The following is a 48043-nucleotide window of genomic DNA, read 5'->3' as shown; positions in this document are numbered from 1 at the left end:
TATTTTATATAAGATTAGTAATGTATTTTGCGAAAGTCCCTTTTAATTAATTCTCACACCTACAGCTCTTCCGATAGTTCCCCCCAATTTTTCCCACACATAATTGTGATCCTTATCCGCCTGAGAAAAGTCTCCTGCTTCCCATCTATTTAGAATATCTAATAATTGTTCTCTATCTTTATAATTTACTTTTTCAACGATCCCCTTTAAATTTTGAATTTCTTCCTTATTCATAGGTAGTTCTCCCCATATTTTATCATTTTCTGCAATTATCTTGGTGTTTACCATTCTATGCATTATGTCATAAATATTTGATTCAGAATAATAATTTGCTGGCTTCAAGCCACTAGATTCTTCCTTGGATATTTCTTCATTAATCAATTTTATCTTTTGTTGATTTTGTTTAGCTCCTAACCTTCCTGATTTTCTATCAATTATATGATTTATCCCAAATATAGCGACTATTATTACAATAATTACTATAATAGAACTAACAACTGAACTTTTCTCAAAAAATCCCTTCATAAATTTATCCCTCCTACCTCTATATGTAAACATTGTATCAATAAGCCTACATATTTTTCAATGATTTTACAAAAAACCCTATTCCTAAGGCTTTAAATACTCATATTATAAGAGAAATTATAATTTCATGTTGGACTTTAACTTATATGAATATTATTAACTTTCAATTCTCCAAGCCACAGTAACCGTATCTTCAACATATATATTGTCTGGTTCTAAATCAATCATCGGAGTTCCAGCTGTAGAAAGAAGACTCTTATCCATGCTATAGACATCCTTATAGAGCTGAATATCACTCCAACTATAATCTATATTTATTACCTTTCCTAATCTTACTCCTGCAGCTTCTGCCATTACTTTAGCTTTCATTCTTGCATCATCTACAGCACTCTCTAGAAGTAAATTTTTAATTTCCGTATCATCTTTAACCTTATATCTAATAGAGAACTCAGGTGTTGCTGAACAATTTGCAAGAGCATTAAGTACTCTAGTTAACCTCATACTATTTTGTTCAAACTCAATTCTTAAGTTGTTGGTAACCTCATAACCAACAAAAACCCTCTTATAGTTTCCATTTGGATCAGTTATATTCTCATACTTGGTATCTACTCTAAAATTAGTAGTTTTTATATCTTGTTTATCAAATCCTGCACTTCTTAAGCATCCTCTTAACTCATTCAAATCCCTACTAGCAGCATTCATAGCTTCTTCATAGGTAGGCTTTACTGTAGTTAATATCATGTTAATTTCTATAGTATCCGGTGGTACTGATGCCTTTCCCTGACCCTTAACCCTTATAACTCTCTCCTCCATAATATTCCTCCTTATTTAATAAACTATATAATATAACTCTATTAGATTAAGCTTTAAATATTACAAATAATCAGCATAAAATAAATAACATGCTACAGATAAGATTTATATGTAGCATGCTATTTGATAATTATTATATTATACTTCCATAATTATCGGAAATATGGTTGGGCGTCTTTTAGTTTCATTATATAAAAATCTCTCTATAGAGCTTTTTACATTTGTCTTTAATCCATACCATTCTATTTGCTTATTGCTTAAGGACTTCTCAATTTCTTCTCTTGCTATATCTCTCACTTTATTGATCATATCTTCAGCTTCCTTAGCATAAACAAAACCTCTAGTTATAATATCAGGACCTGCAACTATACTATAACTTTCCCTTTCTATAGTTGCAACCACTATAACCATACCGTCTTGACCTAAATATTTTCTATCTCTTAATACTATGTTACCTACATCTCCTACACCTATACCATCCACAAATACTCTTCCAGTATGAACTCTTCCGGATATTTTAGCTTCATCTTCAGAAATCTGTAATATATCTCCTGTATTCATTACAAATACATCCTTTTCTTCCATACCTAATCTTTTAGCCAAATCCTTATGATGCTTTAGATGCCTATACTCTCCGTGGACAGGCATAAAGTATTTCGGATGTACTAAGGTATGTATTAACTTTAGCTCTTCTTGACAAGCATGACCCGATACATGAATATCTTCTAATGCTTCATATATAACATCCGCTCCTCTTCTGTAAAGTTCATTTATAACCTTAGATATAAGTTTACCGTTTCCTGGTATCGGAGACGCTGATATGATAAATAAATCATCAGGCTCTAATTGGATTTTTCTATGATTCGAAAAAGCTATTCTTGCAAGAGCTGCCATAGATTCCCCTTGGCTTCCCGTGGTTATAATAGTTATCTCTTCATTTCTATAGTTACCTATATCATCTACATTTATCATAGTTCCTTCTGGAATATGTAGATATCCTAGATCCATGGCAACCTTAGATATATTCTCCATACTTCTACCACTAAAAGCAATTTTTCTTTTATATTTAACTGAAGAATCAGCTATTTGTTGCATTCTATGTATGTTTGAGGCAAAGGTTGCGACTATTACTCTTCCTGTAGCTGTAGAAAAAATCTTATTTAAAGTTTGACCTATGGACTTTTCCGACAAGCTATGCCCTTGTCTTTCTACATTAGTACTATCCGCCATTAAAAGTAGTACACCTTCTCTTCCTAATTGAGATATTCTTTCTAAATCCATAACTAAACCATCGATAGGTGTATAATCAACTTTAAAATCTCCAGTATGCAGTATATTTCCTATAGGGGTATGAATAGCTAAGGAGCAAGAATCAGCTATACTATGGGTGTTTCTTATAAACTCTACTTTAAGATTTTCAAATTCAATGATATCTCCAGCTTCTACAGTTTTAAGAGTACATTCCTTTTCTAAATAATGCTCTTTTAGTTTATTTTCTAATATCCCCAAGGTTAGTCTAGTTCCATATACTGGTATATTTAATTCCTTTAAAATATAAGGTAAAGACCCTATATGATCCTCATGTCCATGGGTAAGAACAAAAGCCTTTACCTTTTCTTTGTTATCCATTAAATAAGATATATCCGGTATAATTAAGTCAACCCCATACATTTCTTCATCTGGGAAAGCTATCCCACAATCTATAACTATAATTTCTTCATCATATTCAATTGCAGTGATATTTTTACCTATTTCACCTAATCCACCTAAAGGTATTACTTTAACATATTTTTTTTCTTCCATAAAAATCCCTTCCTTTAATATTCAATTAACATGTACTTATTATGTGTTATAATGCAAATTTAAATACTTTCATTAATTCAAATATTTTTATCATTTAACAGTATCATTTTATATATTTACAAGATGACATATCCGATGCTATTTTAGAAGAGATTATCCATAAAGGATAGTTGCATAGAAAAAGTACTGTTCTTACCTTTCTAGTTATAGAAAGAAGTGACCATTTTAAAATTTATTTTATAAAATATCATTTTAATAAAGGGATATGTTAAAATAATTCTCTAATCTTCTTAAGATTTAGCTTATTTTAACATATCCCATAAATTCTCCTATACCCTTATAATAATTAAGTTTATTTTTTCTTTTTTAATTCGTTCTTATTTTTGACTTTCTTGTCACCCTTCTTATCCTTACCAGTATTCTTAGCTGTCTTTTTATCCTCCTTACCCCTACCTCTAGACATATATTCCTCCTAAATTAATAATTTATATAGTAAAATATATTAACCTATAGATAGAAATATACTGAATTTACTATTATAAAAGATAAAAATTGGTAAAACTTAAATATTCCCAGCTATGAGTATGTATTAGATTTAAATATTTGTTACTTTTTAAATCTTTTTATATCTTCTAAGCCTTGCTGCGCTTCTTCCTTGGAAAAGTTTCCACCTTTTAAATCATCATCACTTTTTTCAAGTAGCAAATTATAGAATTCAACTGCTATATTATATAATTCTTCAGAAGTCTTATTTTCTAATTCATTAAATAGTATATCTTCAGCCTTACTATAATTCTTTTCTTCAACAAGACGCTTTAGTACTCCCTTTAATATTTCTATGGAATTAACCTGACCAAATTCTACACTTTCTCTCTTTTTTTCATTCTTATTTAATAACACTTTAGCACCTACTTTTCCTATATCTTTAATAATTTTTTCAATGTCCAAAAACCCACCTTCTTAAATGTAAACAACCCTACAACTCTTTCTTAATCTCTTAACTTTAAATTATATATAGCTAACTTAATTATATTAAGGATTGGACTGTAATTTCTTACTATATTATATCATTTTATTACATGTTTAAAATGATAAATATAATATTTTTCTTAATAGTATAAGAATATCCCTCATTGTAGTTTCAGTTATCTACAATAAGGGATATTTTAAATCTTTACTTCAAAATCTATATTTAGTTTTCCTAAAATTCTCTGATATTATTTATAAAATTCTTGAGTTGCGTATACTCTGTTACCAGCTTTGTATACTCCTACACCTATACTTTGAAAATTAGTTGATAGTATATTTTCTCTATGACCTTGTGAATTCATCCAGTTTTTCATAAATTGGTCAGCTAAGGCGTTTGGATCAGTTACTCCACCTATATATGCTATGTTTTCTCCCCAAGCTCTATATGAAACTCCATCAGCTTTCATTTTAGCTGTTATAAGATTTCCACTTTGATCTGGGTGACTAAAGTAATTATTATCTCCCATGTCTTGAGATTTAATTCTAGCATACTTCTCCATAGTTGTGTTATAACTTAAAGCCGGCACTCCAGCTTTAGCTCTTTCTTCGTTTACCTTATTAAATATAGCTTGTTCAACTTGAGCCATAAATTTATCGCTTACAACAGGAGTCTCATTAACATTTGATGGTTCATTTACATCTGGTGTTTCATTAACATTTGATGGTTCATTTACATCTGGTGCTTCATTAACAGGCGGTTTAACTGAAGTGTCTCCTTCTGTTGTTGGCGGTGTTACTACTGGATCTTTTACCTCGTCTTTTGACGGATTGCTTGGCTTATTTGGGCAATTGCTTTGATTTACATTGTATTTAAAGTTTCCATTTATAAGCTTACTATAATCATCTAGATTGTAATACTTACTGTTACTTGTAACTTTGCAGTTCACTGGCTTCACTTGATTTTTAGTATTTACAGCAGCTTCTGCTTGTACTCCTCCTACTAATGTACTTCCTACTAATAATAATGTTAGTATTGATAATGCTTTCGATTTCATTTCCATTCCTCCTATATTTGGACTTAATAGCTTGTCCTCTTTTCTAGTAGTTAATGTACTTTTACGTCTAACCACCTTGTGCTCTAGTTATAACATATAAATTTTAAATTTATAATGGTTGATGATTTCTAATCAATGATATATTATCCTTCATAGGTAAACTTTATACATCATGGATTTATTATCCAATATATAAATGCCACTATTACTTGATTACAGAGTTTTCTCAAAAATATCCTTAGATAAAATTGCCAAAAAGTATTTTATAAGAATATAAAAATATTTAAATATTTTTGTGTAAGTTTTCAGTATACTTACATCATATATCCAAATTTTATAATAAAAACAATTTACTTTTAAATAGTAACTATTCAGTCTATATAAATAGATTAAAAAATACCTTATCCTCAATTACGTTATGTATCTTATAGTAAAGTATAAATATTAATTTTAGGTACTTCAATAAGATGTGAGTATTCTCTTCCAAATCGAAGCTATTGAACGTAGAATTATTTGACCTTCACATAGCATGTAAATGAATTTCCTGCATAGACAATAGATAGGCTATGTGTTAGAATGTAAAAATTTTATTAAAACTAATATATCATTAATATATTATAAAAAAGGCAGGTATTTCTCCTGCCTTCTCATTGCTCAATCTTTAATTATTATTTTGCCTCAATTATCTCAATTGCCCATTCTCGATTAATAGCTTGAAAAATTCTATTATCCTTCTCTTCGATCTGCTTTAAGTATTTATCCTTTACAAAATTATATACTTTCATATTCATATCGTATGATAAAGCTTCGCCCTTATCATCTAAAAATATAATGATTTTATTATCTGTAGCAATATCATAGTCAAAATAAATATGCTTAAGTTTAAAATCTGGATGGCTATCTGCTAGGTCTGAAATATAATATACCTTGCATATTTCCATAATTCTATCATCTAAATTGCAATCAAAAATTTTAATCTTTTCTATTAAGTCATAGTTATTAGTCACAATTCTAAGCTTATATTTGTCTCCAAATCTAGGTAAAACTTCTTCTGATAAAGCTTCAAGCTCTTTGACTAATTCACTATTATTTTTACTATAGTTTACTATTAAATATATCATCTCTCTTTTATTCATGTCATGATACAAGCAATCATATTCAATAGTTACTATATTTCTACATATAGGACATGTAAATTTAAAAAAGTCATTAGCCAATAACCTTTCCTTTTCTCTTTCATCTACAGTGACATTAATGCTATTCCAAAACTTAGTATTGCTTTTTATTAAACAATTTGGACAGGTTACTTCTACATTTCTCTTCAAAGACATAAGTAATCCCCCTTCTAATTAGTAGTCTTAGAAAAAGTTTTATTATATACTGTATATTTTATCACATTACATTGTAAATGTAACTGTATTATTTTCTAAATTTTTAAACTTTCATTCCCAAATTTATCCTTTTTGTGCACACATAGCAGAAAAAGCTATATCATACAAAGATATAGCTTTTTAACCTGCCTTATTACTTTATAAAAACAATAAATATAAATTAAATATTCATGGTTTTCCTCATCCAGTTTACTAACATTAACTCCATATCTGCTTCCCCTTTAACCGGATATTTCATAGCTAACTTTCTCGTATCTTCATAATAATTTATAGCCTTTTCTCTATCTTTACTATAAAAAATTTCATAAGCCATAAGAAGCCTCTTCTTTCCAATCATAAATTTAGCAGCCTTTATATATTTTTTTAGACTCTTATCATAGATATCATCAATAAAATCCTTATTACATTCCCCTATAAGCTCTAAAAATATTCTTTCACAATTTATTTCATTCCTATATAATGGAATCATCTTGTCCATATAAGGCGTAAAATCTTCAAGGCATTGTTTTGCTCTTTGAAAATTCATATTATCTAAATACCAATTATATTCCATAAGTTTTATCGAAGTATTTAGTGGGTTTGTTAAATCAATTCCTTCATTCACTTTTAATTTTTCTAATGGCATATCTTTAATTCTCATTCCTTGAGATTGTAATCCGTTAACCCTAAGTTGAAGATAAAAACCTCTTCTCGCATTTTCATCCTTTAACATGGATATTACATTATACCCATCATTGGAAATTCCTCCAATCTTTAAGGGAATTATATTAGTTACTGCTGCAAATATACCACCTGCACTAATCAATATTAGTATAGCAGAAAGCAACATAGGTACTCCCTCTATTAAAGTGGCAATTAATATACCTATTATTGCTACTATTAAATTCATTATTCCTCCACCATAATTATACATTATGAATGGATACTTTCCTTCCTTAATTTGGGTTGGCATCATAAGACATTGTCCTGCTGTACCTGGTATATTAAACTTCTTATAGCTTATATGTCCTTTTTCTTTAATTATAGTGAAAGACCCTATTCTAAATGATACAAAAGAATAGCCCGTCATAAGTCCAAATGCAAGATGTCCTGCTTCATGAATAATAATATGAATCATATATCCTAAGAAAAATATTAATATAAATCCATAAGACTTAATCAACTCTAAAAAAATATTATCGCTTTTAATATAGTTGCTCATAAGCTCTTTTAAATAAGTTTGAGATAAAATTCCTAGAGTAGCACCAATTGATCCACAAACTACAAAAAATATAATTCCAGATAAAAATTTATTTTTCTTTTTATTAGTCTTTGTAGTTTTTTTTCTCTCTTCGTTAATCATTAAAAACCTCCTATTTATTAATACCTATATGAATATAACTTTGTAACCATAATAAATTATATATGATTAATTCTACATGTACATACTAATATTTATATATATTAAAGTAAAAATAGTCAATACATAGCATCAATAATCTATTTAAAATCTACTAAATAGATATTAAATAGATTTATTAATATAATTTATATTAAATTAGGTATATTTTTTTACTATTCTTATATAAATATATTAGATGTCTATGTGGAGGTTACTTATGGCTAAAAAAACTAAACTCCTACTCATCCTATGTATATTAATTATTATAATGCTATTTACCAAATACTCATACAATGACGGCAACTACAAAGCTATTAAATCTAAGGAACACTCTTCAAAAAATTCTATGGAAATGACCTATAAAAAATTTAAGGGTTATAAATATAAATCCCTTAGATTAGACGTTGATGATGAGTTAACTATTAATATCAAAGTTAAAAATGAAGGTGGGAACTTAGCTATATCACTAATTGATGAGAATGATCGCACATTATATAAAACCGAAAACATAGATAACTCTTTAATTCAAACTATAGTAATACCTCACGATGGAAAATACAAAATACAAGTTGAGGGAGATCATAGTGGGAATTTCAAAATAAGTTGGAATGTTGATTAGATGTTACATTCCAACTTTTTTATTATATAATCTCTAATAGATAAAATTTATTAATATTCCTTAGTATAATCTAGGATTGTAAGCAAATTTGATGTAGAAACTTTAATAAACTTATATACTAAATTTAAATTGTGCTATAACTATAATTGTGAATTTTAAAAATACTGATTAAAGTGTCTTAATCTATATCCATTCATTGCAGTGTAGCCTAGTTTATCTACTAGCTTGTAGTTAGCTACAGCTCCCACCGCCCCTCCTACAACAGGTACAAGTTGAAAAAATTTAGCTAAATCTATATAATCTCTATATTCCTGTTGGAAGGTTCTCCAATCAAAACTTTCTTTATTTATAGGTAATGTATCTGCATAAGCTTTCCAATTATCTAATATATGAAACACTTCTATTCTTCTTTTATCGCTGCAAAAGGCAATTTGAAATATATAAAGAAGATATAGTCTTTCCCTATAATCCTTTGTATCACGACCATATATGCTAGCTATTTCATATAACAACTTAATTTTTATACTTAAGAGTATAGGGAAATCAGCTAGTCCTATAAAAAAACCACCAAATCCTGTACTAGCTCCGCTTACTGTTGCGGCCTTTCTATAGAGTTGAATTTTCTCCTTTACCAGCATCTCTCGCTCTATCATAGAAGTATACCTTATAGGTTCAAATGTAGTATATTCAGAACCTAAAATAACCACTTTAACCATGTTCTTTATAACTTCTGTAATCATAATGTGAAACTTTTCTGGAATAAATTTATTCATTTTGTCTTGTATGTTTTTAGAAAAATTATTTCCTACACTTGGCTGTTTTATCATTTTTCTTTTCCATATAATTAATTCTTCATATATTATATCTTCATATGTATCCATTCCATCACCTTATTTCTTAAATATACACTATATTTTATCACAATATATAAATTTAACCATTATATATTTAATATACCCTCATGATTTAAATATAATTCTCTTCTATAACATTTATTTTAAAGTTTCTAAAATGGTAAAAGAGCAGATTTCTCTGCTCTTATTTACGGTTCTTTTGATTAGCGCAACAATCTACTGCACTATCAACTAAGCTCTGAGTCATACATAAAATTGTGCACATTAGCTGACGATGTGAGGATAAAACGTAATTTAATAATTCACTATTCATACATCTATAATATTGACAGTTTGTAGATACATTCTGACAATAAAGAAGTATTAAAATTAATATGAGTAATCTATCTTCCTTTCTTTGGCATCTAACCTCTTTTGCATCCACAACGCCACCTACGTCATTGTCTTTGCAATCACGATTGTTATTATTACAATCACAATCACAAGGATCACAATCGTCATAGTTACAATTATAGTTATTGCTACGTCTCTTCATTTAATAACTCCATAATTCTTGCTATATTTTATGTTATGTAAAATGCTTCAAATAAGTCACACTAATTATGTAAAAATAAATTTTATTTTATTGACCCCAAACAAATGTTCTGATAATATTTATATATATTAATTATTTTTGTATTAGAAGGTGATTTTTCAATGGAGATTAGTGAAAAACTTAGAATATTAAGTGGAGCTGCAAAATATGATGTATCCTGTTCGTCCTCAGGTTCCCACCGTAAAGGAATTAAAGGAGCTTTGGGATCTTCCTCCACTAGCGGCATATGTCACTCCTTTACTCCTGATGGAAGGTGCATATCTCTTTTAAAAATTCTATTAACTAATTACTGTATATACGATTGTGCTTATTGTATTAATAGAAGGTCTAATGATATAGAGAGAGCTGCATTTACCACAGAAGAAGTAATAAGTCTAACTATAAATTTTTACAGAAGAAACTATATTGAAGGATTATTTTTAAGCTCAGCGGTAATTAAAAACCCTAATCATACTATGGAAATGTTAACATCAATTGTAAAGAAATTAAGAAATGAATCTAACTACCGTGGATATATACATCTTAAAGCTATTCCTGGAGCTGATGAGGATTTAATAAAAGAAGCTGGGCAATATGTAGATAGAATGAGCGTAAATATTGAACTTCCCTCTAATGACTCTTTAAAACTTTTAGCCCCTGAAAAAAATAAGAAGGACATATTTTCTCCTATGAAGTCTATTAAAAACAATATAATTGTAAGTAATAGTGAAAGAAAGCTAACTAGAAATGCTCCTTTATTTGTACCTGGTGGTCAAAGTACTCAACTAATTGTAGGAGCAACAATGGAAAATGATTTGGATATTTTAAATCTCACAGAGAATCTCTATGATAAATTCTTTCTCAAAAGAGTTTATTACTCTGCCTATGTTCCAGTAAATGAAGGTAAAAATTTACCTAATTTTAAAACTCCACCTACTCTTAGAGAACATAGACTTTACCAAGGAGATTGGTTGCTCCGTGTATATGGCTTTAAAGCTAGTGAACTTCTTAACAATAAAAATCCAAATTTTGATATAAACTTTGATCCTAAAACTAATTGGGCTTTAAATAACCTCAACATGTTTCCTCTAGAAATTAATACAGCTCCCTACGAGCTTTTAATTCGAATACCTGGTATAGGCATACGTGGCGCTAGAAAAATTATTAGTGCTCGAAGAATTAGCTTTCTTACCTTTCAAGATTTAAAAAAGCTAGGAGTAGTTTTAAAACGTGCACAATATTTTATAGTATGCAAAGGTAAATATTACGGTTCCGTGGATTTAGATGAAGAAAAAGTTAGGTCTATACTAAAACCTAAAATCGACTTAAATTATATTGAAAATGAAAGATATGAGCAGCTAAGCTTTCTTGATTCTAATTTTAATAAAATCTTCACACCAATTCTAGATAATCAAGACAATAAGCTTCTATTACCTTCACCCTCACAAGATGAGGTTAATTTCTTAGACAAAACTCTACTCTTAGAAGATAGAAGCACTTATCTCACTGGCGAGTTATAGATGTAATAATTTTCAAAAAGTATTGGTGGTGTAATAACATGAAAGAATTTTTATATGATGGCTCCTTTGAGGGACTTTTAACTACAATTTTTTACGCCTACGGTTGTAAAGATGAAATTAAAATTACTAAGTTTTCTTCCTATGTACCTAGCTTAATTACAACAACAGAAGAAATAAATACCGAAGAAGATAAGTTTAACAGAGTATACTCTAGCATAAGGGATAAACTTAGCTACTCCACGCTAAAGAACGTATATTATTTATATTTAAGTGATATTCCTAATTCGGAAAATTTAATATATAGATATATTAAGTTATGTTATAAATTCGGGGATAGTATTAATTTAGCTAAAAATGCTGATATTATCATGTGTGTAGATAAATACTGTAGAAAGGTTTCCTTAGAAGCTCATAGATTTACTGGTTTCGTGAGGTTTAAGGAAATTGCACCCTTTACTTTTTACTCTACCATTGAGCCTGACCATAATATTCTCCCCATTATTCATTCTCACTTTGTAGAACGATTTTCTGACCAGAACTTTATAATTCATGATATAAAAAGAGAAATTGCCTTAATTTATAATAAAGAAGAAGGTATTATTTCTTCTTTTTCTAAAAATTATATTGAATCTTTAAATTCTTCTCACCTCAGTGATAACTTTGAAGACCTCTGGAAGGAATTTTATAATGCTATAAATATAAAAGAACGTGAAAACCTGAAATTAAGAAGTAGAAGTATGCCAAAAAGATATTGGAATCACCTACCTGAAGTAAAATAAGGCCATATGCAAAGTTAATTCTTTGTATATAGCCTTCTTTCTATGAAATATTTTTTCTTTATTGTATTTATTTAAAAGAGCCCATGCCTCATCTCTAGTTGGAATTTTCCATATTACTTATCATCCTTTCTCCATAGAATTATATCCATAAAAAAAGCCTAAGTTAGTTACTCGGGCTTTTGATATCAAAATCTGCATTTATATATGTATTTTCTATCTACTTTATTTTTTCTAAAAACTTATATTGACCCTGAGCATGTACTTGTTCAAGAAAATTATTATATAAGTTCTTTAATTCTTCGGGAGTAGTCATCCCTATTTTATCTATTTTATCTGTGTGTTCCTTAAAATATAACTTTGTGCTTATATATTTACCATGAATACTATCTAATACATAAAGTATATCCTTATCATCTAACTCTATTTTCATATTATCACCCAGTATAGAGAAATATATACAAATTCCTATACAGCTTCCTTTCTATGGATTATTGATTAAACTCTACTAGTATTTTCAATTAGAACTATAATCTAATAATATTTATATTCTATACAAATATTGTTTTTCCTTCAATTAAATTTAAAGTATTAATTAATATAGCTATAGAGGCTCCTTGAAGTTTTCACCATTATTTTATTATTTTCACATCTATAATCTTTCCATCTGCATAATTTTCTAATAATGCCTTTCCATACTCCATATATTCATATAGTTCCTTATATCCTCCAAAAGAAATTATATTCATAATAATATGAGTTGTATCAGCATTTATCATAGACCTCGTAGAATCAGAAGTAGTACTTCCAAAGTTCCCCTTTTCATCTTGAAATATGGGTAGGTTCTCTAAATTTATAACTCCGCGCCCTATACCTTCATAGATTTCACCTTTACTTCCTAAAGTGAAATTAATATCATCGCCTATCTTACTTCTATCATAGGTTCCTACTGAATTAAAGCTTGTTAAAGATAAAAGATTGTTTATATCTACTATGTTATTAACTTGATATAGCCCATTTCCCTTTACAATTCTTTTTACTAAGGACTCCGATGAAAGTCTATATCTACTTGGATCTTTTCCAAAAGACTTATATGCTTTTCTAGATATATCAATATTCTTTATCTTTAATACATCTTCTGCCTTAAACATCTCTTGTATTTCTTTGCATCTTTTTTCTATGACTTCCCACAACTCTTTCTTAGTTTCTTCCTCTACCTTTACCTTAGCTTCTATACATCCTATGGCTACTTCAGGACACTTCTCCTTTAACGCATTTAAAATTTTAATACTTATCATAATCCACCTCATATACTTTTAAAATTACTTCATATACATCTTATCCTTAATTAAGTATTAGTATTGTTAAAATAAATAACATATAGCTTATTCATTTTATAATATTAGCTATTCCTTAACCCAATAATTTTTACAATCATTAGATCTACTTAGAAATCCATATTCAATAAGTGCTCTTCTTATAGTAGCATAGTCTTCATATATCCTAGATATTATTCTATTTATTTCTTTCTCTGAATAAATTTTGCCTATCGTAAAGTTTCTCATTATTTGCTCCAAAACTATAATCTTTTTCTTTTCTTTAGATGGATAAGTTTTTAAGCTTCCATTTTCATTCATATAATTTTGTATAACTTGAAGCTTTTCCGCATCAGTTATATTAAATCTATCATCTAAAGTAGTTGCCGTCTTATGAGCATCACAAATAACTTCCTTATCTAGACTAGTTATTTTATTATTAATACTTTTAGATAATAACTCCATCATTGTTAAATATAGCTTTGCCTGTTTTTCTTTTTCTCTTAGCTTATAACGATGATTTCTTATAGTAGATGTAGTAACTCCTAATCTATTAGCTATTTCTTTGTCAGATATCCCTTGTGCGAAAAGCTTTAACACTTGTCTCTGCACCTCTGAAACACCAATGAAACTTCCATTCATATCTAGAAGATATTCAAGCATTGAATTATGAGCATCTTGAATATGTAGCTGTACCGCTTTCCATGATTCATAGAATTCTTCGTCTATCCTATATATTTTACCAAGCTGAAATGCTTTACCACAAATCAAGCATCTAATAGTATCCCCTTCTTGAGAATATCCATTTTTTAAATCACCGATGCTTGCGCTCCAAAATATTTCATTGAACTTTATATCTGATTCTACATCTTTTTTTATATCCTCATTTTTTGTTACAGAGCTTTTCATTTTTCTCTCCTTTTCATCTATTCTATCATTACTCATGCTTATTTCTCCAATATTCTGAACCATCCCTTTTTCTAGATAAAAACTTATAGTCTATTAAACTCCTTCTTAATAAAAAATAATCCTCAAAGGTATGCCACTTCATAATTATATTATTAACTTCCTTCTCACTATATAGATAATCATATTGAAATTTTGTAACTAGATATTCTAAAATTTCAATTCTTGCTTCTTTTTTCTTTGGCCATATTTTTATTCTACCTTCATTATCAATAAATCTATCTATTTTTTCCATTCTAATACCTCCTCATTAATCAAATAGTGTTTAAATTATTCTATATTTCAATATTACGACTATAATTGATCTTTGTCTATATATTTATAGATTTATTTTTATTTTGTTTGTAATAATGATTTTTTCTCTTGATATAAATTATATAGATTTATATAATTATTTATTTACATAAAAATAAACAGGTAGTTTCCTAAGTTAATTTACTTTATAGTACTCTCTATAAAGTAAATTAACTTAGTTCTAACTTCCTGCTTATGTAATGTCTAAACACTTATCATTAACATGCTTTTATCTAACTTTGAGCTATTCTTCTCTTTTCTTTAAATTCTTTTAAAGTAATTATTTCATCTATAAATAAAATTATCACTAAAATAGTAGCGCAAATTGGCCATATTGGATAAATTATTCTATATGCTCCATCTACAAGTATCTGTAGATATTTAACTCCTATAAAACTTAATACAGTCCAATAAATAGAAAATTCTAAGCATATAATTCCTTTGAAATTATACTTAAGCTCTGAATAATCCCAGTAATCTTTATTAAACTGATTTCTCATTATTATTCCGGTTATATATTCAATTATAGTTGGAATTACAAAACATAACAATATTAATAAAAATATATTTATATTAAAAGCTAATTCCAATGATACTAAAACACTCATAGCTATAGCATACATAGGTTTAAATGGTCCACTTAAAAATCCATCCTTTTGAAAGTGTCCTCTAGTACAATAGCAAAACAAATTTTCAATTATCCATCCTAGAAATCCATAAAAGAAGAAATTGAACATAAAATGCAGTAAAAAGTTAATAATATCCATAAATACACCTCCGTCAGTAGTCAATAGTATTTTTACCTAGATTTATGGATTTATTCTAAGTTTTTCTAAGTTCCTCTCAATTACTTTCTATTAATTTTATATCTTCTACACAATCATCTAAATGAATAACTATATCTATTTCAATTTTATTATTCTTCTTATGGTTTATCCTGTTGTATTAATATTTTATCCTAGTCCATACCTCTAATTTACTTCAAAGTGGAGAGAAATCTAGTATCGGTACCCCGTCCCACCATATACAGTTTCTAAGCCTTAGGCAGTACTAGTCTTCCATCTAAGGCTTAAAATTATATTTATTTTATATGGAATTAAAATAATTGGTATCAATGTTGCAAGATAAGGATGCCATTAACAAATTTGGAAAGACGTGCACTATCTTTATGAATATCTTCGAAAATGCTTTCTATTATTGATTGTAGCTTTGTTAAATCATTACAGACCATCCTATTCCAACTTCTTATTAAAATGTTAAATAGTTAGATATTTTCCTTTATAACTTTTTAAAATGTTAAAATGCTCCATATATAACTAAGTATATATCTTTGTAAGGTGCTATATATATTAATTAATAATTCTCATAAAAAATAAGAAGGAATACAGTACATACTGTAATTCCTTCTCTTATTATAAAAGTGACTAAATATTATATAACTTATTCAAATTTAAAAGTATTTATCATTACTTTTAGATTTTCGGACATCTGCTGCAACTCATTAGCATGAACTGTAAGCTCCTCGCTGATACTTATTACTTCCTCCGTTGATGCAGTAACCTCTTCTGAAGATGCAGCAGTCTCTTGTGATATAGATGATATACTTTCTATCTGAGTTACTACATTTTCCTTCTTTTCGTTAATAACAACTATATAATCTCTAATTTCACTAACTTTACTTATTAAATCATCAACACCTGACATTATATCATTAAATACGGATTTTGCTTGATCAACTACAACTTCTTGTTCCTCTACTATCGTTCCAGTATCCTTAATAGCTACTACAGCAACCTTAGTTTTAACCTTTATATCATCCACTATCTTTTTAATTTCCGTTGTAGAGTCCTTTGATTGCTCCGCTAATTTTCTAATCTCTTCAGCTACTACTGCAAACCCTCTACCAGCTTCACCTGCTCTAGCTGCTTCAATAGATGCATTAAGAGAAAGTAAATTAGTTTGCTCCGTAATTTGCGAGATAGTATCTGATACAGCATTTATTTTACCTATGCTCTCTTCCATTTCTCTAACTAAATCTGATACCTTAGTAGTTGAAACTTTAGTATCATTAGATTTTTCTATAAGGGTTCCTACCATCTTTAACCCTTTACTTGATAGGTTATTAGTATTTTCATAAACTAACCCTATAGCTTCAGTAGCTTTATTTAGTAGATTTAGATTATCTGATAACTCTATTATACTTGTAGCTCCATCTTGAGCGCTATTAGCTTGCTCAATAGCTCCACTAGATACATCTGTAATAGCTCTTGCTACCTCACTTATTGAAGTACTTGTCTCCTCAGACATAATAGATAGATTTGATGAAGTCTCTAAAACAGTATTAGAAGATTCGTTAACACTTTTAATTAAAGCTGATACATTTTCTATCATCTCATTAAAGTCTTCACCTAACTTTTTAAATTCATCCTTTGACTTTATATTAACTTTAGCTCTTAAGTCTCCACCCTTAACTTTATTAAAGGCTACCAATAATTTATTTATATCTTTTGATATGGCAGTACTAAGTATCAAAGACACTATTATTGCGATTATTGCGATTACTCCTAAAGTCATGATAGTTATATTTTGAATGTTCTTCGTATCATTTATCAATTCTTTATTATCTAAAGAAGCTACTATTTTCCAACCTGTTAATCCACTTGTACTGTAAACAGCAAACTTACGCTTCCCATAAAAATCATACTCAATAAATCCTTCTCCATTTGAACTTATCTCCTTCCAGACTGAGAGCTTAGCCGCCTCATTAGTACCTATTATTTCTTTATTAGGATGTGAAACTAAAACGCCATTAGCATCTGATATATACATGTAACCAGCATCTCCTACTTTAATTTCTGATAAATTATTTGAAAGACCTTCAAGATCAATACTAACAGCAGCTACCCCAATTACTTTATTATTTTCTTCTATTGTCTTTGCAATAGTCACAACATTTCTTCCATCTATAATGCTTACAAAGGGCTCCGTAACAACCATTTCTCCTTTATTCTCCATAGCTAACTTGTACCATGGTCTTGACTTATAATCAAAATTAGAATCCATCCTCTCCTCTGGACAAGCATAATAGCTTCCTTTCTCTGTAGCAATATGTATAGTAATAATATCTTTATCTACATTTTTTATGTCAGCTAGCAGTACCTTTCCAAATTCAAAATGCTCTTTATTTTCATCTATTGCTTTTATATCTATATTATTAGAAATTAACTCAACTAAATTAGATACTCCTTTAAAATAATTATCTATTCCTCTGTTTACCTCTAGGATTGTTTGTTTACTTGTAATTTCAAGTTTACTTCTTAGAGTCGATTTAGATTTCAAATATATGGTAGCACCCATTACAGCAACTGGAACTAAACAAATTAGTAATAATATAGCTACAAGTTTAAATCTAATGCTCTGTAATTTAAGCTTTTTCACTTTCATAATTTTATCCCCCTTTGATATACTGTCAGCTTTCAATAATTAGTTCAATCATTTACAAGTTGTGTCTATGCTAGTGATTAAAATTACTATAATTTAATAATTATTTGCTCTTTAATACACCAAAATAACTATTTAATCCTTCCATATATTTATCTATAAAATTGAATCTGCATTATTAACACTTATTAGCTAAACTTCTAATAAATAAACATAGTCTAGTGTAATAAATCTTATCATCCAATGTAGCATATCTGACATATTATATTATGCGACTTGGAATTTTACAACAATTTTTTTATTATTTATTACAAGTTTAACGTAAAATCTAGTTAGCATCATCAAATTTTTACATTGATAAAAATCAAATTATAAAATTTATTATAAGTCTTACTTATTTATTCAATTTATTGATATATTTTACATCATGTGTGTTGTAAAGTAAACCTGACCTAATTTTTAATCAAAGTTGCCTCTTCAAGCAACTAATAAGTAGTAGCTAAAATCTACTTATCGATTACTTATTTATTACTTCCATTCTAAAACATTTACTTTATATCCTTTGGATTTTAGTAGTCTATGCTAATTTAAATTTTCTTACACATTTAGGAAGTATTAAATAAATAATCCAACTAAATTAGTCTATCTTTTGAAACAAATGTAGAAACCCCTTAGAATATAATAATTAATTTCCAAGGGATTAATTTACTCATATGTGTTTCACTTAAATAATTCTAAAATAAATCTTTTATTTCTCATTCTGAACTACGAATATTTCCTTCAATCATTTTATCTATGTTTATAAGTAAGTTCATAGCTGGTATATGAGGATTATATACCTTCTTAAAGTTAAATGATGTAGAATCTATTAAAACTACTTCTTTTATCCTATGATTTTATATTCTAAATTCATTTTAATTCCCATTCTATTCCTTTATTCCATAAGCATATATCACATTCATATTAAAGCATATACCTTCATCACTCTCATAGGCTCTTAACCCTTGGTTAACTTTCTCTTGGTATTCTTCAAATTTATCGTTTCCAAGTTTTTGTATATTCTCAAAAATACCTCTTGCAGCATTGTTCCACATTTCATTCCACCATTGATTTGCATTTAAATAAATCACTCTATTTTCTTCCTCATAAGCTGTTATATCATTTAATCCTAAATTCTCTAAAAATCTACTTACTCCTTCTACAGTATTTAATATAATTGATTCACTTGTAGCATCATCTTCTACAGCTTTAGAATTATTTGAAGGTAAAAATTCATTTGTTATATGGTCTAACCATTTTTGATCTTTCTGTATACCCCAAAAGCTAAATGCTATTTCTCCTTGTTTTTTTAAAACTTTCAATATATTCTTTAATGCCATCCTATTATGAGCTACATTTCCTATACTAAATCCAGAGACTATATTATGAAAATATTCCTTGGGAAAATTTAATTTTTCTGTATCCATCTGAATTACTTCTATATCTTTTATATTTTCTTTTATAATTTTCTCTTTAGTAGTTCTTACCATAATTCCCGAAATATCTATACCTATAACCTGTCCAGCATGTCCTACTTTTTCTCTTGCTGGAAATAAAGATGCTCCTCTTCCCATGCCAATATCTAATACATAATTTCCTTCTTCTATATGAGATAATTCAACTAATCTATCCCAATATCTTGGACCTATACTACCAAAATTCAATGCTACTTTATCCCAAAGCTCTATTAATTTATTTTTATTCTTATCCATGTTACCCCCATAATTTTACTATTTAAACCTGAAATTTCTACTCATATTTCCTATCACAATAGTACCATACATATTATAGAATGTAATCCAATATTATTATATCATGACAGTATATGGAGTCCCAATTCAGTCCAGTCCGATAAATAAACATAGCATTATTTTCAAATAAAAAATATATACCTTTTAAAAAAGAAAAAATGAGATGCAAAGCAATTGAGATAAAATAAGCTACATAAATTGTCTTTCTTTAGATCTTACCACTAAGCAGTTCTCTATTGTATTCTTCATGCTTCTCAATTAAATTTTTTAGTGACTTTCCCTTCATCATATCTATTATCATCGGTGATAGAATTGAAAGTCCATCACGATATCCTAATTCTATATGTTGATTTAATGTACTATGCATTATATTAACTGTACCTATTCCACTTATTGTTTCTAAGTGCATGGATGGGTATATTTCAATAATGTTATAATTTTCAAATCCCTTTTTATCTAATTGTTGCTTGTAGGATAAATGTACAACTATAATAACATCACAATTATGGTTTTTAAGCGGAGCTATTGGTACATTATCTGCATTTTGATAAACATATTGTGGATTGTTTATTCCTCCATCTGCATACCTATATTCGTCAATGTCTATAGGTTTAAAAATAAATGGTACTGCACAAGAAGCAAGGACAATATCTATAAGCTCCTCATCTTCATAGTCATTTAACTTAAAATACTCTGGAGCATCTAAGTCTATATTATAAGCACATGCATAAAGAATTTTTTTTGATTCTTTAATAACTTTAAAATCAACGTACTCTTCAATAAATTGTCGTATGCCACTTTGAGAAAGTAATCCTATGTCACTTACTTTAAGCAATTCATTAAATTTTTGTTCCTTCCCCATATGCTTAATATTCTTAGCCTTTTTAATTAATTGAGAAATCTTTAAATTTCTTGCAAGACTCTCATGATTAATAAATCTAGAATAAGTAAGGCTTGACCAACTTTCATCCATTATACTGTTATTATTCATAGACAGCATTAGGCTATTTATTGTACCAATAGATGTACCTGATACAACTGAAACTCTCCTTATTATATCTAATTCCCAAAGAGCTTTAAATATTCCAGCCTCATAAGCTCCTTTGGCGCCACCACCTGATAATACTAATCCTATATTTAAATCAAATAACTTTTTTATATCATCCATAATGTACCTCTTAACTTATATAATCTATTTCTCTCTATATTATACTCCAACTATATAAAACATAATGTAAAATCTAAAAATGTTTTTAAATTATAATAAACAGCAAGCCGAAATTTTAATTTTCGACTTGCTGTTTATATTATTAGATCTATTTTTTATCATCATTCTTTATTATGGAATATGCTCCACTAAAAGCCCCAAAAAGTACTCCTGTAACAGGAAATACAATCCAGCAAATATGCCATGCTCCAAATCCTAAGCCCCAAATTAAAAATGTAGCTGTGGCAAGTGGCCATACAATTGCTGCAACAGCACCTATTACCTTGTTGTTTTCTTTACCCTTTTGGGAGTATTCTTCAATTTGTAAAAGTATACTATAGCTATTATTTATACTTCCAATTCTTATAAATGTAAATACTGCAACAGCTACCATGATTAATAATACAATTACTCCATAGGAAGATAATTTGTCGTCATTATACCCACCCAATGCTGATAAAACAATTAATGCAATAGGTGATAATACACAAAGTATGACACCCACTATGGTTGATCTAGTGAAAGTTGGCGCAAATTCTTGTTTTAGATTCTTAACCCTTTGTTCTACATGTAATGGAAGTATAAAATCTTCTTCTAAATACTTATACTTATCAAGTTTAGTACCAGCATAGATAAATAGGCCAACAGCAATAGCTACTAAAATACATAATGGTATAATACTAAGTCCTTCTAAAACATCTATTGCAATATTCGTACCAAAAATACCATCCACTATAAGACTATGAGTGAACATTAACATTGCTGGTGCTAGAATACATAAAACAACTCCAATAGCAATGGCTTTACCATACTTAATCTTATCCTTCATATAATTTTCTGCTTCTTCCATTGTAATAGTTGGAATATCTTCTATTTCTCTTGTTGTAGTATTAATGCCAAGTTCCTTTATTAGCTCATCAATATTTCCAAACTCAGAAATTACAACACCAATAGCTTCATTTTCTGTCTTACCACTTTCTCTAAGTTCATTATACTTATCTTCCATATTTAAAAGTAATTCTTCTTTCATTTTTATAATCTCCACGGACTTTGGTAAACTTGAAAATATATTGTCTAAATAGTTTTTAATGGTCTCCATCCTCATTCATCTCCTTAATAAATTTATTCATAACTTCCTTTATAACCTTCCATTCATCACACTTTTCTTTGTAGTAAGCACGCCCTTTAGATGTGATTCTGTAATAAGTTCTTCTCTTTCCAAAGGTTTCATCTCCATAAAAAGATTCTATATATCCGTTATTCTCTAATCGTGTAAATGCAGAGTATAATGTGGTTTCTTTTATAATATACTTTTCCTCTGATAGTTTTTTTATTGTTTTAGATATTTCATATCCATAAGACTCCCTATCTAGGAGAGTGAAAAGAATTATAGTATCATTGTATCCTCTAATAACATCGCTACTTATCAAATGTTATCCTCCTTTCCTAACTACTTACCTATTTATATATATATATCTTTAGTATATATTATGCAGTTACTACGTCTAGCGTACTTTATCTGTCGTAGTAATTATAATGTACCATAACTACTACGACAGGTAAAGTACTTTTTCCAAAAATTTTAAATTTGTATCTATATTTAGATACAAAAATACAGCAGACAAATATGCACAAAGCAAATCCATCTGCTGTAACTTTTGATTTTAATTTTATTTTACAATAACCCAAAATAAAATAATCTTTAAAATCTTATATTACCCTATTCTAATTTAATCATATTAATTTATTATACATATACTACTAATTAGTGTAACTATCTTATACATTGTATTTTAAGCTATTTATATTATATTTTACTATGAATAATCCAATAAACAAAGTAATAAATTCTGATACTGGTATAGTAAACCAAAGTCCATCTATACCAAATAATTTAGGAAGTATACAAAGATTAATTAATACTAATGCAAAGCTCTTTATTATAGACATTGTATTTGATATCTTAGCATGACTAATTGCTTGGAAAAATGATATATTAACCATATTAATTCCCATAAAAATAAATGCTAAGAAATATATTTTCATACCTCTAGCTGTAATTTCAATAAGTCTTTGGTCTGAATTGTTAAAAAAGCTAATTATTTCTTTTGTGAAAATATTACCTATTAAAAAGAACGCTAATCCAAAGGTTAATGCAATACATAGAGCTATTTTCCTAGTTTTAATTACTCTATCATGATGTTCAGCTCCAAAGTTAACACTAACTATTGGCTGAATAGCTTGGCTTATTCCTGACAATATAGCCACTCCAATCAAAGCAATATTACTAATGATACTATAAGCTGCTACTCCAATTTCCCCTATCATACCTATTAAAATATAATTAAATGTTATTATTACAATAGCTCCAGATATCTCAATAAATGAGCTTGATATTCCTAATTTAAAAATATTAGTGATATATGGAATTCTGATTAATTTATAATTAAATCTTAGGTGGCCAGACTTCTTAATAAATTTAATAGACATAATTATTAAAGTTACCATTGGTGCTATAGCTGTTGCTATGGCAGCACCCCTCATTCCCATATCAAGTATAAAAATAAATATATAGTCAAAAATTACATTACACATGTTTCCAGTAATTCCTGCAACCATTGAAAGCTTTGGAGCTCCATCATTTCTTATAAAGGCTTGTAAAACTCCTGATAATACAAAACTTATTCCTGATAATAATATTACCTTTAGATACTCATTAGAAAGCCCTAATATTTCTTCTGAAGCTCCAAACATAATAGCAACGTTTTCGGAAAAAATATACCCAAATATAGAAATACCTAAACCAATTATAATTGCTATAAAAAGTGATGTACTAAAGACTTTATTTGCTTTCTCACTTTCCTTTTTTCCCATATTTATAGAATATAGTGTAGCTCCTCCCATTCCTATTAAAAGAGATAGTGCATTATACACATTATATATAGGTATAGCTATTCCAAGAGCTGAAAGTCCTTCTTTTCCAATTCCTTGACTTATAAATATGGTATCACAAAGAATATTTACTGAAGTTGCTAGCATAGCTAATATACTAGGAAACAAAAATTTTACTAATAATTTATTTAATCTCATTTCTGTTAATTCTACAAAGTTCATAATATCACCTACTTAAAATAATTTATTGATTGAAATAATTAAAATACCTTATTTTAATTTCAAACCATTTTATATCTCACAAGTTAACATTCTAAACCTTATAGTAACTATAATGTCAAGAGATTATTTCAAAGGAATTTGTATTTCTGTTAAATAATCTTCTTCTTTTGAAGAAAATGCAGAATCAGTTACAGTAAGTAATATTCCATCTCCCGAACTTTCTAATTCATTCATATCTATAAATTTTATAAGTTTATCAAAATATTTTTCTGCATAGTCGTAGCGTCCCCTATAAATTATTCTCGCATACCTTCCTTTAGATAAAGTTTTTATATTTTTGTGATTAAAAATACTATAATCGAAGATTAAAGCAATATCTTTAAAAGTAACATATTTTTTATTCAAAATGTCCTCTTGTGGAATAAATGCCCCTATTCTTCCTTCAAATAAGCAAAGATTATCCCCTAGTCTATTACTTAATTCTTTTATTCCGTACTCTACACTATATATATCTGTTTTATCATTTAAAGAAATATATATTATATCTCTATTTTCTAGGTCAACTATCTCACATTCTTCAAGTTTAGCTTCTTCTATATTCTGCTCTAAAAACTGAAGTTTTTTAGAAATGCTTTTTTTATATCTTTCTAAAATTTCAATCTCCTTATCTATATCTTTTTCTTTCTTGTTAAGGAGATCTATTAATATTTTAAGATTTCTATCAGAAAAATATTTTTTTATATCCTTAAGGGGCATTCCAAGTTTTTTTAAGAATAGAATGGAGTCAAGCTGAGCAAACTGTTCGATATCATAATATCTATATTTATTATCTTCATCCTTATGTCTAGGTTTTAATAGTCCTATAGAATCATAATATCTTAAAGTTTGAGTTGATATATTGTGAATCTTAGCCATTTCTCCTATAAGTATCTTTTTATCCATTTCTTCCTCCGTAAAACTGTAAAACCATATTATAAATCTATTTTATATTATATTTTACTATATATATTTACTAAATTATACTTAACTTTTCGATGCTCCCTAAGCTTATACTAATTTATCTTCATTTTTACCACTAGGGCATTCTCACCTATAAATGGGTTATCTTCACTTACTCCTACAAAATCATCTCCATAAATTTCATATAAATTTCCTGAAATATTGAATTCAGGTAAACGTCCAATAATATGCTCACCATCGGTTATCATAGCCATCTGAACTGGTGAAGCAAAATTTCCTTCACTAGTAAAATCACCACCACTTACCATAATAATAAGAATAGCTAATTCTCCATTCAATAATTCCTTTAAGGTTTGACCACTTGACTTGATAGAAAACATAGCTCCACTTAATGTAGGAACTTCATCATAGCTTCCACTAGCAGCTCCTGTTAAAGGCATAGAAAATTCTATTGAACTTTTCTTATCAGTATAGGCACTTTTAATTATACCTTTTTCAATAAGATTATATTTATCATTTTCATTTACAACACCTTCCATATCAAAAAACGGTGTATGAAACATCTTATCCGTACTATCTTGATATATAGTAACCTTCTCATTAAATGCTTTTAGATTCATCTTTTCATTAAATAACGATGTACCTCTACCTATAGATTCCCCATTTAATTCTTTTTCAATCTTTCCTAATAACTCATTTTCTTGAACTACCACAAGATTCTTTTTCTTTTCTGGAAGATCTGCTTTATTTTTATATCCTTCTATCATTTCCTTAGCCATTATCAAAATAGTTTTGTCATCTAAATATCTACTTTGATTAAGTATCCCCGTATCAAAAATATTTAAGGAATCCACATGTTTTATTAAAAGTTCTATATCAATAGTTTTATCATAATTAATATAGCGAAGTCCAACATCATTAGTCATTGATATTTCTGTTTCAACCATATTAATTTTATTACTAAAGATGAAATCAGGATATTCCTTATGCAAAGTGTCTAAAATATTTTCCATAGTACTAATAAATTCTTTATCACTTATATTTAGTTTTCTTAAATCTCTAATACGCTTCATATCTTTTTCTGGCTCAGAGATATATGGAACTTTAGCTGACAAATTAGCCTCTGCTCTTTTCCATGTATCCTCTGTAGGTTCTCCTAACGTACCTTCAATTCCAATATACCCATCACTATATACTCTACAGCCACTTTTAGTAATAGTCTTTTTTCTTACAGAATCAATTCTACTTTGAGTCACATTTAAGGATGTTTCTTTTATTATTTTCTTATATAATTCCTTTATCATTTCCTTTATCCTCCTATTGAACCACTATGCCATTAACACGAATATATGGACCACCAAAGCCTACACTAAGTGGATGTTGTTCCATTTTACCACAACCACCAAGAACAAAAGAAAGTAACTCCACATCCTTTGAAATACCATCAATATTATAAAGGGTACTCATAACATTACCACTTATTACAGAAATTCTAACTGGTTCTGCTAATTTTCCATTACGTATCATATATGCTCTTCTTGGTGCAATGGTGAAGGTTGTCATTCCAGATCCATGATTTATATCATCAATGTATATTCCTTCTTTAATCTCCCCTATTAGTTCCTCCTTAGTTAAGTTTCCAGCTCCTATATAAGTGGTTGTCATACGAACAATAGGCTCAAATTCAAAATTCATAGCACGAGCATTTCCTGTAGGTTCTTCTTCTAAAAGAGCTGCTGTATAGCTACTGTGTAGTCTCCCTTTTAAGATACCATCTTTAATAATGTAATTCTCCTTAGCTCTACATCCTTCATCATCAAAAGGAACATATCCTGATCCTTCTAATAAACCTGTATCTATGATGTTTAAAATAGGTGCACCTACTTGTTTACCAATAGCCCATTCTCTTTTCATCACTTCATCACCAATCATAAAGTCCGCTTCACTTTTATGTCCAAAGCTCTCATGGGCAAATACACCTGTTGTAACAGGAGACAGTACACATGTATAACTACCAGGCTTAACTGGTACAGCATCTTTGTTATATTCTATATCTTTTTTAAGGATTTCTAGTATCTCTTTTTGATGATTTGCTAAATCTTCAAACTTCATTTTATATACATCTTCTGCTCCACTATAAGGTATATTATTATTTTTTATAGTATACCTTACTGCTATAGCACAATTTTGTATATCGAAAGTAACATCTGTACCTTTACTAGAAATAATATGCTTCACCGTATGGTTATCTAGATAAAACATTTTTGACACTTGGACTTCATTTTCTTCTTTTAGTATAGGAATATAAGTATTAAGCATTTCTAATTTCTTACCATTACTAATTTTAGAAATATCACAGTCTACATATCTTAGACATGTCTCTTTATTTACCTCTATTCTCTTTACTACTGGATGTTCATCAATATTAGGATTAAGTGTAGCCATTCTTGCCAATTTATCAATTTCTTCTTGTAAATGATCAACTTCTGTAGTTGCACTATAATACCATCTATCTCCGTCAAAAATACGAATCATTGCACCTTTTTCTGTGCTCACTTTATTTTGTTTTAGCTGAAAGTTTTCTAATGCAATCTTAGTTTTGATAACTGTCTCAATTCTTACATCTGTATATAGGTTTTTAGGGAATAGGTACATTATCTTACACCTCACTTAATATTATAATTTTATTTCTTAAGTCAAATATATAGTAATATTTTAATAATACAGTAAATAACTGTTAAATGGAAGAAAAATTTTATCTATGGGAATATATAAAAAGTTATATATTTAACTTTTTATATACTTAACTTTTTAAAAATTTTCACATCTATATACTAATACCAAAATGTCTTTATCCTCGTACTACTATAGGTATCTACTTTATACACATGTTTAAACAAAAAAAGATGTTGCAATTTGCAACACCTTTTTATCATCTGTAAGACTTATCCATCGTTTAATATAATGTTATTATATTGTTAGAATGATATTCTTAAATCCTTTATTCCATCTTAAAAGAAAAGTCTTTTATGCACTTTTTAACTGCTTCCTCTGTAGATGGGAAGTGTACATCATATGTTTTAAGTTTATCATTAGATATTCTTATATCTCGATGCATATTGTTATTTTTAACAAGAAGTTCTTCTATCATATCAGCTAAATTTAATTCATTGAACACAATCTTAGCAATATCATAGGCTCCCAAATCATTTTCACTGCCAGCATTATAAATACCTCTAGGTATTTTAAGAATTCTATCAAATACCTCAATTAAATCATATACGTAGGTAATTCCCCTATAGTCACTCTGTGGAAATTCTATAGTTTTATTTTCCATAGCACATTTTACAACATTCCAAATAATATTAGACTTTATTCTCTTATTTCTCTCTGGCAGACTAAAAAGCCAAGTAATCCTTAAAATGATTGCTTCATCTACTAATTCTAATATTCTTTTTTCAGCTTCTATCTTATGTAAAGCATATACTGTTTTAGGCGTTAAAATGCTTTCCTCATTATAAGGCCCTGAGGAACTATTATTACTATACACTTGATCTGAACTAAAGTATATTAATTTACTATTGGAGTTTTTACATCCCTTTGCTATATTAATTGTTCCTTTAACATTTATATCATAGGATAACTGTGGATTTCTTTCACAAGCTCCTGTATCAGATAAAGCAGCAGCATGTATTACATAATCTGGATTATTCCTTTCTATAACCTCAATAGTCTTCTTTTCATCAGTTATATCTAAATCCTTTCTTCCAAGGGCTATGATATTATATTTCATTCTATAATATTCTATAAACCTTGAAGCAAAAAATCCATCTGCTCCTGTAATTAATATTTTCTCCATTTTCTCACCCATCCCCACTTAACTAAAATAGTATTTATATATAATAATTCAAGTTTAGTATTTATAGCTATCATATATGTGCATTGCAATTTATATAATATAATCACCCAAAGTACATATATTTACTTGAGTATTATATCATTTCTCTTAAATTTTTCCAAATTTATTCTGTTTCTTGATTATTTAATTCTCTATCCAAAATCTTAAACCTTTTATATTTAATTCACTTTATATTTTATATTTATAATTATTTTATATTTATAATTATTTTATATTCATTACTTCTTTTCCTTAATAAAGCATATAATTATAAATCTCTAGTTTTTATTATACATATAGGAATAGACCCTGGAAAAGTTAGCCTATTAATAATGAATACTTTATTGCTTGTATGAGAATAATAAGTTGCTAGAGAGCTTTTATATAAAAAATTCTTTCTTTAGCAAAATAGAAAGGAGAAGAAAAATAAATGAATGAACAAATTCCACATGATAAAGGTCTAGATAATACTGTAGACTTACTAAAAAAGGGATATACCTTTATAAAATGTAATGTTGATAGTTATCAATCTGATATATTTGAAACTCATCTCTTAGGACAAAAAGTAGTTTGTATTAGTGGGAAAGAAGCTGCCAAAATGTTTTACGATTCCGAAAGATTCAAACGACAAGGTGCTGTACCTAAAAGAGTACAAAAAACATTGTTTGGATTAAATGCAATTCAAGGTATGGATGGTGAAGCTCATGCTCATCGTAAACTTCTTTTTATGTCTCTTATGACACCACCACATCAAAAATATCTAGCTAAACTTACAATTGAAAAATTGGAAGAACGCATTAGTAAATGGGAAAATTCTGATGAGGTTGTGCTCTTTAATGAAGTAAAGGAGATTTTATGTTGGGTAGCATGTTACTGGGCTGGAGTTCCATTAACAGAATCAGAAGCAAAAGATAAAGCAGATGATTTTAGTGATATGGTTGACGCCTTTGGAGGAATTGGACCACGATACTGGAAAGGAAGAAAATCTAGATCTAAAACTGAAGATTGGATAAAAGAAATTATCAAGGATCTAAGAGCTGGCAAGTTTAAAGCTGAAGAAGGATCACCGCTTTATGAAATTGCTTTTCATAAAGATTTATATGGTAATCAATTGGATGATCAAATAGCAGCTATAGAACTCATTAATGTAATACGGCCTATTATTGCTATTTCAACTTTTATTACCTTTGCAGCTTTAGCTTTACATGAACATCCTGAATGTAAAGATGTATTACTTAAGGGTAATAATAATGATTTGGAAATGTTTGTGGAAGAAGTGAGACGTTACTATCCATTTACCCCTTTCCTCGGTGCAAGAGTTAAAAAGAATTTTACATGGAACCATTATGAATTTAAAGAGGATATCCTTGTATTGCTTGATATTTATGGAACAAACCATGATGCAAGAATTTGGTATAATCCTTATGAGTTCAGACCTGAACGATTTGAAAACTGGGATAAAAATTTATTTGATTTTATTCCACAAGGTGGTGGTGAAACTGCAAAAGGACATCGTTGTCCTGGTGAAAACATTACTATAGAAATTATGAAAGTGAGTGTAGATTTTCTTATTAACAAAATTGAGTTTCAAGTTCCTAAGCAAGACTTAAGCTATAGTATAGTAAAAATTCCAACATTACCTGAAAGTGGTTTCATAATGAATAATGTCAAGAGAAAGCATAATAAATAAAATGTAAAAGCATTCTTTAAAATCACCTAATTGGGATTTACTTAATTATTTAATATAATGTATTTATTAATTCTATATTTATAGTATAATATTGCATATATTATATTTATTAAAGAGGTGATATTATGAATGAAATTTCATATAGTAAAAGCGAAAATAATTTTATAAATAAAACCCTATTATATATGGCCATTGGGTTAATAATTACTTTCGCTGTAGGCTATTTTATTTCTACTAATTTTTCTATGATGATGATAATCTATAGTAATCCTACATTCTTCATCGGTGTAATTATTGCAGAATTAGCTTTAGTAGTTGTACTTAGCAGAAAGATAAATAAGCTATCTACTCAGAGTGCCTTTGCAATGTTTATAGCTTATTCCATTATAAATGGACTTACCTTTGGATCTATATTTGTTATCTATAGCCTTGAATCTATTGTAAGTATTTTTCTAGTAACTGCTGCCATGTTCTTTTGCTGTAGTATGATAGGTATGACGGCTAAAAAAGATTTATCAACCCTAGGCAGAATTGCTATAATGGGTGTTGTGGGAATCTTAATCACAAGCCTATTTAATATTTTTATAGGTTCCGGTGAATTATCTATATTTGTTAATTATTTTGGTATTGCTGTTTTCTGTGCATTAACAGCCTATGATATGCAGAAGGTTAAGCTAATACATGAAAGAAACTATGGCTATGACCATGCTACTACAAATAAGTTTGCTATAATTGCTGCTTTAGGACTATATCTAGATTTTATTAATTTATTTGTACATTTGATAAGTATTTTAGGAAAAAAGAAATAGAATTAAAAAGTCAACCTTGCATTACTAAATGCAAGGTTGACTTTTTAATATTTCTTCTGCCATTTTCATATCTTCAATCATCATATGTTGGAAAATCCAATCTTGTATATTGTCTTTGATTTTCTTTAGCTCCTCATAAGGTTTTTCTTCTACTTTTGACAATTCAATATCCATAATAGTATTTTTAAACTTTTCATGAGATTTAATATGCTCCTCATAATCAGAATAATTAAATTTTCTCATAAGCATTTCTTCTTCATAAAAATTGTAAGATACATATTCCCTAAGGTTACATATTATGTTCAAGAGTCTTTTAAATTCCACATTTATACATCCTGTCAATAATAATTGTTCTATGCTACGAGCAATTCTAAAAAGTTCCTTATGTTGCTCATCAATACTACTAATTTGTGTATTTAAATCATCTTGCCAATCAAATTTAAAGTCAAACATTATATCTACCTACTTTTCAATTTTATAGAAATATTTATACTATAAAATATTTTATTACAAAAAAGACATTTTTTCAATCAAAACATTCACTTTTAAGCTAAAATGTACGATACTATTAAGACAAATTTAAAATAAGACAAATTTAAAACGGATAAAGCATATTTTCTCTATACCTTATCCGTTTTAAAATATTGTATTAATTTATAACTCTATATTAATAGAATAAATTTACAAGTCTCGTTGAGTTCATTTTGTCATTACCTATTTTACTTTATAGTGGTAAATCCTTCTTGACAAAGCATGCTGCTCCACCTATATATAAAATAACTCCAATAAGAGCAAGTATTAAATTTGATGAAAAAACGCCACTGACACTAGATATAATTTTCTCTCCAGGGAATAGAGTGAATATAGTAGCGTATTTTAAATTTTCTAAGTTTCCTCCCATATTTGCTAACATATTAATAAGATAAAATAAAATTGGTAATCCTGCTCCTAAGGTAAAGTATCCTTTGGACTCATTAAAGAAACATGCAGCAAAGAATGTAATACCACTTATTGCAAAATGTAATAACAATACGCTAAAGTTTAGTTGAATATATTTTGATATATCTAATTCTCCTTTAAACATAGCTGCACTACATGCTAAACCTACTCCAGTTATAACAACAATTAAAAATGCTATACTTAGGCATATTGATAATAACTGAGTTATTATTATCTTTTTCCTTGAATTAGGAGTAGCTAATAAACAAGCCATAGAGCCACTATCAACATATTTCACTACAAAGTTATTTATAATTATGATTTCAAAAATCATAGGAAAAATCAACATTAAGAATCCATATAAATAAGTATGGATAAATTCAATTAAAGTACCTGATGCACCTGACATTCCCACAGCTGACATAACCCCTGGCATCATCTGTTGATATTGATTAAGCATCTCGGCAAGCTCTGGATCAAACATATAAATAATAACGGATGTATACATGGTTAAAATTGCAATAAATATAATAGATAATTTTCCGGCAGATATCATATTTCTTTTAAAAAGTGGTAAAGAAATCATTATTTTTCACCTCCATAGAAATGTAGGAATATCTCCTCTAGTGTCTTAGACTTAGTATCCAAATCCTTCACATTATAGCCGGATATTAGCTTAATAAATGAAAGTACATCTCCATTAACTGAAACTGTAACCTTTCTTTCATTTATATCAACTATATCTAGTCCTTCTTTTACAAATCTGTCTACGTCAGCCTTAGAATTTAATGTAACTACATAGAATTTACTTTTCTTCTCCTTTAAAGTTTCCATATCCTCAATTGCTACAATCTTTCCATCTTTAATAATGGCTGTCTTATCACAAGTTCGTTCAATCTCCTCAAAAATATGAGATGACATAAAAATTGTTTTTCCTTTACTTTTTTCCTCTAAAATTAAATCAATAAAGCGATTCTGCATTAAAGGATCTAGACCACTAGTTGGCTCGTCTAAAATAATAATGTCAGGATCATTCATAAATGCGCAGACAATTCCAACTTTCTGCTTCATCCCTTTAGACATCTTCTTAATTTTACCCTTAGGGTCTAAATCAAATCGTTCCATCAGGTCATACATTTTAGTTTTATCCTTAAATCTCTTCATAGATGCAATAAATTCAATCATTTGCTTACCTGTTAAATCATCTAAAAATGCAATTTCACCTGCCAGATAACCTAAACTTTCTTGTATCTTTTCAGCATCTTTATAGCAGTCCATGCCATTAATAGTGCAACTCCCTTGATCTGGTCTAATAAATCCTAATAAATTTCTAATTGTGGTAGTCTTTCCTGCACCATTAGGTCCTAAAAATCCAAATACTTCACCTTTTTTCACTGAAATATTTAAATCAAAAACCCCCTTTTTATTTCCGTAATCCTTTGTTAATTGTTTAATTTCAATAGCATTCACGGCAAATATTCCTCCTTATAAGAACCCTTCCTAAAAAAGTCTATAATATTTTCATAGTCCTTTTCAACTTCGTCAATATCTATATGAGATTTATATTACTTTTCCTTTATATAGCCTTCCCCACACCAAATTATTATATCAATTAGTTGCTCTATATTAACTTCATCCTTAAACTTCTTTTTCTCTATTCTATTAAGAATTACATTAATGCTACTATTAGTTATAGTGCTATTTTTCCCATTTAAGTCCTTTACTACCTCTTCATCCTCTCATAATAAGCATTCAGCATAAAGCGAAATAAATATGGTTAATTTTATTCTAATTCCATTGACCGTTTTTGAAAAGACCTAAAGCTTATATATAAAGATTATTTCTTTCATCTTTTCAAACTAACCTTTCATAAAATAAATTACATACTAAACTTTAATTTTTTAAAATAAACCCTATGCAACAGACACTTTCAAAGCGCTAAGCTATAGGGTTCATTTTAATCTTAATATTTAACAACTTTACTTTTTATTCTTTAATTAATGTATAAGTATTTAATTCACCTTCAGGGGTACCATTAAAATAGCTAGTTCCATTAACATCATATCTAACTGCATAGGTTATACCACCACCACCATCTCTTATTCCTTTTATTTGAACTTTCCCTACTGCTGGTACAACAATTTCTTTTGGTTTGTGTTTAATCATAAATGCTTCCCCTAATGGAGCATCGTCTACAAGTACTTGTACATAGTCACCATCCTCACCGGCATAATCCCAAACCCAAATTTTAGTATCATTCGCATTAGATTTATGTGTAATAGTGTAATCCTGTGCTTGAGCATTTTCATCTTTTGATAATAGAATAGTTCCTGCTGAAGCAGCTGTAGATACCTTATTTTTCAATGCATTTTTAGCAGACTCTGAAGTATCTACTGTCGATTTTCCTGTGAAAATGAATGCAACTATTGCCGCAGCTATACATATAGTTCCAAATATCTTAAGAGGTTTATCAAACTTCTTTTTCTCAGCTTTTTCGATAAAATCTTTTTCATCTTCTTTTATCGTGTATTTTTCTTCATATTTATCATCAAATTGCGATTCATTATATTGATTTTCGGAAATATTTAACTGTTCATTTGTATTCATAGATGTCTCCATAGTTTTATTACTTCTACTTTTGAAATTTTCTTGCTTATTGCTCATAAATTTACCTCTTTTCAATATATTTTGGTGGCTTCAATTTGAAATAAATGCACATTACTATTCTACAGGCTACTACTTGTACTATCATCAAAATGAAAAACATGGTATGTCGAGCATCGTTTTGAACTTGATAACCAATATTTAATATGGCAAGTCCAATACTAACAATTATTAGATTTATATAGAGAATTTTTACAAAGGAATATAACCATGGTAACACTCTATACATCTTTCTAAGTGGTGGTATAAGAAGAGATAATCCAATAAAAAGCCCACAAGTACCTATAAATGCAGTTGCAGTATTAGGTCCAGCAAATCCCGAACTTCTAACTGTACTAACATTCGTTAGAAAAATTAATGGCATGATAATTAACAGTAATAAAACAAGACACATTGGAAAAACAAAATAAACAGTTGCTACTATATTTCCTACTAAACTTTTTAATTTTTTCATCTCATCACAACCTTTCTATATCAGAATCAACTATTGTAATTAAATCCTCTTTTGTTAAATCCATATCCGTACTTAGCCTCATTGCTTGGTTATTCACTGTCTTTTCATACAAGTTACGTACATAGCGTCCATTTCCAAACTGTGCTTCAAGTCTTACTATATCAAATATATCTTTAAGTTTATTTTTAGATAATGAATCCATTTCATATCCTTTACTCTTAAACAACATTTCAGATATTTCCATTAGCTCGTCTGTAGAGTAATCTTCAAATTTTATTATATTAGGAAATCTTGATTTTAATCCAGCATTTACATTAAGAAATTCATCCATGTCATCACTATATCCTGCTAATATGATAACTATTCTATCCCTATAATCATCCATTAGTTTTACTAATGTATCTATTGCTTCTTTTCCAAAATCATTAGTTCCACCCTGTGAAAGTGAATAAGCTTCGTCAATGAACAGTACACCATCCATAGCTTCCATGACTTTTTCCTTAGTTTTTATTGCTGTTTGTCCAACATATCCTGCAACAAGTTCAGACCTATCTGTTTCTACTAGCTTATTTGTTTTAATTACACCTATATTATATAAAACATCTGCTACTGTTCTTGCAACCATTGTTTTCCCTGTTCCAGGATTCCCCTTGAATATCATATGCAACGTCTGCGTATTATCTGCTGCAAGACCAAGTTTTTTGCGTTCTCTTTGCACTCTAAGTCTTGCATTTAAACTACATATATACTCTTTAACTTCTTCAAGTCCTATAATTCTAGATAATTCATTTTCTAAATCAAAGTTAATTATTGATTTATCTTTAGATTGTATATCTTCACTTATGATCATATTCATTTCATTTATAGGTATATCATTCATTGCAATTCTTGCTGATTGCTTTCTCATTATATCTTCAATATAATTTCTTACCATACGTCCATTACCAGAATGTTCATTAGACTGTTTCTGCAATAGAATAACTTCCTCCTTAAGGAATCCACCAACTCCATCATCTCCTAGACTAAAACCTTTATCTTTAATCATCTTTAAAGTTATTTCGAATAGCTCGTCTGCTGAATAATCCGGAAAATTTACATTAAGTGGAAATCTAGATTTAAGACCAGAATTAGTTTTTAAAAACTCTTCCATCTCCTTGTTGTATCCAGCAAGAATAACAATTATTTCTCCTCTATAATCTTCTATAAGTTTAACGAGAGTATCTATTGATTCCTTTCCAAAACCACTGTTATCATTTGCTAATGCATAGGCTTCATCAATAAATAAGATACCTCCTAAAGCAGATCTAAATACCTCTTCAGTTTTCTTAGCTGTTTGTCCTGCATATTCTGCCACTAATCCACTATGATCAGTTTCTACTAAATGTCCTGACTTTAACAAGCCCATCTCTTTAAACATATCTGCAACAAGTCTTGCTATTGTTGTTTTTCCAGTGCCTGGATTTCCACTGAAAATCATGTTTAAAGCTTGTGCTGTATCTACAATCATTCCTGCCTTTCTACGTTTTTCTTGTGCAATTAATAACTTATATTGAGTTCTCACAAACTCTTTAACGTTCTCAAGTCCAATAATCTTAGAAAGACTTTCCTCTAAATCAAAATTACCTACTTCTTCAAATTTAAAATCTTCATAACATAATAAGTCCATTGGTGCATTAGTATCTACTATCAATCTCTTAGATTGATTAAGTATAGCCTTCTCTATTACATTTCTAGCAAGACGACCATTTCCACTATCATTTTTGCCCTTGATTTGATTTTTTTCAAATAGTTTTATGAGTTGCTCTTTACACTCTTCAGAAACCTTATATCCTTTAGATTTTGCTGTAATAAATGAAATTTCATACATTTCTTCTGGTGTGTAGTCTTCAAAATCAATTACATTTGGAAAACGTGACTTTAAACCTGAATTAGTCTTTAGAAACTCTTCCATTTCTTCTTTATATCCAGCCAAGATAACAACTAAATCCTCTCTATTATCTTCAATTCCTTTAACTAATGTATCTATGGCTTCAAGTCCAAAGGTATCATGTTTATCTCTACAAAGAGCATAAGCTTCATCAATAAATAAAACTCCTCCCAAAGAAGATTTTATAATATCATTAGTTAATTTTGCTGTCTGCCCAACATATTGACCTACAAGATCAGCTCTAGTAACTTCTCTTAATTGACCTTGTGATAATATTCCAAGAGCTTTTAGATATTTAGCAACTATCCGTGCAATTGTAGTTTTACCTGTTCCAGGGTTTCCCGTAAATATCATGTGCATTGAAATATTAGTAGCCTTAAACCCAGCATTTTCTCGTAATCTTTGAATTTTCAAATTATCTTCAAGCCCCCAAATATACTGCTTTACAGATTCAATCCCTACTATACCTTCTAGTTCTTTTTTAACATCATCAATACCGCATACATTCTTTTGAGGCATAATATCAATTAACTTTATAAACTTATCATCAATTTGTACCATTAATTCACCATTATTAACTGATAAAAATACATTATTATCTTCAATGGTATTTTTTAATTTAAATTCTGCTAATGGCTTATATATATTAGAATCAACAAAATCTCTCATACTACTTATTCCAGATACAACTTTATAATTTGATATAATTAGCTCAGAAATAGCATCTTCATAGCTTATATTCATTGAAAGATTTTTACTGCATTTTATCTTTAAATCTTCAATTAGTATCAATGATATCTTTCTAAGTTCCTCATAATTAAAATTCTTAGTATGAAGTATATCTCCTATGCAATTCATAAATTTTGTTCCAAAAATATTCAACATATCATTTTCTGATTTCTCTGATACAAAAACAAAATACTTATTATTTGAACTTATCTCACTTATTGAATTTTGTAAAAGCATTCCATTTGATTCAACAAGATTGTTATTTTGAAATACATATCTTGAACCAAGAGTATATTTACCAGTGATTGTCAATGATTCTATTACATCAATAATACTAGAATGACACTTATCACAGTTATCAAACATTGCAATATCAGATTCTCCATATAAACACTTATATAAGTCAGATAAAAACACTCCATAATCCGAAGTTGTAGCATACAAAGAGAGGTCTATTTTTAAAATATTATTGCTACTAATAATTCTTCTCTGTTTAAGCATATCTGCAATACAAGATATGCTACTATGTTTTCCTGTACTTTTATTTCCAAGAATAATAATAGCATTCTTAGGTTTTAAGTTGTCATATCCTGTTATAAATGGACGCTTAAATGCAGTACAGAGATTATCCAGATAATCTGTTTGTCCTACAATTAAGGTTCCAATTTCTTCTCTAATACTACTAAATGCATCTACTATATCATCAGTCTTCACTTTAGAGGTATCTTTATGTTGGTATTTTGCTAGATTTTCACTCTGCTGTTTATCTAGTTTATTAACTGGAATTTGTTGTGTGGTTTTATTCATTTCTCTAAGATTATTTTTGGAATAGGTACTAACTTCATTATATGCCTGTTCCATATTTTGTATTTTCTTTTCCTTATTACTTTTATTTGGCATTGTTATAAAACCACATTCTTTTATAGTTTCAACTATCTGCAGCTCTGGAAAAAGAAAACTTATTATATCTTTTCTGTTGAATTTCACTTCTTTATCCCCCATATTTACTTTTTATAGTCTTTAAATATCTAATTTTAAAATTTTATTCTCCATCTTTTAAAAATTTAATCGTATATGTTTGTGAAGAGTATAACTTTTTTCAGTATTCAAAGTATATTGTTGCAGCATACTGCCTTACTAATATACTTTCTTAAAAATTAACACTATCTTAATCATATATAATTATATGTACCACATTAATTATAATTTCTAAAAATATCCTTTGTCAAATAATTATAAATTAGGTTATCCACCTTACAATTACAAAAAATATTAGGCATCTGAAAATAAATAATAAGTCAAAGATGGGAAGTATATTTTGAGNNCGCAGTATAACACAAAATAGACTATCATTCTGACTTATTTATTTTTTAAAGATGCCTTATATTAAAAAGAGTGATATTCCTTTAAATTTATTATCTTCAAGAATATCACTCTTTTTATCCTATGAAATTTTATATAGTATTACTTTGAAAATTCTATATTATAAACTAACGAAACACATTTCCACCAAGTCTCCAAAGACTAATACCATATCCTCTTTCTTCTATAATCATCATCCATGAACTTAAAGTGTTTTTATCTGCATACCATACCTCGTGTTCAACACCAGCTTCATCAGTATATTTAAATACTAAGCATTGACTTTTGTCATCTCGTTTTTCCTTTACATTATATTCTTTTAATAAAGCTCGAGCCTCTACCTCAGACAAGGCAGCTACCTTTCCATCAGAGCCCCAATTAAAGCCACCTGTGGCCACTGCAAACCTCTTATTTCCTGGTACTGTTTCCATTTTATCTATTAACTCTCCTATAAACTGTGGATTTGCTTTTTCCCCTGGTTCACTAAAACCACCATGAAGATTATAGCACATCATTACATAGGTTGGCCCCTCTATAAATCCTAAATTATGAAAGGGTGTATTGGGCTCTAATACCACTTTTAGTTTAATTTCAGCAGCTTGTGCTTCATTATATAGCTCTTCAATAAACAACATGTAATTATTCCATAATTCCATATCACTCTTAATTTGTTCATAGTCAATTTCTATACCATCAAATCCATATTGAGATACTAAATCTATAATTTCTTTAGCATGTTTATTCCTTGAATTAGAATCCGCTAATAATGTTCTCAACAAATCTGTATCCTTTAATGAAGAGCCGCCATCACTATTTATTTTATCATTAACAATAGTTAGATATTTAATATACTCCTCACCTTTTGTTTTATTATAGTAATTTATTAATTTCTCTGGCATTATAAGTTTGTTATTAGAATCAAAATAAGCTGCAAAATATGAAAGCTCCTTTAATTTTTTATCTAGGGTATTGAGCTCCCCTTGAACATTCAAATCCCAATAAGCAATCCATGCTGATAAATTATCAATGCTTTCATCAAATATTTCTTGATCCTCATTAATAACTGTTTCTTGATTTTTTTTCTTATTATTTTCAGGAATATTATTCTTTTTTGAACATCCGCTCAACAATATCATACTTATTATTAAGATTATAATAAGTAAAACATCAGTGTTTTTTACCCTTTCATTCATTTGACACCTCTATAATCTATAAATACTTAATAAACCAATCTATAACTTTATTAAAGGAATTTTTAATAGAATAAATTACACTGTCAATGCCCTTTAGCGAGCTATCATACAATTCATTATCATTAACATCAGCTATTCTAAGCTTTTTAAATACACCATCATACACATCATCTACAATATTTCTTTGACTATAACCATATTCTCCCCAAGCTGATTCTAAATAAACACTTCCTTCATTTTCATTCGTTACTTTTAAATCTTTAGCAATAGTAGAACCATCCATATCTATACTAATTTTATTGCCATCTAAGGTTATGTCCATCTCCCTACTTCCAGTATCCTTTATATCAAATTTTTCCTTATCATCTTTACTTAGATTTAATGAAAATATAATATTAGATTCTCTCTCTGAAGTTTCAATAACACTTATTACATTATTTATAAGTTGAACACATATACTGCTGCTTTGATCTTCATTGGATCTTAAATAAATACTTTGAGACCCTATAACATTTCCATTAAGCACTACTGAAACCTTAATATCTTTATAATCATCACTATCTAATAATTTAAGTGTTCCCTTTCCTTCTGGTAAAGATGTTAATATTATGGTATCCTCTTTAAATTCGGCCTTTCCTGATACCTCTTTAAATTTACTTGCTTTTTCTTTATCTCCAGCTTCAAATTCAATGTCCTGTTTCGTATCGTCCCAAATTCTCATTAATAAATGATTAGTTGACCAATAGGACTGTGGTTGAATTCTAGTTAAATCGTAAATAGAATTATCTGTAGAATTTAATGAATATCCCTCTCTATTAAAATTCATACTAAATAATTCTTTAATCCATTTACCATTTATTTCACTTACTTTATTGTTTGTCCCAAATTGCCCTGTATTTGAGTGCATTAAAGCATATAGCTTAGGTACTTCATTAATTTCCTCAGTATATACTTTAGATAAAGCCTCATAATCGTTATCAATACGTTGCTTCATTTCCTCATAAGACTCTTTTGGGATATTATATTCATCCCTTATATAATCCATTAAATAGTGATTATACTCTCTATCAATCTTTGAAGCAGCTTCTGCAAATTCCAATGAATTTAATCTTCCTAAGTAATTTGAATCTTTATCAAATACATTTATATATTCTAACCTGTATCCATTTGCTCCCAATTCACAATAAGAGCTATCAACTAATTCTAATAAATCTTTTGAACTTAGAAATTTTGAATCCTCCTTAGCAAACTTATCAGCATAAGTTAACATAGTTGCCTTAAAATTATACTCTTCAATAATTTTTTGAGAAAATATCGCTGTATCCCTTCTACCATCTTCAAATAACAGAAATAAGGATTTAGATGGTAATGGCTTACCTTTTAAATAATAATCCATAATATCATTTTGAGTAACTGTTACATATCCATTATCCTTTAATGCCTTAAGATGCTCGTCTAACTGCTTAGTACTTATTAAAGTATCAGTACCTGTACGATCAACTCCAAAATAAGATACTGCAATAAACCCAGTATCTTGGCTACTATTTACCTTGGAGGAATCATAGGGCTCATATACAGAAAATGAAAATAAGGCTTTTACTATAACTAATAACAATATAATTAAAATAATACCTTGTAATATACCTCTTACTATCTTAACTCTATCTTTTCTTTTAGGAGAAAAAGTATTATTTTTCACTCTTTTCCCCTCCTCTTTTATTTAACTTATTGGAAGCCACTCTTTGTGCCTTTTTCTTTTGAGCTTTTATATCACTAGGTGTCATTCTTGTACCCCATGTAGACTTCCAAAATGTTACCCAAGCAATAGGCATTTGCCATAATAATACTGCTTCATAATAAATACAAAATAACATTCCAAAAATCCAGGTTGTGCTTCTTCTAAGAAACATCTGAGCAAAACTCATTAATAAAGCCATCATCAATATTCCTACTAAGAATGTAGTGGGAAACACATTGTGCATAATTGGAACATAAATTAAGTTATATGTAACAACTATTGGAGCTGCAATAGGAACCACTACTCCCATATAAAAGAACACAGCCATAAAGGGCTCCTTCTTCCACATAAATTTACCTGCGATTATTGATTCTCTTAACCAAGAACGCTTCCATCTCATCTGCTGTTTAAGAAATACCTTATATCTATTAGGTACAATAGTAGAACAAATTGCAGTATCCTGATAACTAGTACGATGGCCTTTTAATACGAAATTAGTCATGGCACGGTCATCTCCAAAGGTTGCCTTCTGTCCCAAAAAGGTTTGATTTAACCATGAATCCATATTGTCCAAGATTATTTGCTTTTTATAGCAAGATAATGGTCCTGATAGGCATGTAACTGCATCAAAATATGCTTCTGCTGCCTTCATAATTCTAAACGCTATATAATAACGCACTGATTGCATCTTAGTTAGAACATTAGTATATGTATTTGCCACATCAGTTCTTCCAGATACTCCTCCCATTTTAGGATCTTTAAAGGGTTGAACTAAATTTCTTATGGCAAAAGGGTCTAGAAAGCTATCTGAATCAACAAATACAACTAAATCATGCTTAGCTTCCTTAACTCCTCTACTAAGAGCATCTCTTTTACCTAGGTTTTCTTCTTGTACAAAATATTTCAATCTATATTTTGTATCAAATCTCTCTGCATCATTACTTAATTTAGCAATGGTTTCCTTAATTTTTTCTACAGACCTATCATTAGAACAATCATCTACTACTATAACTTCCAATTTATCAATAGGATAATCTTGATTAATGCAACTTAAAATTGTTCTTTCAATCCATTCTTCTTCATTAAAACATGGAATAATAATAGCTACACCTGGTGTATAATCAACATCTATAGACATAGGCTTATATAACATTCCAAATAAATACCTACTAAGTAAAAATACTGCTGCAATGATGCTATATAAGTATATCCATTTATTAAACCTAAAATATATAACACTCTCAGCACGCATTAATACAATAAATAATGTAATAAATAATAAAAGAAAACTAGAGATAACTAGTGCATATCTATCCTTATTTCTACTAGAATACTGTGATAAAGTCTCTTCAAATTCTATTCCACAAAGGATTTTTCCTTCAGGAGAAATAGAATCTCTAATTTTTTCCCCTTTTATTTTAACCTTCATTTCATAGCCTTCTGGCATGGAGCCAGGTAATATTTTAAATTTTAGCTTTATGTTATTAGCATTATTTATTATATCTAATTGCTCTTCATTCTCTAATTCTAATAAAACTCCTGTAGTAGAAATATCTAAAGATTTCACCATAAAATTATTATTGCCATTGCTACCTTTACAGATAATTTTAATTCCCGTTTGCATTACGTATCTTATGCCAGCATTCCTGCTCATTATAAATGCATTAGGATCTCCTTTATATTCATCTAGTACTTGATATCCTCTACGATCAACATTGCTTCTTATCTCTTCCTTATCAGGAACATTTGACAGTAAGCGTCTGTCACTACGGGGTTTTAGAAGAACATCTTGGATTTTATCTCTTTTATTTTTCTTCATATTATCTTTAACCTCATTCTTAACATTCTTCGTAATCCTATAAAAATTATTTTTCTAAGTAATCACTTAACTTCGCAATTTTATACTTTTCTCCGTATACTCCATTTTCGTTATTAGTTAAGAAAATATCTAAAGCTTCTGCAGTATAATAGCTTTGATTATTCATATGCATTACAATAATATTTCCTCTCCCCTTAATCAAGCTTTCTTCTATGGAGTCAACAATTTCTTGTGCAGATGTGCTCTCATAATCATGGGTAGAGATATTTCCGCTAATAGAATATTTAAATCCACTTTCAAATACCTCTGCCAATCCTGATTTTTTTACATGTAAAGTTGGTGGCCTAAAATATTGTCTTAAAGAATTTAAATCACCTATAACATTAGCCATAACATCATAGGACTTACCTAATGAATCCTTCAATTCCTCCTTACTAGTATCTAAAGTTTCATGATTATAATTGTGACTTCCAATATCATGACCATTAATTGCAATAGTTCTAAGTAGATTTGGATTAACATTGGATACACCATTATTGATATCAGTGTATTTTGATATTACAAAGAAACTTCCCTTTACTCTATGCTTGTTAAGTACATCTAATATTTCATTAGCAACAGGGTCTCCTCCCCAATCATCAAAGGTAAAGAAAATTACATTTTCTCCATTAGTATCAATAGTTCCTGTTTTATCCATTACCTGCTGTTCTTCTTCACTTAAATCACTTAAATCTACATTTTCATTTCCAATGTAATTAGTTTTCATTACAGATAGCGCTTCTTCGTAAGTTCTTCTACTTAATAAATTACTACTATTCCTTTGCAAGCTATATCTACCTAACTGAGAAACTGTTTCTATCGTACTTTGTATTTCACTTAAAGGTTTAACTAAATAGTTTAATGGTTTTTGAACTAACTCATAGGATTGTGATGACTTATTATATTTATTAACATATCCGTTTTGTACATAATTTTTAGTAACTAATTCAATTATTTCTCCTACAGTAGTGCTATTTTCAAATAAATCTGTATCTAATCTAAAGTAAATAATTTCTCCTTTTCTTAATGACATATATGTATTTACATTGAAATAATCAGATACAATTTCTTCTGCACTCATATTTTTATACTTATTATTAATAGGTGCTTTAGAATAAGTAAACAACTCATACTTTTTATTGTTGTCCATCCTATTAATTACAGATAAAGCCTCTTTAATCTCTGCATCTACATAGCCATAGCCTGGCATATATGCTTTTGTATTTATTCCTTGCTTTCTTAATAATTGATCTACTTCATATATTTCTTTACATATCTCTTCTGTAGATTTATTTAATAATTCCGAACTAGTTGTTATACCTCCATTGCCAATTTCATGACCGGCATTTAATATCTTAGCGATTCTATCTGGATATTTTTCTATTTCATTCTTTGTCACAAAAAAGGTTCCTTTTGCATTTGCTTTATTTAAAGACAATAAAACTTCACTTAACACAGCCTCATTACTTATACCTCTAAATGTATATGATAAAGCCTTCTGTGTAGTATAAAACTCTGAAACTATAGGTGCAAGTTTGCCATTGTTTTCCTCTATTGATTCTTTAAAATTCATTAAATCTAAAGGACTCTTTTCCTTGTTATTTCCTTGAAAATTATTATTTTGCTCCTTAATGCTCTTATCTATATAAATCTCTTCTTTATTTGATATATTGTCAGGTGATAATTTATCATCTATAGAATTCATACCAGCTAATTCACTTACTTTCACCACTGACTTTTTCTGTTCATCTATAGCCTTTAATAGCCACTCTACTATTTTAACAACAGTTATCTCTTCTTTCTCTTCATTAGTGGATTCCTTTATACCTGCCTGCTTGTCTACTACAGGACTTCCTTCTTTCTTTTCAATATCATATTCAAAATTATCAAGAACACCATCAACTTTAATAGAAATGATAGTTCCTTTATCTAATCCATTTACATACCCCTGAACCTGCTCATAATCCTTAAAGCTTTGATAACTAATATAGTGGTCACTATGCACCACATACTTATTTCCTGAAGCATAAGCTGAAGCTAAAACTTCATTGGTATAAGTAGTAGACTTACATTTTAATAAAGTTGATTTCTCCTTAATTATAGTTTCTAATATTTTATTAGCACGACAAAAATCAGTAACTAATTCCTTCTGAGATAGCTTTTCCATATATTTAGTATCTGAAAGAGTTTCACTTCCTATTTCATGACCAGCTTTTTTAATATTTTGTACTGTAGTAGGATCTTCCCCTGCTTTAACGCCAGGAATAAAAAAAGTTGCCTTTATTCCATATCCATCCAATAAGTCTACTATTTTCTCCATTGTAGTGACATCTGTCATTCCCTCAAAGGATAAAGCAACTATATTAGATGAAGTTTTCACATTAGTTATGATTTCTGCTTTTTTACTACCATTTAATAAATTTAATGCATCCTTTATCTCTCCCGATACATCATATTTATTCTTTTCATTCACAATAACGTCTTCTGTATCATTGTATTTTATATAATTTTTATATGTAAAAATGCCTATGCTCATAACAACTACTATAACTACAGTAATACCGATCCATTTTTTCTTCATACCTTATTTCTCCACTTATTTTGTATTTTTCTTACTTTTATTTATATTTTATTTATACTTTATTTATATTTTAACTTTGAAAATAATTTATTTCAACAAACAATTATTGTTATATGTAAAAAACGATAGCTATTTAGTCTATATAAATAGATTAAAAAATACCTTACTCTCAATTGCGTTATGCATCTCACAGTAAGGTATAAAAAGTAATTTTAAATTATTTTAGTAGCTTATTAGTTACAATCATTCAAAACAGGTGTCAATTCACCAGTAACAGAATCAATAATATATCCATATATTGATATATCCTCTGGCATAAGGGGATGACGTCGTAACAAAGCTACTGAGCTTTGTACTGAGGCGTTAACATCCTCAAAGCCACTAAGCCACTCATCTAAATTAATACCAAAATCTCTGGCTAGTTCAACTCGTTCATGAGGAATACCTCTCAGTTCCATATTTTTAAGCATTTTTTCACTATCCATATGTTGAACTCCACAATCCGTATGTCCAATTACAAGGATTTCATTTACATTAAGTTCATATACAGCAACCAATAGACTACGGACAACACTCCCAAAAGGATGTGAGATGGTTCCACCAGCATTTTTAATGATTTTCGCATCACCATTTTTTATTCCCAACGCCGCTGGAAGTAATTCTGTTAAACGAGTATCCATACAAGTAACAATAGCCACCTTTTTGTTAGGATATTTACTGGTTATATAAGACTCATATTTTTTTTCAGATACAAAAGCACGATTAAAATCTAATATTTCTTCTATCATTATTTTCTCCTTTTGCTATAAAACGTTCTGTTAAGTTATATGAAC

40 protein-coding genes are annotated in these 48043 nt (G+C 28.7%); 5 read left to right on the top strand and 35 right to left on the bottom strand.

Features of this window, described 5'->3' with window-relative positions; genetic code table 11:
* Positions 1 to 42: 42 nt before the first annotated feature.
* The 7 genes from B3W71_RS10865 to B3W71_RS10835 form a co-directional block, all read right to left on the bottom strand.
* Positions 43 to 525 carry a DUF6241 domain-containing protein gene (locus B3W71_RS10865; RefSeq protein ID WP_346888949.1) on the bottom strand — a complete coding sequence of 161 codons (483 nt, stop codon included), beginning with the start codon at positions 523 to 525 and terminating at the stop codon, positions 43 to 45.
* 156 nt (positions 526 to 681) lie between these two features.
* Positions 682 to 1338, bottom strand: a complete 657-nt coding sequence (locus B3W71_RS10860) for an SIMPL domain-containing protein (protein WP_346888948.1) — start codon at positions 1336 to 1338, stop codon at positions 682 to 684.
* 138 nt (positions 1339 to 1476) lie between these two features.
* Positions 1477 to 3141: a ribonuclease J gene (locus tag B3W71_RS10855; protein ID WP_346888947.1), complete on the bottom strand. Its 1665-nt coding sequence runs from the start codon at positions 3139 to 3141 to the stop codon at positions 1477 to 1479.
* A gap of 606 nt (positions 3142 to 3747) precedes the next feature.
* Positions 3748 to 4089 (bottom strand): DUF6483 family protein, encoded by a 342-nt coding sequence (locus B3W71_RS10850; RefSeq protein WP_346888946.1) that lies wholly within the window; start codon positions 4087 to 4089, stop codon positions 3748 to 3750.
* Between the two features lie 269 nt (positions 4090 to 4358).
* The gene (locus tag B3W71_RS10845) at positions 4359 to 5165 is read right to left on the bottom strand and encodes a CAP domain-containing protein (RefSeq protein WP_346888945.1); all 807 of its coding nucleotides are present in this window, start codon (positions 5163 to 5165) and stop codon (positions 4359 to 4361) included.
* A gap of 668 nt (positions 5166 to 5833) precedes the next feature.
* Positions 5834 to 6496, bottom strand: a complete 663-nt coding sequence (locus B3W71_RS10840; RefSeq protein WP_346888944.1) for a CpXC domain-containing protein — start codon at positions 6494 to 6496, stop codon at positions 5834 to 5836.
* A gap of 220 nt (positions 6497 to 6716) precedes the next feature.
* On the bottom strand, positions 6717 to 7898 hold the full coding sequence (locus tag B3W71_RS10835; protein WP_346888943.1) for a site-2 protease family protein: 1182 nt from the start codon (positions 7896 to 7898) through the stop codon (positions 6717 to 6719).
* A 256-nt stretch (positions 7899 to 8154) separates the two neighbouring features.
* Between B3W71_RS10835 and B3W71_RS10830 the strand changes: the two genes are divergently transcribed.
* Positions 8155 to 8556: a hypothetical protein gene (locus B3W71_RS10830; protein WP_346888942.1), complete on the top strand. Its 402-nt coding sequence runs from the start codon at positions 8155 to 8157 to the stop codon at positions 8554 to 8556.
* Positions 8557 to 8711: 155 nt separating this feature from the next.
* Here the strand turns inward: B3W71_RS10830 and B3W71_RS10825 are convergent, their stop codons facing one another.
* Both B3W71_RS10825 and B3W71_RS10820 read right to left on the bottom strand, forming a co-directional pair.
* Positions 8712 to 9437: an EcsC family protein gene (locus tag B3W71_RS10825; RefSeq protein WP_346888941.1), complete on the bottom strand. Its 726-nt coding sequence runs from the start codon at positions 9435 to 9437 to the stop codon at positions 8712 to 8714.
* 157 nt (positions 9438 to 9594) lie between these two features.
* Complete coding sequence (locus B3W71_RS10820) at positions 9595 to 9945, bottom strand: hypothetical protein (protein WP_346888940.1); 351 nt, start codon at positions 9943 to 9945, stop codon at positions 9595 to 9597.
* A 161-nt stretch (positions 9946 to 10106) separates the two neighbouring features.
* Between B3W71_RS10820 and B3W71_RS10815 the strand changes: the two genes are divergently transcribed.
* Positions 10107 to 11504: a putative DNA modification/repair radical SAM protein gene (locus tag B3W71_RS10815; RefSeq protein WP_346888939.1), complete on the top strand. Its 1398-nt coding sequence runs from the start codon at positions 10107 to 10109 to the stop codon at positions 11502 to 11504.
* Between the two features lie 38 nt (positions 11505 to 11542).
* Positions 11543 to 12283 (top strand): TIGR03915 family putative DNA repair protein, encoded by a 741-nt coding sequence (locus tag B3W71_RS10810; RefSeq protein WP_346888938.1) that lies wholly within the window; start codon positions 11543 to 11545, stop codon positions 12281 to 12283.
* Positions 12284 to 12500: 217 nt separating this feature from the next.
* On the opposite strand, the gene B3W71_RS10805 is transcribed toward B3W71_RS10810, so the two are convergent.
* The 15 genes from B3W71_RS10805 to B3W71_RS10735 all read right to left on the bottom strand — a co-directional run bounded on the left by B3W71_RS10805 (position 12501) and on the right by B3W71_RS10735 (position 29227).
* Complete coding sequence (locus B3W71_RS10805) at positions 12501 to 12713, bottom strand: hypothetical protein (RefSeq protein ID WP_346888937.1); 213 nt, start codon at positions 12711 to 12713, stop codon at positions 12501 to 12503.
* A 199-nt stretch (positions 12714 to 12912) separates the two neighbouring features.
* Positions 12913 to 13578, bottom strand: coding sequence for a B3/B4 domain-containing protein (locus tag B3W71_RS10800; protein WP_346888936.1), 666 nt, complete (start codon positions 13576 to 13578; stop codon positions 12913 to 12915).
* A 108-nt stretch (positions 13579 to 13686) separates the two neighbouring features.
* On the bottom strand, positions 13687 to 14505 hold the full coding sequence (locus B3W71_RS10795) for a DUF2087 domain-containing protein (protein ID WP_346889015.1): 819 nt from the start codon (positions 14503 to 14505) through the stop codon (positions 13687 to 13689).
* Positions 14506 to 14533: 28 nt separating this feature from the next.
* Complete coding sequence (locus B3W71_RS10790) at positions 14534 to 14797, bottom strand: DUF2087 domain-containing protein (protein WP_346888935.1); 264 nt, start codon at positions 14795 to 14797, stop codon at positions 14534 to 14536.
* Positions 14798 to 15089: 292 nt separating this feature from the next.
* A complete protein-coding gene (locus tag B3W71_RS10785; RefSeq protein ID WP_346888934.1) occupies positions 15090 to 15623 on the bottom strand; it encodes a putative ABC transporter permease in 534 nt (177 codons plus the stop codon).
* Between the two features lie 673 nt (positions 15624 to 16296).
* Complete coding sequence (locus tag B3W71_RS10780; RefSeq protein WP_346888933.1) at positions 16297 to 18300, bottom strand: methyl-accepting chemotaxis protein; 2004 nt, start codon at positions 18298 to 18300, stop codon at positions 16297 to 16299.
* Between the two features lie 923 nt (positions 18301 to 19223).
* A complete protein-coding gene (locus B3W71_RS10775; protein WP_346888932.1) occupies positions 19224 to 20048 on the bottom strand; it encodes a class I SAM-dependent methyltransferase in 825 nt (274 codons plus the stop codon).
* 247 nt (positions 20049 to 20295) lie between these two features.
* Complete coding sequence (locus B3W71_RS10770; RefSeq protein WP_346888931.1) at positions 20296 to 21255, bottom strand: patatin-like phospholipase family protein; 960 nt, start codon at positions 21253 to 21255, stop codon at positions 20296 to 20298.
* 148 nt (positions 21256 to 21403) lie between these two features.
* Positions 21404 to 22393, bottom strand: coding sequence for a permease prefix domain 1-containing protein (locus B3W71_RS10765; protein ID WP_346888930.1), 990 nt, complete (start codon positions 22391 to 22393; stop codon positions 21404 to 21406).
* Positions 22380 to 22724: a PadR family transcriptional regulator gene (locus tag B3W71_RS10760; RefSeq protein ID WP_346888929.1), complete on the bottom strand. Its 345-nt coding sequence runs from the start codon at positions 22722 to 22724 to the stop codon at positions 22380 to 22382. Before B3W71_RS10760 ends, B3W71_RS10765 begins: the two co-directional genes overlap by 14 nt.
* Positions 22725 to 23073: 349 nt before the next feature.
* Positions 23074 to 24408 (bottom strand): MATE family efflux transporter, encoded by a 1335-nt coding sequence (locus B3W71_RS10755; protein WP_346888928.1) that lies wholly within the window; start codon positions 24406 to 24408, stop codon positions 23074 to 23076.
* A gap of 123 nt (positions 24409 to 24531) precedes the next feature.
* Entirely contained in the window at positions 24532 to 25350 is an 819-nt protein-coding gene (locus B3W71_RS10750; RefSeq protein ID WP_346888927.1) for a MerR family transcriptional regulator, read from the bottom strand.
* Positions 25351 to 25460: 110 nt separating this feature from the next.
* Entirely contained in the window at positions 25461 to 26672 is a 1212-nt protein-coding gene (locus B3W71_RS10745) for a metallopeptidase TldD-related protein (RefSeq protein ID WP_346888926.1), read from the bottom strand.
* 13 nt (positions 26673 to 26685) lie between these two features.
* Entirely contained in the window at positions 26686 to 28023 is a 1338-nt protein-coding gene (locus B3W71_RS10740) for a TldD/PmbA family protein (protein ID WP_346888925.1), read from the bottom strand.
* 346 nt (positions 28024 to 28369) lie between these two features.
* Entirely contained in the window at positions 28370 to 29227 is an 858-nt protein-coding gene (locus B3W71_RS10735; protein WP_346888924.1) for an SDR family oxidoreductase, read from the bottom strand.
* A 469-nt stretch (positions 29228 to 29696) separates the two neighbouring features.
* On the opposite strand from B3W71_RS10735, the gene B3W71_RS10730 reads away from it, so the two are divergent.
* A complete protein-coding gene (locus tag B3W71_RS10730; protein ID WP_346888923.1) occupies positions 29697 to 30956 on the top strand; it encodes a cytochrome P450 in 1260 nt (419 codons plus the stop codon).
* 125 nt (positions 30957 to 31081) lie between these two features.
* On the top strand, positions 31082 to 31765 hold the full coding sequence (locus B3W71_RS10725) for a Bax inhibitor-1/YccA family protein (RefSeq protein ID WP_346888922.1): 684 nt from the start codon (positions 31082 to 31084) through the stop codon (positions 31763 to 31765).
* Between the two features lie 24 nt (positions 31766 to 31789).
* On the opposite strand, the gene B3W71_RS10720 is transcribed toward B3W71_RS10725, so the two are convergent.
* From B3W71_RS10720 to B3W71_RS10670, 11 genes are all read right to left on the bottom strand, one after another.
* Positions 31790 to 32218: a hemerythrin family protein gene (locus tag B3W71_RS10720; RefSeq protein WP_346888921.1), complete on the bottom strand. Its 429-nt coding sequence runs from the start codon at positions 32216 to 32218 to the stop codon at positions 31790 to 31792.
* 271 nt (positions 32219 to 32489) lie between these two features.
* Entirely contained in the window at positions 32490 to 33290 is an 801-nt protein-coding gene (locus B3W71_RS10715) for an ABC transporter permease subunit (protein ID WP_346888920.1), read from the bottom strand.
* Positions 33290 to 34174, bottom strand: a complete 885-nt coding sequence (locus tag B3W71_RS10710) for an ABC transporter ATP-binding protein (protein WP_346888919.1) — start codon at positions 34172 to 34174, stop codon at positions 33290 to 33292. The genes B3W71_RS10715 and B3W71_RS10710 overlap by 1 nt, the downstream gene beginning before the upstream one ends.
* Positions 34175 to 34690: 516 nt before the next feature.
* A complete protein-coding gene (locus B3W71_RS10705; RefSeq protein WP_346888918.1) occupies positions 34691 to 35368 on the bottom strand; it encodes a hypothetical protein in 678 nt (225 codons plus the stop codon).
* A gap of 4 nt (positions 35369 to 35372) precedes the next feature.
* A complete protein-coding gene (locus tag B3W71_RS10700) occupies positions 35373 to 35822 on the bottom strand; it encodes a hypothetical protein (protein ID WP_346888917.1) in 450 nt (149 codons plus the stop codon).
* A gap of 4 nt (positions 35823 to 35826) precedes the next feature.
* Positions 35827 to 39465: an AAA family ATPase gene (locus tag B3W71_RS10695; RefSeq protein ID WP_346888916.1), complete on the bottom strand. Its 3639-nt coding sequence runs from the start codon at positions 39463 to 39465 to the stop codon at positions 35827 to 35829.
* Between the two features lie 503 nt (positions 39466 to 39968).
* The gene (locus B3W71_RS10690) at positions 39969 to 41033 is read right to left on the bottom strand and encodes a glycosyl hydrolase family 18 protein (protein WP_346888915.1); all 1065 of its coding nucleotides are present in this window, start codon (positions 41031 to 41033) and stop codon (positions 39969 to 39971) included.
* Positions 41034 to 41049: 16 nt separating this feature from the next.
* Entirely contained in the window at positions 41050 to 42732 is a 1683-nt protein-coding gene (locus tag B3W71_RS10685; protein ID WP_346888914.1) for a glycoside hydrolase, read from the bottom strand.
* On the bottom strand, positions 42722 to 44590 hold the full coding sequence (locus B3W71_RS10680; RefSeq protein ID WP_346888913.1) for a glycosyltransferase: 1869 nt from the start codon (positions 44588 to 44590) through the stop codon (positions 42722 to 42724). The genes B3W71_RS10685 and B3W71_RS10680 overlap by 11 nt, the downstream gene beginning before the upstream one ends.
* Before the next feature lie 46 nt (positions 44591 to 44636).
* The gene (locus B3W71_RS10675) at positions 44637 to 47210 is read right to left on the bottom strand and encodes a polysaccharide deacetylase family protein (protein ID WP_346888912.1); all 2574 of its coding nucleotides are present in this window, start codon (positions 47208 to 47210) and stop codon (positions 44637 to 44639) included.
* 233 nt (positions 47211 to 47443) lie between these two features.
* Positions 47444 to 47998 (bottom strand): carbonic anhydrase, encoded by a 555-nt coding sequence (locus B3W71_RS10670; RefSeq protein ID WP_346888911.1) that lies wholly within the window; start codon positions 47996 to 47998, stop codon positions 47444 to 47446.
* Positions 47999 to 48043: the final 45 nt, after the last annotated feature.

The organism is Clostridium sp. UBA1056 (assembly GCA_002316385.1).
Lineage (GTDB): Bacteria > Bacillota > Clostridia > Clostridiales > Clostridiaceae > Clostridium_J.
This window is presented reverse-complemented; position numbering and strand designations above follow the sequence as displayed.

Coding starts and splice junctions, on each gene's coding strand:
- B3W71_RS10775 (WP_346888932.1), bottom strand. CDS start 20,048: ATGGATAAGAATAAAAATAAATTAATAGAGCTTTGGGATAAAGTAGCA.
- B3W71_RS10725 (WP_346888922.1), top strand. CDS start 31,082: ATGAATGAAATTTCATATAGTAAAAGCGAAAATAATTTTATAAATAAA.
- B3W71_RS10865 (WP_346888949.1), bottom strand. CDS start 525: ATGAAGGGATTTTTTGAGAAAAGTTCAGTTGTTAGTTCTATTATAGTA.
- B3W71_RS10740 (WP_346888925.1), bottom strand. CDS start 28,023: ATGTACCTATTCCCTAAAAACCTATATACAGATGTAAGAATTGAGACA.
- B3W71_RS10735 (WP_346888924.1), bottom strand. CDS start 29,227: ATGGAGAAAATATTAATTACAGGAGCAGATGGATTTTTTGCTTCAAGG.
- B3W71_RS10720 (WP_346888921.1), bottom strand. CDS start 32,218: ATGTTTGACTTTAAATTTGATTGGCAAGATGATTTAAATACACAAATT.
- B3W71_RS10670 (WP_346888911.1), bottom strand. CDS start 47,998: ATGATAGAAGAAATATTAGATTTTAATCGTGCTTTTGTATCTGAAAAA.
- B3W71_RS10845 (WP_346888945.1), bottom strand. CDS start 5,165: ATGAAATCGAAAGCATTATCAATACTAACATTATTATTAGTAGGAAGT.
- B3W71_RS10805 (WP_346888937.1), bottom strand. CDS start 12,713: ATGAAAATAGAGTTAGATGATAAGGATATACTTTATGTATTAGATAGT.
- B3W71_RS10810 (WP_346888938.1), top strand. CDS start 11,543: ATGAAAGAATTTTTATATGATGGCTCCTTTGAGGGACTTTTAACTACA.
- B3W71_RS10755 (WP_346888928.1), bottom strand. CDS start 24,408: ATGAACTTTGTAGAATTAACAGAAATGAGATTAAATAAATTATTAGTA.
- B3W71_RS10690 (WP_346888915.1), bottom strand. CDS start 41,033: ATGAATGAAAGGGTAAAAAACACTGATGTTTTACTTATTATAATCTTA.
- B3W71_RS10730 (WP_346888923.1), top strand. CDS start 29,697: ATGAATGAACAAATTCCACATGATAAAGGTCTAGATAATACTGTAGAC.
- B3W71_RS10715 (WP_346888920.1), bottom strand. CDS start 33,290: ATGATTTCTTTACCACTTTTTAAAAGAAATATGATATCTGCCGGAAAA.
- B3W71_RS10800 (WP_346888936.1), bottom strand. CDS start 13,578: ATGATAAGTATTAAAATTTTAAATGCGTTAAAGGAGAAGTGTCCTGAA.
- B3W71_RS10785 (WP_346888934.1), bottom strand. CDS start 15,623: ATGGATATTATTAACTTTTTACTGCATTTTATGTTCAATTTCTTCTTT.
- B3W71_RS10780 (WP_346888933.1), bottom strand. CDS start 18,300: ATGAAAGTGAAAAAGCTTAAATTACAGAGCATTAGATTTAAACTTGTA.
- B3W71_RS10750 (WP_346888927.1), bottom strand. CDS start 25,350: ATGGATAAAAAGATACTTATAGGAGAAATGGCTAAGATTCACAATATA.
- B3W71_RS10820 (WP_346888940.1), bottom strand. CDS start 9,945: ATGAAGAGACGTAGCAATAACTATAATTGTAACTATGACGATTGTGAT.
- B3W71_RS10795 (WP_346889015.1), bottom strand. CDS start 14,505: ATGAAAAGCTCTGTAACAAAAAATGAGGATATAAAAAAAGATGTAGAA.
- B3W71_RS10770 (WP_346888931.1), bottom strand. CDS start 21,255: ATGGATGATATAAAAAAGTTATTTGATTTAAATATAGGATTAGTATTA.
- B3W71_RS10765 (WP_346888930.1), bottom strand. CDS start 22,393: ATGGAGACCATTAAAAACTATTTAGACAATATATTTTCAAGTTTACCA.
- B3W71_RS10745 (WP_346888926.1), bottom strand. CDS start 26,672: ATGATAAAGGAATTATATAAGAAAATAATAAAAGAAACATCCTTAAAT.
- B3W71_RS10835 (WP_346888943.1), bottom strand. CDS start 7,898: ATGATTAACGAAGAGAGAAAAAAAACTACAAAGACTAATAAAAAGAAA.
- B3W71_RS10675 (WP_346888912.1), bottom strand. CDS start 47,210: ATGAAGAAAAAATGGATCGGTATTACTGTAGTTATAGTAGTTGTTATG.
- B3W71_RS10815 (WP_346888939.1), top strand. CDS start 10,107: ATGGAGATTAGTGAAAAACTTAGAATATTAAGTGGAGCTGCAAAATAT.
- B3W71_RS10825 (WP_346888941.1), bottom strand. CDS start 9,437: ATGGATACATATGAAGATATAATATATGAAGAATTAATTATATGGAAA.
- B3W71_RS10830 (WP_346888942.1), top strand. CDS start 8,155: ATGGCTAAAAAAACTAAACTCCTACTCATCCTATGTATATTAATTATT.
- B3W71_RS10855 (WP_346888947.1), bottom strand. CDS start 3,141: ATGGAAGAAAAAAAATATGTTAAAGTAATACCTTTAGGTGGATTAGGT.
- B3W71_RS10860 (WP_346888948.1), bottom strand. CDS start 1,338: ATGGAGGAGAGAGTTATAAGGGTTAAGGGTCAGGGAAAGGCATCAGTA.
- B3W71_RS10705 (WP_346888918.1), bottom strand. CDS start 35,368: ATGAGCAATAAGCAAGAAAATTTCAAAAGTAGAAGTAATAAAACTATG.
- B3W71_RS10680 (WP_346888913.1), bottom strand. CDS start 44,590: ATGAAGAAAAATAAAAGAGATAAAATCCAAGATGTTCTTCTAAAACCC.
- B3W71_RS10840 (WP_346888944.1), bottom strand. CDS start 6,496: ATGTCTTTGAAGAGAAATGTAGAAGTAACCTGTCCAAATTGTTTAATA.
- B3W71_RS10700 (WP_346888917.1), bottom strand. CDS start 35,822: ATGAAAAAATTAAAAAGTTTAGTAGGAAATATAGTAGCAACTGTTTAT.
- B3W71_RS10790 (WP_346888935.1), bottom strand. CDS start 14,797: ATGGAAAAAATAGATAGATTTATTGATAATGAAGGTAGAATAAAAATA.